This window comes from Prauserella halophila, from assembly GCF_024171895.1.
Lineage (GTDB): Bacteria > Actinomycetota > Actinomycetes > Mycobacteriales > Pseudonocardiaceae > Prauserella > Prauserella halophila.
This window is the reverse complement of the sequence record NZ_JAMTCQ010000013.1, coordinates 284,308-335,110: the sequence shown is the minus strand read 5'-3', so window position 1 is coordinate 335,110 and position 50,803 is coordinate 284,308. Positions and strand designations below refer to the sequence as shown.

Here is a 50,803-nt window from a genome sequence, read left to right as displayed (position 1 = left end):
CGCACCGGTTGTCGTTGCGGTTGTCGCAGGTGCGGAAGAACGGCACGGTGCCGTATTTGCGTGCGGATGGGAAGACGCAGGTCACGATCGAGTACGACAAGGACAAGCCGGTCCGGTTGGACACGGTGGTGTTGTCGTCGCAGCATGCTGAGGGTATCGATCTGGACAAGCAGCTTGCGGCGGATGTGCAGAAGTATGTGATTGATCCGGAGATCGAGGATCTGGGTCTGCAGGCGGAGAACCCGAACATTTTGATCAATCCGACGGGCCGGTTCGTGGTCGGTGGTCCGATGGGTGATGCGGGTCTGACGGGTCGGAAGATCATTGTCGACACGTATGGCGGGATGGCCCGTCATGGTGGTGGCGCGTTCTCGGGTAAGGACCCGTCGAAGGTGGACCGGTCCGCGGCGTATGCGACGCGGTGGGTGGCCAAGAACGTGGTGGCTGCCGGTCTGGCGGATCGGGCCGAGGTGCAGGTCGCCTATGCGATCGGTAAGGCGGCTCCGGTGGGGCTGTTCGTGGAGACGTTCGGGACGGAGAAGATCGCGCCGGAGAAGATCCAGGCGGCGATCAACGAGGTGTTCGATCTGCGTCCGGCGGCGATCATCCGGGATCTGGATCTGCTGCGGCCGATCTATGCGCAGACCGCGGCGTATGGCCACTTCGGCCGTCCGGACGCGAACCTGCCGTGGGAGAACACCAACCGCGCGGCAGCGTTGAAGGACGCAGCCAAGGCCTGACGGTGAACGCGGCGCCGGGGGAGGCGGGCAACAGCCAGTAGCCTCCCCCGGCGCCGCTTCCACGTGCGCCCCGCAAGCTTTCGAACACCCAAAAGGGAGTGGACCCCGTTATGCGCATCGCCGTCATCGGCTCGATCGCAACCGACCATCTGATGTCGTTCTCCGGCAAGATCAAGGACCAGCTGGTCGCCGACTCGCTCGAGAACGTCTCGCTGTCGTTCCTCGTCGAGCACCTCGACGTCCGTCGTGGCGGAGTCGCCGGGAACATCTCGCTCGGGCTGGGCCGCCTGGGCCTCAACCCGGTCCTGGTCGGTGCCGTCGGGCAGGACTTCGGCGAGTACCGGTCCTTCCTGGAGCAGCACGGCGTCGACACCAAGTCCGTGCACGTCTCCGAGACCCAGCACACCTCGCGGTTCCTGTGCACCACCGACGAGGAAGAGAACCAGATCGCCTCGTTCTACGCCGGTGCGATGAGCGAGATGCGCGACGTCGACGTGAAGTCCGTGGCCGACCGTGTCGGTGACCTCGACATGGCGCTCATCGGCGCCAACGACCCCGAGGCGATGCTGCTCCACACCGAGCAGTGCCGGAAGTACGGCATCCCGTTCTCGGCCGACATCTCGCAGCAGCTCGCCATCATGTCGGGCGACGACGTGCGCAAGCTCGTCGACGGCGCGACCTACCTGTTCACCAACGAGTACGAGGCCACGCTGCTGCTGAAGAACACGGGCTGGAGCGAGGCCGAGGTGCTCGACCGCGTCGGCAGCTGGGTCACCACGCTCGGCGGGGACGGCGTGCGCATCTCGGGCACGAGCCACGAGACGATCGAGATCCCGTCGATCCCCGACGTCAAGGTCGCCGAGCCGACGGGTGTCGGCGACGCGTTCCGCGCCGGGTTCCTGTGGGGCCTGAGCGTCAGCATGACGATGGAGCGCGCGGCCCAGGTCGGCTGTGTGTTCGCGAGCATCGTGCTCGAGGCAGTGGGCCCGCAGGAGTACACGCTGGACCGTTCCGAGTTCTCGAACCGCGTGGCCAAGGCGTACGGCAACGACGCCGCGGCCGAGATCGAATCCAAGCTGCGAGTGTGACGACGGACGGCGGCTGTCCTGTCGGCTCTTGCGAAGCGCGTGCCCGTCGCCGACGGCGGCCTCGCGACCGAGGGCATCCCGCAGCATGCGGCGCAGTCGTCGCTCACCACCCGGAGGCGAAGCACGTCGGCACCTCCAGCGAGTGTGACGGTGCTTCGAGATGTTTGACCGCGCGACAATGATCCTGGGAAACTCGACTCGAGTAGGCCGAGAGGCGCTGCAGCGGAGGGGTCTCCGCCACGCTCGGCCACTTTCCCTGGCAACGAAAGGGCGCCTCTGTCACAGGAGGCCCATCGCGTATGCCGGATTCCCACCCCACGAGCGCGTCGTCGGCGCGCGTCGTCGTGTAGGTAGTCCCGGTAGGCGAGGGTCAGGATCGGAAAGGAAGTCATGGGTAACAAGTTGCAGCAGGTGAACGGTCTCGAGTTCGCCGTCGCCGACCTGAAGCTGGCGGAGGCCGGCCGGCACCAGATCCGGCTCGCCGAGCACGAGATGCCGGGTCTCATGGCGACGCGTCGCGAGTTCGCCGCGTCGAAGCCGCTGAAGGGCGCGCGTATCGCGGGCTCGCTGCACATGACCGTGCAGACGGCTGTGCTGATCGAAACCCTGGTGGAGCTCGGTGCCGAGGTGCGCTGGGTGTCCTGCAACATTTTCTCGACGCAGGACGAGGCCGCCGCGGCCGTCGTCGTCGGGCCGAACGGTACGCCGGACAAGCCCGAGGGCGTCGAGGTCTTCGCCTGGAAGGGCGAGACGCTCGAGGAATACTGGTGGTGCACCGACCGGCTCTGGGACTTCGGCGACGGCAAGGTCGCCAACATGATCCTGGACGACGGTGGCGACGCCACGATGCTCGTGCAGAAGGGTGCCGAGTTCGAGGCCGCCGGCGCCGTGCCGCAGCCGACCAACGAGGACCCGGCCGAGTTCAAGGTCGTCCTCGAGACGCTGCGCAAGTCGCTGGCCAATGACAAGGGCCGCTTCACCAAGCTCGCCAAGGAGATCAAGGGCGTCACCGAGGAGACGACGACCGGTGTTCACAAGCTCTACGAGCTGGTGAAGACGGGCGACCTGCTCTTCCCGGCGATCAACGTCAACGACTCGGTCACCAAGTCGAAGTTCGACAACAAGTACGGCTGCCGCCACTCGCTGCCGGACGGCATCATGCGTGCCACCGACGTCCTCATCGGCGGCAAGGTTGCCGTGGTTGCCGGCTACGGCGACGTCGGCAAGGGTTCGGCCGAGTCGCTGCGCGGCCAGGGCGCCCGGGTCATCATCACCGAGGTCGACCCGATCTGCGCGCTGCAGGCCGCGATGGACGGTTACCAGGTCACGACGCTGGACGAGGTCGTCGAGACGGCCGACATCTTCATCACCACGACCGGTAACTTCGACATCATCACGGCCGAGCACATGTCGAAGATGAAGCACCAGGCCATCGTCGGCAACATCGGCCACTTCGACAACGAGATCGACATGGCCGGCCTCGAGGCCACCCCGGGCATCAAGAAGCTCGAGATCAAGCCGCAGGTGCACGAGTTCACCTTCCAGGACGGCCACTCGATCATCGTGCTGTCCGAGGGTCGTCTGCTGAACCTGGGCAACGCGACCGGCCACCCGAGCTTCGTGATGTCCAACAGCTTCACCAACCAGACGCTGGCGCAGATCGAGCTGTGGACGAAGCCGGGCGAGTACGGCAAGGACGTCTACCTGCTGCCGAAGCACCTGGACGAGAAGGTGGCGCGCCTGCACCTCGATGCGCTGGGTGTGAAGCTGACCAAGATGACGAAGGAGCAGGCCGAGTACATCGGCGTCGACGTCGAGGGTCCGTACAAGCCGGAGCACTACCGGTACTGATCACTTCGCGGTGAGGGCGTGTCCGGTCCGGCCCCGTCATCCGGGGCCGGGCGGGTACGTACCGCGCGGGTCCGCCCGGTTCCCACCGGGCGGACCCGCAGCCCGAAGCAGTCACCGTTTCGTGCACTGGAGGACCCGAGAAGGCGGTTCGACATGAAAACCATTGCTCTAGAGCTGGTTCCGCCCGAGGTGGAAGGCGGCGCCCAGGCTGCCGCCGAGGAAGGCCAGAAGGTCGCGCGCGTCGCCAAGGAGACCGGCCTGGACGGCGCCATCAAGCACCTGATGATCCCGGGCATGATCGAGGAGGAGTCCGACCGTCCCGTGGAGCTGAAACCGCGGATGGACGTGCTGGACTTCTGGAACTCGGTCAGCGGTGAGCTGGACGACGTGCGGGGTCTGTGCACCCAGGTCACGGCGTTCCACGACAAGCCCCAGCTCACCCAGCGGCTGCACTCCCTGCGGGACGCGGGGATGGACGGCATCGTCTTCGTGGGCGTGCCCCGCACCATGGCCGACGGCGAGGGCTCCGGCATGGCGCCGACCGATGCGCTGGCCGAGTTCACCGACGTCGTGCCCAACCGCGGCGCGATCCTCATCCCCACGCGGGAAGGGGAGCAGGGCCGGTTCGGCTTCAAGTGTGACCGCGGTGCCACCTACGGCATGACGCAGCTGCTGTTCTCCGACTCCATCGTCGGCTTCCTGCGCGACTTCGCGAAGCAGTCCGAGCACCGCCCGGACATTCTGCTCTCGTTCGGCTTCGTGCCGAAGGTGGAGACGAAGCTCGGCCTGATCGACTGGTTGATCCAGGATCCGGGTAACGAGGTCGTCAAGAAGGAGCAGGAGTACGTCGCGCGGCTGGCCGAGATGCCGTTCGAGCAGAAGAAGCGCGAGCTCGTGGACCTGTACAAGCGCGTCATCGACGGCGTGGGCGACCTCGGCTTCGATATCAGCGTCCACCTGGAGGCGCCGCTCGGCGTGTCCAAGCCGGCGTTCGAGGTGTTCAGCGAGATGCTGGACTACTACTCGCCGCTGAGCTGATTCCGCTGAGCTGATCTCGCAGCCGCGACGCCGCGGCGGCGTTCGCAGCGCTCACCGGTTCCCCGATGATCCCGGGGGCCGACCGATGGAGATGTCCGCCGGTCGGCCCCCGGGATTTTTCGTGTTCCGCTCCGCCGCATTACCGGTTACCCGCAGCGGGGTGAGTGCAATCGCCGTCGGCGGGACGTGTTGGGCGCGGTTCGGGTGCCCGCGGGCGAACGGCCGGTGCGGGGATTGCTGTGCTGCGCCGAGGCGGTGGGAGTGCGGACGGTGCCGGGGTGTGCCGGTGGTCCGCTGCTGGCCGAGCGTGGTGACGTCGGCGCGGACGGCGGACAGCCGGGCCATGAGCACGCGGATGCCGTTGTCGAAGGCGTAGAGCATGGCCTGTGGGTGGTCGTCCTGCGGGCGGTCGTGGTGCGAGAGCGGCTGGGCGAGGCCGGTTCCGCTGATGGTCCAGTTCTCGTCTCCGCCGACCGGTCCGGTGAATTCCACCGTGACGGGTTTGCTGACGGCCGAGCGCGGCAGGGACGGATCGGTCCCGGTCGGCACGAGCAGATCACCGCCGGGGCAGACGTAGGCCGCGAGCGGGACGGGCTTCCCGCCGTCGACGGTGATCGTGGCCGTAACGCGGCAGGCTCGATCGCCGATCAAAGCTACGCAATCGGCATGAGTCAGTCCGGCGTGCTTCATGCTCGCTCCCTTCCGCGGCCGGGATGCGCCACTGGCGCCGTCCGGCCGAGTTCGTCGTCGGGGACGGCGTGTCCCCGCGCGGTTTTCGGCGGTGGGCGGGCGGAGAGTTCGGGTAGTGTCGATGGCGGTCGTGGTCGTCGGCTCGTCGCAGTCGATGGTCACCCGTGGGCGGTCACTTTTCCTTGGTACGCCGGGCGAAACGATCCGTCCACACGGTGCCTCCCGGTGGGTGAGGCAGGGCGTGGCGTGTGGTGGATCCGGCTCCGGCGAACGGCGTCGGCGCGCAGTGGAGGTTGGCATGGGTGTTTCGCAGAACCGGTTCCGGATGGCGTTCGCGGGCTACGACCGCGAGGCCGTTGATCGTCATTTGACTGCGCTCGAAGAGCAACATCGCGCCATGGCAACGGATCGGGCACGACAGGAGCGTCGCGCCGAGGCTCTGGCCGCGGAGCTGGCGGAACTGCGCGAGGCCCATGCCGCGTTGCGAGCCAAGTTCGACCGGGTGTGCCGCACCCCGATCGAGAGTGACGGGCTGTCGGAGCGGATGCTGCGGCTGGTCGACCTGGCGCACGCCGAAGCCGCCGAGATCGTGCAGGATGCGCGCAATCACGCCGAACGCACCCGCACCGCTGCCGACGAGGAGGCACGTCGGCTCCGCCGCCGGTACGAACGTACGCTCGCCGAACTGGACGATCGGCGCACGCAGTTGGAGGCCGAGTTCACCGAACGGACCCGCCGCCATCGGGTCGAGGCCGGGGAACGCGAGAGAGTGGCCGACGAGAAGCGGCGCTGGCGCGACGAGGAATCGGCCCGTCGTCGTCAGCACGCGGAGCAGGAGCTCGGGAAGGCGCTCGCGGCGCGGCGGGCCGAATCGGAACGCCAGATGCAGCGCCGCGAGGAGGAGTCGGCCGATCGCGCCGCCGGTGTTCTCGCCCAGGCGCGCGAACACGCCGCCGAGGTGGTCGCACGCGCGAGCACGCGGGTGGCGGAGCTGGAGGAGCTGCAGCGCACGTTGTCGACCCGGCTGCGGGAGACGCGGCAGATCCTGAGTACGGCCGGTGAACTCACCGACCCGGTGGCGGTGGAACCCGCGGTGTCGGAACCCGCGGCGGTGGAACCCGCGGTGGGGCCGGAACGTGCGGCGGGACCGGACCCCGCGGCCGGGGATTCCGGTTCGATTGCGGAGTCGGTGCCCGCACCACGTGTCGGTGGCGACGATGCCGTGTCGGTGGCGCCGCGACGGACGTGAGCGAGGCGGCCTGCACCCGGTAGCTGCGCGTGGCGGCAGGGGCCCGGCCGTGTGGTGGTGATCGTCCGTCCCGGTGGCGCCGCGGGCGTTCTATTGCACATGAACATCGATTTCAGTAGCACTGGACGAGGTTGCCGTCGCCGGATGGCGGTGCCGGATCCATCCCGAGTGCGAGGAAGGCTGGAGGCCGATCCATGTCGCTGAATGTGCCCGCCGAGCTGTTGGACCGTGCGGAGAGCGGGGGCGTCGACGACGCCGAGTTCGTGGCGTGCGTGCGGGAGTCGTTGCCGTACGCGTGGGAGATCATCACCGGGGTCGTCGCGGACCTGGAGACCGAGGGCGCGGCGTTCGCCGACCACGCGACGCCGCCCCCGAGTGAGGCCGAGCGTGGGCAGCTGCTGCGCGCGCTCGCGTCGGATTCGATCCGCGGTGGGCTGGAGCGGCACTTCGGGGTGAAGCTGGCGTTCCAGAACTGTCACCGGGTCGGGGCCTTCCGGCCTGCGGCCGTCGACGGTGCGGAGTACCGCGAGTTCGTGTCGGCACGCGGTCAGCTGTTGAACCAGAGTCCGGAGCTGCGCGACTGCTGACGGCGGTTACGTCGGGTTCGGGCGGCTCTCGCGCAGTGCGGGCAGCACCTCGGCGCCGAGGCGTTCGATGGTGGCCAGCGTGCGCTCGCGGGAGCCGCCGCCCTCGACGAGCATGAGCACCCGGTCGGCGCCGGTGGCCGCGATGCCGGTGCGGAGCCGGTCGATGCAGTATGCAGGGTCGCCGACCGGATGCAGGTCGCAGAGCAGTTCGGCGTAGGCCATGGGGTCGCGTGGCGTGCGCGGCCGGTCGTCGACCGGGATGTAGCCGGCGAGACCGGGAGTGAGCCAGCGCGGAAGTGAACTGCGGAGTTCGTCGACCGCCGACGCGCGGTCGGCTCCGACGTGGGCGACGACGGTGGAGGTGTGCCGGGCCGGCAGGGCGCCGCCTGCCCGGGCTGCGGCGCGATCGTAGGCGGCGATGGTGCGGGCCTTGTCGTCGTCGCTCGCGTGCATGCCGAGGAGCATGGGCAGTCCCCGTTCGGCGGCGAGCGTGGCGGTGTCGGCGGACGTACAGGCGACCGTGACCGGCGGGTGCGGTCGGGTCAGTGCGGGAGGCGTGAGCGGCACCTCTCGGAAGGTCAGGCTCGGCCCGTCACCGCGGACGTGGTCGTCGGTGAGGCTGGTGAGGAGCAGGTCGAGGCGCTCGGCGAAGTGCTGTTCGTAGGCTTCGACGCCGGTGCCGAACACTTCCAGGTCGACCCACGGGCCGCCGCGGCCGACGCCGAGGGCGAAGCGGCCGCCGGAGAGCCGGTCGAGCATCCGGGTCTGTTCCGCCAGTGCGACGGGATGCACGGTGGACAGCACGCTCACCGCGGTGCCGACGGTGATGCGGCTGGTTGCTCCGAGCGCGTGACCTGCGAACGTGATCGCCGACGGGCACGTGCCGTAGGACATGAAGTGGTGTTCGGCGATCCACGCCTCGTCGAAGCCCGCGTGTTCGGCATATCGGACAGCGTCGGCGGCGGTTTGCAGTGCCGCGCCGGGGTCGTCGCCGAACACGGCACCGAGGAGAAAGATCCCGAATTCCACGGGACGTGACCCTACGTGATCGACAGTGTCCGATGTGGACCGGCATGAGGCGGGACCGCAGGTCGGCGGGTGAGGGCGGAGGCTACCGGCAGGTCACCGGGGCGGGTGAGTTGGTACCGTCGCCGGTGTGGGGAAACTTCGATCGCACATCACCTCGTGGGCCACTCGGCTGTACCTGGCTCGGGCGCAGCGCAAGGGCGGCCTCGACCTGCAGAAGGTGCTGCCCGAAGCGGCGCTGATGCCGTTGCGGCGGGACGGTCTCGATCCGGTGGGGGAGCTCGGCGAGGTCAGGACGGCGGAGCCGGTGCGGAAGCTGCCGGTGCCGTTCGGGCTGAACGTGTGGTTGGTCAGTGGGTACGACGAGGCAAAGGTCGTACTGGGTGACGGCAAGACGTTCAGTAACGATTTCGGCACTCTGATGGCCGAGCTCGGCATGGATCCGGATGACAATCCGGGGGGTCTGGGGTTCGTCGATCCGCCGGTGCACACGCGCCTGCGCAAGCTGCTGACGCCGGAGTTCACGATGCGCCGGCTGACGCGGTTGCAGCCGGGTATCGAGCGGATCGTCGGTGATCGTCTCGATGCGATGGAGAAGAAGGCGGCGTCGGGCGAGCCGGTGGATCTGGTCGAGGAGTTCGCGCTGCCGATCCCGTCGTTGGTGATCTGTGAGCTGCTCGGGGTGCCGTACGAGGACCGGGACGAGTTCCAGCACCTGGCGGTGGCGCGGTTCGACCTGTTCGCGGGTGCCGGCGCGGCGGTGGGGGCGATCTCGGAGTCGCTCGAGTATCTGCTGAAGGTCGTGCGCAAGGAGCGTGAGAACCCGGGTGACGGGCTCATCGGAATGATCATCCGTGAGCACGGCGACGAGATCGGCGATCGGGAGTTGGCCGGGTTGGCCGACGGCGTGCTGACGGGTGGTTTCGAGACGACCGCGAGCATGCTGTCGCTGGGTTCGCTCGTGTTGTTGCGCGATCCGGAGACGTTCCGCCGGGTGCGCGAGGACGACGAGGCCGTGCGGGTGTTCGTGGAGGAGGCGCTGCGGTACCTGTCGGTGGTGCAGGTGGCGTTCCCGCGGTTCGCGCGCGAGGACATCGACGTCGGCGGAGTCACGATCGGCAAGGGCGACATGGTCGCCGTGTCGTTGTCGGGTGCCGACCGGGACGACGTGCTGGGTGCCGACCTGGAGACGTTCGACGGCGAGCGGGCGCCGACGCAGCACCTGGCGTTCGGCTACGGCGCGCACCGGTGTGTGGGTGCGGAGCTGGCGCGGTTGGAGCTGCGCGCGGCGTACTCGGCGCTGGTGCGCCGGTTCCCGGACATGACGCTGGCGGCGGATCCGGCGGACCTGGAGTTCCGCCAGACGTCGATCGTCTACGGCGTCGAGAAACTGCCGGTGCACCTCGGCCGACGGTGACTGGCCGGCCGGGACTCGGCCGACGGTGACTCGGCTGATGGTGACTCGGCCGTCGGGGACGGCCGCCCTCTCTCCGGCGGGCCAGCCCGCTCAGCCGCCCGCCATCGCACCGATGATCAACAGTGGTTCGGTGCCGTGAACGACCGGATCCGGTAGTGGGGCGTCGTGCGGTTCGTGCGACAGGTCCTCCTCGCAAGCGAAGAACCGCACGAACGCGCGGCGTTGCTGGGTGTCGTGGTGCCGGATCGTGCCGGTGAGAACCGGGTGGTGGGCTTCCAGTACGTCGAGCACGGCGCTGATCGTCACCGTGCCCGGTACGTCGAGCGTCAGTTCGCCGTCGTCGATGCGGGCGAGTTTGCGCAGATGCGTGGGCAGGTGCACGCGGATCGCGGTGGTGGTGGCCGAGTCGCTCAAGGCAGGGTCTGCACTTCCACGGACAGGACGGACGGCAGGTCGCGCACGACGGGTGCCCAGGTGTCACCGGCGTCGGGGGAGGCGTACACCTGGCCGCCGGTGGTGCCGAAGTAGATGCCGCAGTCGTCGAGGTTGTCGACGGCCATGGCGTCGCGCAGCACGTTGACGTAGCAGTGCTCCTGCGGCAGGCCCCGGGTGAGCGGTTCCCAGTCGCCGCCGCCGGTGCGACTGCGGTACACCCGCAGCTTGCCGTCGAGGGGGAAGTGCTGTTCGTCGCTGGTGATGGGCACGACGTAGACGGTGTCGGGGTCGTGGGCGTGGACGTCGATGGGGAAGCCGAAGTCGGTGGGCAGCCCGTCGCCGATGTCGTACCAGCTGGCGCCGTCGTCGTCGCTGCGCATGACGTCCCAGTGCTTCTGCATGTAGAGGGTGTCGGGCCGCTGCGGGTGGCGGGCGAGGTTGTGGACGCAGTGGCCGACCTCCGCCTCGGGTTGCGGAATCTGGCCGGATTGCAGGCCGCGGTTCGCGGGCTGCCAGGTCTTGCCGCCGTCGGCGGTGCGGAAGACGCCGGCTGCGGAGATCGCGACGTGCAGGCGGTCGGCGTCACGTGGGTCCTGGATGATGGTGTGGAGGCACATGCCGCCTGCGCCCGGCTGCCAGTCGGGGCCGGATTCGTGGCAGCGGAGTCCGCGGAGTTCGTGCCAGGTCTGCCCGCCGTCGACCGAACGGAAGAGGGCTGCATCCTCGACGCCTGCGTACACGGTGTCCGGGTCGGACAGTGACGGTTCGAGGTGCCAGGCGCGCGTGAACTCCCAGGGGCGTTGCGAGCCGTCGAACCACTGGTGGGTGCCGACGTCTCCGTCGTAGGTGAAGTGATTGCCCACCGGCGTCCAGGTCGAGCCACCGTCGTCGCTGCGATGGATCTGCTGGCCGAACCAGCCGAGCGAGGCCGACGCATAGATGCGGTCGGTGTTCTGCGGCGAGCCCGCCAGGTGGTACATCTCCCAGCCCCCGAAGAGTGGGCCTTCGACGTGCCAGTCACGGCGTGTGCCGTCGGCGGTCAGGATGAAGGCGCCTTTGCGGGTGCCCACGAGTACGCGTACGCCGGTCATTCCGAGTCCCCTTCTCGAGTCGTGGATGGGGGAACTGTAACCGGAGTCACTTGTCAAAAACAACCGTGCATCTGTGAAGCAAGATCATCGTCCGGTGCCGGACAAGCACGGGTTCGGGCGAACAGTCGTCAGTCCCCTCGCCGGTCCTCGCCTGTCGAGTGGTCGGAATGCCCCAGGTCGCGGGCGGTGTCGACGATGTCGCGGACCATACGCTTGAGGGCCGACAATTCCGGGAAACCGCCGTCGACCCGGCGTGACCACAGCGTCCGGCCGTCCAGGCGGACGTCGAACACGCCGCCGGTGCCCGGGACGAGTGCGACTTCGCCCAGCGATGTCGTGAAGGTCGTCAGGAGTTCTTGGGCGGTCCATCCGGCGCGCATCACCCAGCGGCACCGGGTGCAGTATTCGATCTCGAGGCGCGGCGCACGCGCGTTGGTGGAGTCGGTCATGTGGACCAGTATCGCCGCTGCATCGTGGCCGGAACGGGACGGATATAGTGCAGCCTGCGCCGGTAACGGCGTGGGGGCCGGTAGCTCAGTTGGTTAGAGCAGAGGACTCATAATCCTTTGGCCGTCGGTTCAAGTCCGACCCGGCCCACCCTTGTGACCTGCATGTTCACGACTCAGTGCGCGAGGTCAAGATCGTTTGTCCATGGCTTTGTCCATGGCCGAGTTCTTGACCGGTGCCGGAGGTCGGCGGACTCTGGACTCATGGCTGGGGTTGAGAACGGCAGTGACCGGCGAGGTCGCGGCAATATCCGGCGCCGCGGCGGCTCGTTGCAGGTGCGCGTGTACTCGGGCGTCGATCCGGTGACCGGTAAGGAGATCTACCTGTCGGAGACCGTCCCGGGTACGGACAAGGCGGCCTACCGGCGTGCGGACAAGGTGATGACCAAGCTGCAGTCGCAGGTCGACAAGCAGCGGGTGCCGAGTACGAACGTCTCGTTCTCGTATGCCATCGACGAGTGGTTGCGCAGTAGCGACATCGAGCCGACGACCCGGCATGCGTACGTGGGCTACATCGAGCGCACGATCCGTCCCGCGCTCGGCGAGATGCCGGTGAACAAGCTGAGCGCGCGGAACCTGGAGACGCTGTACGGGGAACTGCGTCGGTGCCGGCGCCGCTGTGACGGTCTGCCCTACATCGAACACAAGACCGGCGACGAGCACGACTGTAAGAAATCCAAGTGCAAGCCCCCCCGAATGCCGGCCGATGGCTCAGGCGTCGGTGCGGCAGATTCACGCGATCATCAGTGGTGTGCTGAACGCCGCGGTGCGGTGGGAGTGGATCGACTCGAGTCCCGCCAAGGTCGCACAACGTCCGCGCCAGCCTGCTCCCCGGCCGGATCCGCCGTCACCGGATGAGGCGGCCAAGCTCGTGGAGAAGGCGTTCGAGCTCGACGAGGAGTGGGGCACATTGGTGTGGCTGGTGATGAGAGGTGGGGTTCGATCCATCCTCCTGCCAGTCCCGCCGCTGCTCGAGTCGCCTGGGCTGCCGCGGTACTGGCTGCCCCTCAGCCGCAACGGGTTCGCGATGCCGCCTACGACATCCTTGAACGCGCACTTGTGACCTATTGGTACAGCAATACCGACGGCGTCACGACCGATGCGCTCTGTGAGAGACACGGTCTGGACCGCTTCGAATTCCGACGGATGGCCGCCCGCATCGGCCGTGCGCTTCCCGACGTCGATCAAGGGACCTTCGATCAGTGGTGCGTTGAAGCGAACGTAACTCTCAAACAGCACCCACCCACGCCGGGCCTTAAGCGTGCAGATAAGAGCGGCCATCTCGCGGCTGGCAGACCCACAAGAGGTAGATCCCCGCGAAAGGTGGCCGCGGTCACCGCAGGGGCAGGCAGTGACATCCGGTCCTCGGTAATCCACCAGGTTAAGGGCGAACAAGCCGATGCCGTGCTCGTCGTCATTCCCGACGACAACCGCACCGCGGCAGTTGTCGGTGCGTGGACCAGCGGTGACCACCCGCCAGAAGTCGCGGAGAACCTCCGCGCCTTATATGTCGCAACTACTCGAGCTCGGCGTTTGCTCGCGTTCGCGCTGCCTGACTCGGTCTTCGAAACGGTGCGCAAGCACCTCAACGCAGAGGGTGTACCCACGCGAACGGGGCTGCTGAAGGCTGTGGGCAGGTACCGCAGATAGTTGGTGATTATCTGCGGTAGTCACGGACAGTACAACCGCCACTTTTCATTCGAATTTTCCTCGCGCCCCCGGAATTCAGCTCGCGCGCACCAGGTCTGGTACCTGCAGGTGGTGGTCGGTGAGCTGTTGAAAGGCCGCCGCGGCTCGTAGCAGCACGCCTTCCTCGAACGGACGCCCGATGAGCTGCATGCCGATCGGTAACCCGGCCTCGTCGAATCCGCACGGCACGCTGATGGCCGGCAACCCGGTCAACGACGGGAGCCCGGTGAACTGCATGATCGTCGAGAGCATGTCCTCGGGCTTGTCCAGTTCGATCTCCACGGTGGCGTCACCGAGTGGCGTGGCGGTGAACGGCAACGTGGGGCACGCCAGCACATCGGCTTTCTCCAGCGCAGCCAGCGTCTGTCTGCGTAACAGCGTGCGGTACCGCTGCGCCTGCAGGTAATGCGTGGCCGGTAGCAGCTCTCCGGCTTCCAACAGCGTGCGAACGTCGTCGCCGTAGTCGTCCGGACGCTCGCGCAACCACCGCTGGTGGTAGGTGCTCGGTTCGGCGGCTTCGACGGTGAGTTGCGCGGAGATGTTGCCCTCGAGGTCGTCGACCTGGACACCGAGTGTCTGCGCCCCGGCGGAGGTGAACACTTCCAGAGCTTGCCGCACCGCCTTGTCGACCTGCGGTTGCAGGTGGTGCAGCGAGTACCCGTCGATCACGCCGATGCGCAGCCCGTCCGCGCCGGCATCCAGGTTGCGGGAGTAGTCCGCTGTCGGCCGGTCGACCGAGCCCGCGTCGGCTGGGTCGTAGCCGGCGATGGCATCGAGCAGTGCTGCGCAGTCGGCCGCGGTGCGCGCCATCGGCCCCACAGTGTCCATCGTCCAGGCCAGCGGGACTACCCCGGCGTTGCTGACCCGGCCGATGGTCGGGCGCAGTCCGGTGATGCCGTTGAGCGCGGAAGGCAACCGAACCGATCCGCCGGTGTCCGTACCCAGCGCACCGAAGCTGGCCCGAGCGGACACCGCCACGCCGGAGCCGCCACTGGATCCTCCTGGCATTCTGCTGGTATCCCAGGGGTTCTTAACGAACCCGTATTGCGGATTCGCCGAGGTTGCGCCCCAGGCGAACTCATGCATGTTCGTCTTGCCGAGCAGGATCGCTCCGGCGGAGCGCAGCTTCGCTGCGACGGTGGCATCCCCGACCGGGCGTCGATCGGCGAGTACCTTGCTACCCGCGGTGGTGAGCTGGTCGCTGACGTCGATGTTGTCCTTGAGTACCACCGGCACGCCGTGCAGTGGGCCGAGCCGGTGACCTGCGTTGATCATCGCTTCGCTGGCTTTGGCCACGGTCAGTGCCTCCTCGGCCAGCACCGAGATGAACGCGTTCGTCTCTGCAATGCGCTCGGTCCGCTGCAGGGCGGCCTGCACTAGCTCGACCGGTGAGACCTTCCGCCGAGCTACGCGGTCGGCTGCCTCGGTCAGCGTCAAATCAAGAAGTTGGTCGTCAGTCATCAGCGGGCTCCGCCTGGTTCGTCTGTGGAGCCGCGAACGGGGTAACTGGCATGACCTCGTCCAGCTCCGCTGCCCGCATTCGCGCGTTGAGCGCGTGCGATCCGGGCAGCCATTCGTTCAACACATTGGTGATCGCGTCCGCGCGGTCCACGCTTAGCGGCAGCCCGGCCAGAGCGGCCGCTGCGCGGACCGATGCGGGCGTGAGTGGCGGTTCCGTCGCGCTCATGCTTTGCCCTCCGCGGAGACGACGGTGACGGGTTCGCGTAAGGGTTGCTGGTGGTGGGCGTTGCGCGGCTGTGCAAGGATCTCGTCGGTGCGCTTATCCAGCTCAGGTGTGGAGACCCAGCCCTTCGTCCGCGCGAGCTCTTCGAGCGCAGCCATCCACCGCTCGTAGTAGCTCCATTCCGACAGGTCGCTCTGCCGACTCTCCCAGACATGGATCGCGGCGATGAGTTCCTGCTGGAAATCTTCCCACGGAAATCCGAGTTTCTCGTGCAGCGCCACCGTCATGCTGAAGGCGCGGATTTCCCATGCCTTGTCGAAGGCCACGTCGTCGGAGCGCCGGGGGATCCGCTCGCTGAAGGGCAGCACGTCGACAAGAGATTTCAGTTTGGATTTTGTATCATCCGAGGGTCGTTCGTTGATGCTCTGCATGAGTCAGTTCTCCGGGGTTAGAGGGTCGGCGACGCCGATGAGTGAGTCGCGGGTTACTAGCGCGGCCAGCTGCTCCTCGGTGAACCCGTCGGTGCCGCCAGGCCGCTGCGGGAGCACCCAGTAGCGCAGCTCGGCGCTGGAGTCCCAGATGCGGATCTCGATGTCGTCGCCAACATGCAGCCCGAACTCGGCCATCACGCCGCGCGGGTCCCGGACCGCGCGAGCCCGGTAGGCCGGGTACTTGTACCAGTTGGGCGGCAGCCCGAGCACCGGCCACGGATAGCAGGAGCACAGCGTGCAGACAACCATGTTGCGCACGGAGTCGGTGTTCTCCAGCACGCGCATCTCCTCGCCCTGCATTCCCCCGACGCCCATTTCTACGCAGGCGGAGGTGGCATCGACGAGCAGGCGCTGCTTGAACTCCGGATCTGTCCAGGCGCGCGCGGCGATCTTGGCGCCGAGCTGCGGTCCGACCTCGTGCTCGTACACCGAGGACATGTAGTCGATGGCGTCCGAGCCGATCAGACCCTTCTCGACGAGGATGGCCTCCATCGCCTTCACCCGCGCGGCGATCTCCTCGTCGCTGCGCGGGACAATTCCCGGGCTCGGGTGGATGTCATGTTCGAGACTCATCAGCAAGCTTTCCTTCTGCGCAGTGGTTCAGTCGGGAATGCGGCTCACGCCGTGGTGAGGTAGGGCTCCCACTGGTCGATATGGACGATCGTATTCGCCGCGTTCGGCTCATCGCCCCACAGCTCCGCACCAGTGAAGCGCACAGTGTAGAGGTGTTCCGGGCAGTCACCCCCGCCGATCGCGTTCGTGTCGGGAAAGACGTAAGCGCCGTGCACGCCCACGATCTCGCCGGCCTTCCCGCGCACATAGCCAGCGCGGCGGGTATGTGTGGTCGAGGCTCCGGGCTTGACGCGGACCTGGTCACCGACCTCGAAAATCGGCGGCGCTTCCACCTCCCGTCGGTACTCGTCACCGTTCGAGATCATCTGCCGCAAAGCGTCGACCTGCTCCGGCTTGGCCTTCTTCGGCGGGGCTTCCTGCGGGTTCTGCTGGTAGTATCGGGTCCGCCGCTCCAGGTCCTGTGGGTCGAAGATCCCAGCCCGGACGCCGTGCTCGGTCATCGAGTGGATCCAGTGTTCGAAGTACCTGGTGGCGAGGTACTCCGCAGCCGGGATCCGTTCCATCGCGGCCCGGAACTGATCGAGGTTGAACGCTCCCGCCATGGCCATGGCGGGGAACATCGTCAGCACCGAGCGCTCCCAATCGGAGTGAAAAACCGGTTCGTCGGGCTCTGGGCGCACGGCCCCGATCCCTTGCCGACCTCCCAAGTCGTGTACGCCATCCATATTGCCGCCTTTCGCTGGTCCGATCGATCGGTTGCTCGATCTGTCGTGCCGGAGACCTTTTATCTGCTTGGGTCCTTACCGTTCCTGCGGAACTGGGTGTCGCGGTACGTGTCGAGGGCGTCGCTGAGCTGCTGTTTGAGGTCGAGCCGCTTTGCCTTGCCGGTCGCGGTGAACGGCACGTCATCGCCGAAGACGACGACCTTGGGCTGGTAGGCGAAGTCGAGCCATTGGGCGCAGTATTCGATGATCTCCTGCTCCGAGGCCTCCTCGTCGCAAACGACGTAGGCGGCGACCTCCTCGCCGTAGTAGCGGTTCTCGAACGGGATGGCCAGGCCGAAGCGCACCGCCGGGTGGGAGGTCAGCACCTGGTCGATCGAGAGCGGTGAGATGTTGACTCCGCCCCGGATGATGAGCTCTTTAAGTCGCCCCGTGATGAAAAAGTACGGAGTGCCGTCCGGGGCGGGCAGCCAGAATCCCTCGTCGCCGGTGTGGAACCAGCCGTCGCGCAGTGCTTCGGCGGTCTCGTCAGTGCGTCCTGCGTAGCAGGACATCACTGTGGCGCCGCGGATGACGAGCTCGCCCCGCCGGTCCGGGGGGCATGTATTGCCGTCGGGGTCGTGGACGGCGACCTCGACGTGTGGTACTGCCGGGCCGATGCTGGGAAAACCGTGGTCGGAGTACCACGTGTGCCGCGACGGTTCCGGCGATCGATCCATGAGCGTGGCGACCGCGGTCGTCTCGGAGAGCCCGTAGAGGTGCCGGACCGGTACGTCGAAGCGCTCCTCGAAGTTGGCCACCGTGTCGGACATGAGCGGACCCGCGCCGCAGAGCACCTCCCGGAAGTGATCCGGTGCCGGCCCGGTGTCGTCTGCGAGCAGGAACTCAAGCAGCGACGGGACCATGCTGCAGGCTTCAATGCCCTCCGCGGTGACGTCCTGCCAGAACCGGTCGGAGCGGAACCGATCGCACAGCACGGTGGTGTGCCCGCCGTACCAGGATTGCAGACTGGAGACGACCAGACCGTTGACGTGGTGGATGGGCAGGATGGTAAGTAGCCGTGTTCCCAGCTTCCAGTCCAGGGCCCGGTGCAGCGCGTCGCAATCGGTGAGCAGGTTCGCCGTGGTCAGTACCACGCCTTTCGGTGCTCCTGTGGTGCCGCTGGTGTACACCCGCAGGGCGGGAGTGTCGAGCGAGGCGCCCGGGTGCTTGTCGTGCTCGGCAGGTGAACCGCGGTCGAGCGAGGCGCTGGAGACGGTTCTAGCCACTGTTCCGGCGATGATCCGGTTCGCATCGGCGGCCCATGCGTCGGTGTGCACCACGAATCGCGCTTGCGCATCGTTGAGGACATATGACAGCCGCTCCACCGGTTCGTGGGGGTTCAGCGGCAGGTAGCACGCTCCGCGCACCCAGCACGCGAAGGCGAGTTTGAGTGCGTCCGCGCTGCTGCCGGAGAGGCCAGCCACGCATTCGCCCTGTTGCACTCCGAGGTCGGCCAGAGTGTCTGCCGCGCCGTCGATCCACCGCTGCCATTGTTCGTAGGTCCATTCACGCCGAGTGCCCGCATCATGATCGAGTTCGACCAGGTAGGTCGTCCTGGAATGGTGTTGCGAAGCGAAGAACTCAGCGAAAGAAGCCCACGGCAGGTCGAAGTCGTCGATCGGTGCCGATGCCCTCGTCGTTGCGTTCATAGCCGATGACACTAGTGATGCAGCACACGTCCATCAATGTATGAATCGAGAGCACCTCGGCTCGCTCGGTGGAGAAAACAACACACGAGCGATCCTTCCCGCGAGCCGACCACGGTCATTCCATCGTCTCAAGCAGCGTGGCTAGCCGGAGGGCGAGGTGTACCTGCAACAGCTGCTCGCCGCGCCGCCATCCGGCGCCGAGCAGCCGATCCACCCGCTCCAGCCGCTTGTACAGGGTGTTGACGTGGATGAACAGCTCCTTGGCCGCCTGCCCGGGTTGTGCGCCACACTCGAGGTAGGCCTCGAGCGTTCGCGCGAGGCTGCCTTCGCGGCCGGTGTCGTCGCTCAGCACTGGACCGATGACCTCCCAGACGAACTCCTCGATCTGGCCGCGTCCCGTGTCGCTGAACAGCAGCGTGTACATGCCGAGCTGCTCCGGGGTGGCCCCGGTGCCCTGTCTGCCGATCCGCATGAGGATCTTCGCGCAGTTCAGCGCCCGCGACAGCCCGGCGGAGGCGTCGGCGAGGGTGTCGAACGGTCCAACCGCACCTATTGTGATTGGCTTGCCCGCGGTCTCGGTCAGCTGTGTGGCAAGATCGTCTGCGAGCTGCGCACTGTCGGCCGAGGGCAAGATGACGGCGACGTGACTGGCCGTCACCTGGGCTAGTCCGGCCCGGTCGAGGGCGATTCCGGTGAGGTCCTTACCGAGAGCCGAGCGCGGCGGCTGACTGCTGGCCTCCGCGTAATCGGCCTCGATGGCCACGGCGACAGAGTAAGGCGGGTCGGCGAGAGCAAGACCGGAGGCGGCGGCACGTGCTCGGATGCGCTGCTCGGTCTCGGGGTGGCTGGCGATCTCGGCGAAGAGCTCGCCGGCCAGACGGCTTCGTGCTTCTTCGTGTGCGCGAAGGTCGGTGAGCAGGAGAGCCGTCACCATGGCGGCGCTTTCCAGTGCGCGCACGTCGTCGTCATCGAGCTGCCTGCCTGCGAACACCACAAAGCCGAGTCGCGTCGTGCCGGCGTGCACAGGGGCGATGCGGAGTGGGCCGACCTCGGCCTGCGGCACGGCGACGGACCGATCCGAGATCTCGGCGAGCACGGCTGGGTCCGGCGGTGACGGTGCGTTCTCGAGTGGGGTCAGGGGAGCGCCGGTGGCGTCGGTGACCAGGACGGAGCCGCCGATGCCGGTGGCCACTGCCTCGGCGAGCTCTATGATCGAAGCGCCGGTGGCGACGAGTTCGGTGAGCCGCTCGTGCAGGTCGGCGGCGCGTTCGAGCATGCGGTTGTGCTCTTCGATCTGCGCGTTGGCCTTTTCCAGCCGGACGACGGCCTGTTGGGTCTCTTGGAACAGCGAGGCGTTCTCCAGGGCGATGGCCGCATGGCTTGCCAGCGAGGACAGGAGGGCGACCTCGCTGTGCTGGTAGACCCGCGGACTGCGGTCGGCTGCGAAGAGGACGCCGATGACCATGGTGCCGATCTTCAGTGGAACGCCAAGAATCGCCTCAAGCGCCTCGGCTCGGACGACCGGGACGATCGATTCCGCGAAGCGCGGATCCGACTGGTAGTCGGAGGTCCATTGCGGAGAGCCCGTTGTCGCGACCAGGCCGCCGAGCCCCTCGCCGTAGGCGAGCCGGATCGACATGAACTCCGGAGTTTGGGTCCCGTCCGAGACCCGCATGAACGTGTCGCTGCGCTCGCGATCGATCAGCATCAGGTATGCGGTGTCACTGGCTAGGAGTTGTCTGCTGCGCCGCACGATCGCGGCGAGCACCTCGTCGACATCGCGGATTGACGACAGGTCTCCCGCGGTGTCGAAAAGAGCCGCCAGCTCGCGGGTGCGCCGCTGGTACTCCTCGAGCAGATCCTCGGTGGAGTCCCGAGCCTCTTCGGGGATCGGCATGGTGGCCGTCCTCCGCGTCGATGCGTGATGTCCGCAGTGCCGAGCGGCCCAGGCTCTGGCCGCTCAGCACTGCGGAGCGCGGACAAGAATGATTAACCGTATGTACGGTAGACGAGGTGTTGTAGTCTCCGCCAGCATCATGCCGTGCTCCCGCAGGCGAGCGCGCTGCGGCGCCGAGGACCGCCGTTCGCCAGCCCGGCGCACCCCATTGATCAGGCGATACCGACGTGGAGGAATGACGTGTCGATCGACGTCGAGACCGACGGACATGTCCGAGTCATCACCATCAACTGGCCCGAGGCGCGCAACGTGATCGACCCCGAGCACAACGCCGCACTCGGCAAAGCCGTCGAGGAGTTCGAAACCGATCAGCATGCGCGGGTGGCGGTGCTGACCGGAGCCGAGGGGCGACCTTCTGCGCAGGTGCCGACCTCAAGGAGCTGCTACCTCCGTTCCGGGACGCCGTGCGCGCCGGCGAACGACCGGAGTGGAACTTCGGGGGCTTCACGGCCACGGAGCGCAGCAAGCCGATCATCGCCGCGATCAACGGTCACGCGCTGGCAGGTGGGCTCGAGATCGCACTAGCTTGCGACATCCGCCTCGCCGTGCCCAAGGCTGCATTCGGTCTCGCTGAGACGCGCTGGGCGCTCATCCCCGGCGCGGGCGGAACGGTGCGCCTACCGCGAGCGGCCCCTATGGGGGTCGCGATGGAGATGATTCTCGCCGCCGAGCCGATCAACGCCGCCGAGGCGCACCGGATCGGCCTGGTCAACCGCCTCGTTCCGGCCGCCGAGCTGCGTGCCGACGCACTCCGCGTCGCGGGGCTGATAGCCCGTAGCGGTCCGGGCGGCGCGGGCGGCGATCCTCAAGGGGCTGGACCGGTCCGTCCCGGAGGCGACGGCGGACGATTTCGAGCGGTTCCGGGAGATCCTGTGCACCGAGGACGCGGACGAAGGCATGACCGCGTTTGGGGAGCGCCGCGCTCCCGTTTACCCGGGAAAGTGATTAGGCGGTCTCATCGGCGATCGGGAGCCGTTCCGGGGCCCGCCGGACGGTCTCAATCGCCTGGTCGATCAGTTTGTCCAGGTCGGCGTCCTCATCGGACTCGCGCATGAGGCCGCCGAGAATATCGTGCGCGAACAGCCGCGAGATGTCCTCGACGGACTGCTGCCCGTCCGGCCGGTACCAGGTCCAGGCGTAGTTGCACATGCCGAAGACCTGCAGCGCCGAGATCTGCGGGTCGGGAGTGCGGAAGACGCCGTCGCGCACACCGCCGCGAAGAATGTCGACCATGATTTGTGTATAGCGCATCCGTTGTGTGAGGACGTAGTCGTTGAGGTCGCCTTCGAAGTAGCGGACCAGTTCGCGCATGCAGGCGAGGCTGGCCGCGCGGTCGTCGCGGTGTGCGGCCAGCAGCGCGTAGATCATCGCGATGAGGCGACGAACCGGGTCGTCGAGTTCGGCCTGGACGAACTCCGCCTCGGCGAAACGCCGCGCGAAGTAGGCGACGTGGAGTTCACCGAGCAGCGTTTCCTTGTTCCCGAAGTGGTGGACGATCGTGCCCTTGCTCAGGTTCAGCTGGGCGGCGATGTCGCCGAGGCTCGTGTCGGCATATCCGCGGTCGGCGACATGTTCGGCGAAGACCCGCAGGATCGCCTCACGCGAGCTGGGTCGCGAGCCTCGTCCTGACATGCACTCAGTATAGAGAGCCGCCAAACGTGACGTGCGACATGTTCTAGTGACTGACCGTACGTGCGGTCAATACTCTTTCGAGTAGCGCCACAGGGCCAACAAGCGGCGGAGCCCTCCCGGGGGTCTCCGTGTTCGGGGAGGCGCCGCCGTCGGAGAAGATCTGAGGAAGCCATGAACTACGGCCGCACGCCCCTCGACGATCTCCCGTCGCGGGTCACGATTTGTGAAGTCGGGCCGCGCGACGGGTTGCAGAACGAGCCCGTGGTGCTGCCCGTCGAGGTGAAAGCGGAATTCGTCGCCCGCCTCGTCGACGCCGGGAACACCGTGGTCGAAACGACCAGCTTCGTGCACCCGAAGTGGGTGCCGCAGTTGGCCGATGCCGAAACGCTGCTTTCGGCGATCGAGCAGTCCGAGGGAGTTCGGTATCCGGTGCTGGTGCCCAACGAGCGTGGCTTGGACCGCGCGCTCGACCTTGGCATGCGTGACATTGCCGTGTTCGGCAGCGCCACCGAGTCGTTCGCACAGCGCAACCTCAACCGGTCCGTCGACGAGTCGATTCAGATGTTCGCGCCGGTGGTCGGGCGGGCCCGCGAGGCCGGCCTCGCTGTGCGGGGCTATCTGTCGATGTGCTTCGGGGACCCGTGGGAGGGCGAAGTGCCCGTTGCGAAGGTCGTCGACGTCGCCTCCCGAATGATGGCGCTGGGCTGCACCGAGCTGAGCCTCGGCGACACGATCGGCGTTGCCACCCCCGGCCGCGTCACGGCGCTGCTGGACGCACTCTCCGCCGCAGCCATTTCGATGGAGCACGTCGCGGTGCATTTCCACGACACCTACGGGCAGGCGCTAGCCAACACCCTCACCGCCCTGCGGCGCGGCGTGACCACTGTGGATGCCAGTGCGGGCGGACTCGGCGGTTGCCCGTACGCGGGCAGCGCCACCGGCAACCTCGCCACCGAGGACCTCCTCTGGCAACTCGCCGGTCTCGGCATCGAGACCGGCATCGACCTGGACAAGATGGTCGCAACGAGCGTCTGGATGGCCGAACGTCTCGGCCGTCCCAGCCCGTCCCGGACTGTCGCTGCCCTCGCCCGCTGAGCACGAGCAACGAGAGGTCTCCTATCTCTATGGACAAACTGATCACTGCCCAACGTGCACTGGCCGGCATCGCCGACGGCGCGACGCTCGCCGTCGGTGGATTCGGCCTGTGCGGCATCCCCGCGACGCTCATCGAGACGCTGCACCAGGTCGGTACCACCGACCTGCGCGTGGTGTCGAACAACTGCGGCGTCGAGGACTGGGGGCTCGGCCTGCTATTGGCCGCCGGCCGGATCAGCCGGGTCACCGCCTCCTACGTGGGCGAAAACAAGGAGTTCGCCCGTCAGTACCTTGCCGGGGAGCTCGAGGTCGAGCTATCTCCGCAGGGCTCGCTGGCCGAGCGGCTTCGCGCGGGCGGGTGCGGCATACCCGCGTTCTATACCCCGGCCGGAGTGGGTACCCAGATCGCCGACGGCGGGCTCCCGTGGCGCTACGCCGCCGACGGCTCGGTCGCCGTCGCATCGCCACCGAAGGAGGTCCGCGAGTTCCACGGCACCTCCTACGTGTTGGAGGAAGCCATCGTCGCCGACCACGGCCTCGTCGCCGCGGCGAAAGGCGACCGGCACGGCAACCTCGTGTTCACCAAGGCTGCACAGAACTTCAACCCGCTGTGCGCCATGGCTGGCCGCGTCGCCGTCGCCGAGGTCGAGGAAGTGGTGGAACCCGGCGAACTCGACCCCGCCGACATCCACCTACCGGGAGTGTTTGTGCAGCACGTCGTGCACGCGCCGGGCATCGACAAGCGCGTCGAGAAGACCACCATCACGGAGACAGTCAAATGACTCTGACACGCACCCAGATGGCCGCCCGGGCAGCAGCCGAACTGCGCGACGGCGAGTACGTCAACCTCGGCATCGGCCTACCCACACTGATTCCCGCCTACCTGACCGACGATGTGCACGTCGTGCTGCACAGCGAGAACGGAATCCTCGGCACCGGCCCGTACCCCGCCCCGGACGGAGTCGACCCCGACCTGATCAACGCCGGCAAGGAGACCGTCACCGTCCGACCCGGCGCCTCCTACTTCGACTCCGCGTTCTCGTTCGGCATGATCCGCGGTCAGAACCTCGACGTCGCCGTTCTCGGCGCGATGCAGGTCTCCGAGCAGGGCGACCTATCCAACTGGGCCGTTCCCGGCAAGCTCATTAAAGGCATGGGTGGGGCGATGGATCTCGTACACGGCGCACGCCGGGTCATCGCCCTGATGGAACACACCGCGAAAGACGGCTCACCAAAGATCCTGCGCAAGAACACGCTGCCCTACACCGGGCTGTCGGTGGTGAACCGGATCATCACCGACCTCGCCGTCATCGACGTCACCGAACGCGGACTCCTCCTGCTCGAGACCGCCCCCGGCGTGACCGAGGACGAGGTGCGGGCGGCGACCGGCGCCCCGCTGACCGTAGCGGCGCCGACCTGACCGACCCTCGCCGCTCCTGCGGCCAGGACCTGACCATATCCGTCACTCCGTGCATTGACCCGATCCGGCCTTCAACCGGCCCACCACGACCGCACGGCCGACCGACCACGAAAGCGAGACTGCGATGACCACGCCGACATCGGCTGACCCCGTACGGAGCGAAACGCCCGTGCTCGACAGCACCGTCGATCCGGCTTCGGAGTCCTATGCGCGGTATGCCGAGCACCACGGTTCGCTCGTCGAAGACCTGAACTCCCGGCTCGTGCAGGTGCGACTGGGAGGTTCGGAGAAGTCCCGCGCCCGTCACGTCGAGCGGGGAAAACTCCTGCCGCGTGACCGCGTCGACGCGCTGCTCGATCGTGGGTCGCCGTTCCTTGAACTGTCCACACTGGCCGCCCATGGGCTCTACGACGACGAAGCGCCGTCGGCGGGCATCATCGCCGGTGTCGGCAGAGTCAACGGCCGCGAGTGCGTCATCGTCGCCAATGACGCCACGGTCAAGGGCGGCACCTACTACCCGATGACGGTGAAAAAACACCTTCGGGCGCAGGAAGTCGCGCTGCACAACAACCTGCCGTGCCTCTACCTGGTCGACTCCGGTGGCGCCTTCCTGCCTCGCCAGGACGAGGTGTTTCCCGACCGTGAGCATTTCGGGCGAATATTCTACAACCAGGCCACCATGTCCGCGCGCGGCATCCCACAGATCGCAGCCGTGCTCGGTTCCTGCACCGCGGGCGGCGCCTACGTGCCCGCGATGAGCGACGAGGCCGTGATCGTGCGCGAACAGGGCACCATCTTCCTCGGCGGCCCGCCGCTGGTGAAGGCCGCGACGGGGGCCGAGGTCAGTGCCGAGGAACTCGGCGGCGGGGAACTGCACGCACGTACCTCCGGGGTTACCGATCACCTCGCCACCGATGACGCCGATGCGCTGCGCATCGTGCGCTCCATCGTCAGCACCTTCGGCCCGCGCGAGTCGCGGCCGTGGGAGGTCGCACCGGTCGAGGAACCGGTCGCGGACCCCGATCAGCTCTATGGCGTGGTGCCGACCGACAGCCGCACTCCGTACGACGTCCGGGAAGTGATCGCCCGCGTCGTCGATGGCAGCAGATTTTCGGAGTTCAAGGCGAACTACGGCCAGACCCTGGTCACCGGATTCGCGCGGATCCACGGCCATCCGGTGGGGATCGTGGCCAACAACGGCATCCTGTTCGGCGAGTCGGCACTCAAAGGTGCGCACTTCATCGAACTCTGTGACCGGCGCAGCATCCCGTTGGTGTTTCTGCAGAATATCTCCGGGTTCATGGTCGGCAAGGACTACGAAGCAGGTGGCATCGCCAAACACGGCGCGAAGATGGTCACCGCCGTGGCCTGTGCGCGGGTGCCGAAGTTCACCGTCGTCATCGGCGGCTCGTTCGGCGCGGGGAACTACTCCATGTGCGGTCGGGCGTACTCACCGCGATTCCTGTGGATGTGGCCGAACGCCCGTATCTCGGTGATGGGGGGTGAGCAGGCCGCGTCGGTGTTGTCGACCGTGCGCCGCGACCAGTACGAGGCTCGTGGCGAGGCCTGGTCGGACGAGGACGAGGAAGCGTTCAAGCAGCCGGTGCGCGACCAGTACGAAGAACAGGGCCACCCGTATTACTCGACCGCTCGGCTGTGGGACGACGGGGTGATCGACCCGAAGCAGACTCGCAGCGTCCTCGGACTGGCGCTCGCTGCTTCGGCGAACGCGCCCCTGGAACCCATCAACAACGGCGTCTTCCGGATGTGACGGGCACCGAGGACGCGAAAAGGAGGACGACAGTGCAACATTTCGACACGGTGCTCGTAGCCAACCGGGGAGAGATCGCGGTGCGCGTGATCCGCACACTGCGCCGCCTGGGGATTCGCTCCGTCGCTGTGCACAGCGACGCTGATGCTGGCGCGCTTCATGTCGCCGAAGCCGACACGGCGGTGCGCATCGGTCCGCGCAGTGCCGCCGAGAGCTACCTGTCCATCGAGCGGATCCTCGACGCGGCCCGGAGAACCGGAGCGCAGGCCGTGCACCCCGGCTACGGCTTCCTGTCCGAGAACTCCACGTTCGCCAGGGCGTGCGCGGAGGCCGGCGTCGTGTTCATCGGCCCGCCCGCAGAGGCGATCGAGGCGATGGGCGACAAGATCCGCGCGAAGCAGACCGTACGCGCCGAGGGCGTCCCGCTCGTCCCCGGCAGCAGCGATGGCGGGATGTCCGACGATGAGGTGCGCAAGGCAGCGATCGACGCGGGCTTTCCGGTGCTGCTCAAGCCCTCCGCGGGCGGTGGTGGTAAGGGCATGCGCCTGGTCGAGGACGAGTCGACGCTGGATGAGCAGATCGCCTCTGCCCGCCGGGAGGCTCGGGCTGCGTTCGGAGATGACACGCTGTTGGTCGAGCGGTTCGTCACCAACCCCCGCCACATCGAGGTGCAGGTGCTGGCCGACACGCACGGCAACGTCGTGCACCTCGGCGAGCGCGAGTGCAGCCTCCAGCGCCGACACCAGAAGATCATTGAAGAGGCGCCGTCCGCACTGCTGGACCAGGCAACGCGGGATCGGATCGGTACCGCTGCGGCAGGCGCGGCGAAGTCATGCGGATACGTGGGTGCGGGAACTGTCGAGTTCATCGTCTCTGCCGACAAGCCCGACGAATTCTTCTTCATGGAGATGAACACGCGGCTTCAGGTGGAGCACCCGGTCACCGAGCTTGCGGCCTCGATTGCAGGTAGCTCGGGTATCGACCTGGTCGAGTGGCAGGTCAAGGTCGCTTCGGGGCAGCCGCTGCCGTTCGAGCAGAAAGACATTTCGCTCGTTGGGCACGCGGTGGAAGCTCGCGTCTACGCCGAGGACCCGACCAGGGGATTCCTGCCGACAGGCGGGACCGTGCTGCTGGCGCACGAGCCCGCGGGTGAGGGTGTGCGGGTGGACTCCGGCATCCAGCAAGGCAGCGAGATCAGCTCGGACTACGACCCGATGCTCGCCAAGGTCATCGGGTCGGGGGCGACGCGCCAGGACGCGCTGCGCAAGCTGGACTCCGCGCTCGGTGATACGGCGATCCTGGGTGTCGCTACGAACATCACCTTCCTACGAACGTTGTTGGCTCATCCCGATGTTCGGCAAGGAACGCTGGACACCGGCCTGGTCGAGCGAGATCTGGAGCAGCTGACCGCCGAGCACGGCATTTCCGACGACGTCTACGTCGCGGCGGCGATGGAGCGTTTGGTCGCGTCGGAACCAGCTGGTCCTCGGATCGACCCGTGGGATGTCCCCGGCGGCTGGCGGCTCGGCGAACCGGCGTGGAATACCTGGCGCTTCGCCGGTGGTGACGGTGAGGTGACCGTGCGAGTGTGCGGGCGGGCGCGCGATGCGGAGGTCGTCGTGGATACCCCGGCTGGCGTCAGCGGCAGCGCCTCCGCCTCTGCTCGGCTGGACGGCGGCACCTTGACCGTCACGCACCAAGGCCAGAGCCGCAGCTACCGTCATGCGCGCGTCGACGGCACCACCTGGCTTGCCGCAGGTGGCCGGGCGTGGGCCCTCACCGAGCATCGGCTGCTCGTCGACCAGAGCTCCGCCTCCGGTCGCTCGGACGGTTCGGTGACCAGTCCGATGCCCGGTACGATACTCGTCGCTGAGGCCGAACCCGGGCAGGAGGTCCGCACCGGGCAACGGCTCTTCGTCGTCGAGGCGATGAAGATGGAGCACACCGTTACCGCGCCCGTCGACGGCGTCATCACTGAAGTCAAAGTCCGGGTAGGACAGGCACTCAAATTCGACCAGACCATGGCCGTGATCAAGGACTCGGTGGAGTCCGAAGCGTGCTGAGGGGTGCATCGGCACTGGAAAACATCCTGGTCCAAAACTCAATGTGGATCGGAAACACACTACTAAGGCGGCGTAGTGCTCTTTTCGTCGCAATGGCCGCTGACGCGGCCTACTGGTGACGGCTACGCCGATCGATTCAACGGAGCGATGCATGACCTTGTCGACTCAGTCGATGGTAGAAGTGCGCACCCACGAGCGCCTCGTCGAGCTCGTCCTGAACAGGCCCCGAGCGCACAACGCGTTGAGCACCGAGATGGCGCAGCAGCTCATCCGGGCTTGTGAGACGGCGGTGCGCGAACGCGCCCGTGCAGTGGTGCTCACTTCGGCTGGCGAGAAGGCGTTCTGCGTCGGTGCGGACCTCAAGGAGCGCAACGGTTTCACCGACGACGACCTGATGCGACAGCGGATCGTTTTTCGGAAGGCGTTCCAAGCCGTGCTCGAGCTCCCTATGCCAGCCGTCGCCGCCGTGCACGGCTATGCGCTGGGCGGTGGATTCGAGATCGCCTTGTCGTGCGACCTCATGGTCGCGGACGAGAGCGCGGTGTTCGGGCTCCCCGAAGTGCGCGTCGGCCTCGTGCCGGGCGGCGGCGGCACCCAGCTGCTGAGTCGTCGGATCGGCAGCACCAGGGCGTCGGACCTGATCTTCACCGGCCGCCGGATCGACATCGAGGAAGCCGAACGATGGGGCGTGGTGGAGCGCCGGTGCGTGGCCGGACAAGTCCGTGAGCAGGCACTGGAGCTGGCCGCGGCGATCGCGGAGAACTCGCCGACGGCCGTGGCGAACGCGAAGCACGCGCTCACCACGGGCAAGCACCTGCCGCTGCCGGCGGCGATGGACGTTGAGGATGCGGCCTGGCGGGCCACGGCACTCTCCGACGACCGGCGAGAAGGCATCGCCGCCTTCAACGCCAAGCGGAGCCCGAACTGGAAAGACTGAGCTCGCACGCAGATCCGGAAGTCGAGCAAGACCAATGAAGGCACTTCGTGATGAGGAGTCGCGACATGAACCACACTACGGAGGCCTCTGTGATCGTGGCCGGGGCGCGTACGCCGATGGGACGCCTGCTCGGCTCGCTGAAGGACGTCTCGGGTGCCCAGCTCGGTGGTGTGGCGATCAAGGCCGCGCTGGAACGCGCGGGAGTGCAGCCCGACCAGGTGCAGTACACGATCATGGGTCAGGTGCTGACCGCGGGCGTGGGGCAGATTCCCGCTCGCCAGGCCGCGGCCTCGGCCGGCATTCCGATGGACGTTCCCGCGTTGACCATCAACAAGGTGTGCCTGTCCGGGCTGGATGCGATCGCGCTGGCCGATCAGCAGATCCGGGCCGGTGAGTTCGACGTCGTGGTGGCCGGTGGCCAGGAGTCGATGACCCAGGCGCCGCACCTGCTCGGCAAGTCGCGCGAGGGATTCAAGTACGGCGATGTGCAGATGCTCGACCACATGGCCCACGACGGTCTGTTCTGCGTGTTCGACCAGGTCGCGATGGGATCTTCCACCGAGAAGCACAACTTTCGGCACGGCCTGACCCGCGAGGAGCAGGACTCCTTCGCCGCGCGCTCGCACCAGCGTGCGGGAGCGGCGGCCTCTGGTGGTGTCTTCGCCGAGGAAATCACGCCGGTCACCGTGCCCCAGCGCAAGGGCGAGCCGGTGGTGGTGGACACCGACGAGGGCGTGCGCGCCGACACGACTGCGGAAGGGTTGGGCAAGCTTCGCCCGGCCTTCGCGGCGGACGGCACGATCACCGCCGGGTCGGCCTCGCAGATCTCCGACGGCGCGGCTGCGGTCGTGGTCATGAGCAAGGCCAAGGCGCAGGAGCTCGGTGTGTCGTGGCTGGCCGAGGTCGGCCCGCACGGTGTGGTCGCCGGCCCGGACTCGAGCCTGCACGAGCAGCCTTCGAACGCGATCAAAGCCGCCTGCGCGCGGGAGCACACCGCTCCGGACGAGCTGGATCTGGTCGAGATCAACGAGGCCTTCGCCGCGGTCGGGATCGTGTCCACCCGCGCACTCGGCCTCGACGAGGGCCGGGTCAATGTCAACGGCGGAGCGATCGCACTGGGGCACCCGATCGGCATGTCGGGCGCACGTCTGGCTCTGCACCTGGCATTGGAGTTGAAGCGCCGGGGTGGCGGCAGTGGTGCTGCGGCGCTGTGCGGTGGCGGCGGGCAGGGCGACGCCCTGTTGCTGCGGGTTCCGCGGATCTGAGGTTCCAGATAGAGGATTACCCGGGGCGCGAGGAACATTCGAATGAAAAGTGGCGGTTGTACTGTCCGTGACTACCGCAGATAATCACCAACTATCTGCGGTACCTGCCCACAGTCTTCAGTGCACCAACAGACCGAGTCTCGGGGCTGCTGAAGGAAACTGTGACAGTGGTTTAGGCCGCCTGGCTGGCGGTGTGGCTCATGATGGTTTCGTACTCGGTGGGGGTCAAGCGGCCGAGGCGGGTTTGGCGTCGGCGGCGGTGGTAGGTGCGTTCGATCCAGGTGACGATCGCGACCCGGAGCTCTTCCCGGGTGGCCCACCTGCGGCGATCGAGCACATTGCGTTGCAGGAGACTGAAAAGCTCTCCATCGCAGCGTTGTCACCGGCCGAGCCGACCTGACCCATCGAGCCGCGCATGTGGTGGCGCCACAACGCTTGTTGCAACTTCTTGCTGCGAAACTGGTGCTGATCCGGTGTTGGTGATCGTTGCGAACGCAGGGGGCCCTATGTGGTTGGTCAAGCTGCGGCGGTGGTGGGAACGGGTTCGGGGTGTCTGTAGTGGGTGTGGTTGCGGAGCATGGCGAATAGGACGTCGCAGCGTCGTCGGGCGAGGCAGATGAGGGCGGCGTTGTGTTTCTTGCCCTCGGCTCTTTTCCGGTCGTAGTAGGTCCTGCTGGTGGGGTCGTGCAGGGCGGCGAAGGCGGCCAGGAAGAACGCGCGTTTGAGCTTGCGGTTGCCGGTGCGGGCGGGGTGTTCGCCCTTGATTGATGAGCCGGATTTGTGGGTGAATCGTCCCGAGTTCAGTAGAGGCTCGTCGCTGGGTCGCGCGACCAGGCTGGCCAGGTCGCCTTGTTCGTACAGGGTCTCGAACTCGGTCGGAGGCCGGCAGCTGCAGGCCTCGTGGAGCCGTTGGTTATTGTACCACTCCACCCAGGCGGCGGTGGCTTTTTCGAATTCTCGTTTATCGTGCCACGGCCCCTGCGGTTTTATCAACTCAGTCTTGTATAGTCCGATCATCGATTCGGCGAGTGCGTTATCAAGCGCGTCACCAACCGTCCCGACCGAGGCGTCAATTCCGGCATCGATGAGATGTTGGGTGAAGCGGAAAGACGTATACTGCTTGGGTTCAATCGGTCGTTGCAACACCGGGCTGTTCGAGGGAGCGTAACTGTTCTTCGAAAACCTCTGTAGGGGTCTTCCACCCGAGGACCTTCCGCGGCCGGTTGTTGAGAGCGAGAGCAACGGCTTCGAGGTCTTCGGCTGACCATCGCGATAGGTCAGTGCCCTTGGGGAAATATTGGCGTAGCAGGCCGTTGGTGTTCTCGTTTGTCGGCCGTTGCCAGGGTGAGTGCGGATCAGCGAAGTACACTCGTGTGCCTGTCGCAAGAGCGAACGCGGCATGCCCCGACATCTCCTTGCCACGATCCCACGTGATCGTCTCGCGCAACTGCTCTGGCAACGTCGTGATCGAGGCGGCCAGGGCGTTGTTCATCGCGACAGCTCCGTACCCGCCGAGCGAAGGGCCGTTCTTCACCACCGGCATCTCGCCCCACCCGTCTTGTCTCGGCAGATGAACCAGGATGGTCGAGCGACTCGAGCGCTCCACGAGCGTGCCTACCGCGGATCGGTCTGTGCCGATGATCAGATCGCCTTCCCCATGCCCCGGTACCGCTCGGTCATCGGCTTCCGCGGGACGCTTCGACAGCACGACATCCTCGGTGACGTGCCCATATGGTTTGTTCCGTCCGCGTTCGCGCGGCTTGCGCAACGCTCTGCCGGTGCGCAAGTAGGTGACGAGTTCGCGCTTGAGTGCGCCGCGAGCTTCGATGAACAGCGCTTGGTAGATCGCCTCGTGGCTGATGCGCAGGGACTCATCATCGGGGAAGTCGATCGTCATCCGATGCGAGATCTGTTCCGGACTCCACGACAACCCCCACCGCCTGTCGGCCCGGTGGGGCTTGTTGAGCTTCGTCCACGGCGGTGTCTCCGGACCTTCCACGGCGCTCCCATCCGGCCGGCGCACCTTCCCCTCGAGACGCTCCGCGACATACTCGCGCAGAGCCCCGTTCGTCGCCAACTTCGCCACCTTGGGGCGCTTCGCGGCCTGTTGCGCCTTCCACTGAGCGACCGTGACACGGTACTCCTGTCTACCTGCACGGGTAGCGGCATTACGACGCAACTCGCGCGAGATCGTCCCGGGATCTCGGCCGATCTGGCGGGCGATCTCTCTGAGGCCCTTCTCCTGGGCACGAAGGATCGCGATCTCCTCACGCTCGGCGAACGACAGATATCGGCCCGAGGGCTCATCCAGCGAGATCGGCGGCATGCCGCCAGCGTGACGAAACCACCGTGTCCCAACCGGAACCGACACACCGACCCGGAGCGCCGCCTCCGCCGACGTGATGCCCGTCGCGATCAGCTGCCAGAACTGGCGCTGGACCGCGCGCGACGGATCAGGACGTCCGGGCGAACGCATCGCGGGCCGAAGCGCCCGATCCGCACGCCACTGCCGCCGGACCCCTTCAGACGCATCGCTGGTCTTCTTGTCCCAGTCTATCGTCGCCACCCCTGAACACCTCCACGATCAAGGTGTTGCGACGACCAGTTGAACTCGCTCTGACTCCCGGAGTCCGAATGATGCACGAGCTTGAACCCGCCATCTAAATACCGGTAGTCTCGTTCGTGTAGGCCTTGCTCGATGGTGTCCAGAACAAGGACGGTTTCCTTGGACCTGCTCGCCTTCCAACCGACGATTGTGCGGGAGAACACGTCGATGGCAAATGCCACATAGCGGTGCCGGCCCACGTGGCCACGTGCGTGAAGTCGGCGACCCATAAGCGGTTCGGCGCTCCGGCCGTGAACTGACGTTTCACCAGGTCAGCTGCACGCACACCGTCTCTGTCCTGCACCGTGGTGCGCACCGTCTTTCCGCGGCGGGCCCCGGCCAGGCCGAGCCGTCGCATCAGCCGCTCGACCCAGCAACGACCGATCTGAATGCCCTCGCGATGCAGTTGCCGCCACATTTTCCGTGCGCCATACACCGAATAGTTCTCCTCAAAGACCCGCGTGATTTCTTTCATGAGTTCCTCATCGCGCACCTCGCGCACCTCGCGCACCTCGCGCACCTCGCGCACCTCGCGCGCCGATTTCGGGCGCGACAACGCGGCATAGTAGGTGGACGGGGCGATCTTCATGCCGAATTCGGTCAGCACGGCACAGATCGGCTCGACCCTGAACCGGTCCTTGTGTTCCGTGATGAACGTTGCGAGCGTGGCGGTCGAGGGTCGAGCTCCCTCGCGAAGAAAGCCGACGCGGCCTTGAGAATCTCATTCGATCGCCGCAGCTCGGCATTCTCCCGGTGCAGCCGCTTCAGTTCGGCCGATTCCTCGCTCGAGACACCCGGCCGTTGTCCCGCATCGACCTCGGCCTGCCGTAACCACTTGCGCAGCGTCTCCGACGACACGTTCACCTTCGCCGCGATCGAGCAGATCGCCTCCCACTGCGAGTCATACTCAGACTGGCACTCCCGTACCAGCGCTACCGCACGCTCCCGCATCTCTCGCGAGTACCTCTTCGCCGCCATGATCTCCATCCTTCACTCAAGGACAGAGCCTCCATCAACCCCGGGGCGGTTCACCCACCCACGCACTCAACGCCGCCTTGAACGCCACCGCTATGCCCACCCACACCGTCGAGGCAACGGAGCCCTGGCCCGTCGACGTCCGGCGAGCACTGTCAGCACCAGACTGAGTCCGTGCTTGAACGGTGCTCGTGAGGAGGGCATGTGGAGACCGCACGTCGACCACGCTGCCCGCGGCAGACGTGCGGAGCCGCCCCTCTTGCCTCAGTGCTTACGTGATGAGTGAGAACGCCCGCGGGGAGTACCGGGGATCAATGGGTCGTGGGTACGAATCCCGCGGTTCCGCCCAGAACCTTCGGCCCGGCCACAGCTTGGCGGGATCACTCCAGCCTGAAATGGCCGTCGGCGTGGCCTCGTTCCTCAACTCCCGAGCGGCCCTGGGCACGGTTGGCGGCATTCTTCAGATACGGCGCTGGAGTCGGGCGCGGCTTGTCCATGGTTCTGTCCATGAACTGGCTCCGCCCGGTGCCCAAGGTGCGACGATGCAGCCGATGGTCCGCTGCGCTGCCTGCGGTTTCTACTCCTGACGGGTGATTTTGCGGGCTCATAATCCTTTGGCCGTCGGTTCAAGTCCGACCCGGCCCACCCTTGTGACCTGCAGGTTCGATCGATCGTCCAGCTGGGTTCCGACTCTTGGGTGCGGGTTTGGGTCAGGAGTGGTGTCAGGGTATGGCTCGCACCCGTTCCGGAGGTCGTCAGCACGGTCGCATCGAGCGGCGCGGCGACAGTGTTCGTGTTGTCGTGTTCGCCGGGACTGATCCGGTGACGGGGCGGCGGACGCAGCTGCGCGAGAAGATCAACGGCACGGACGATGCGGCGTGGCGGAAGGCCGAGAACACGCTGACGCAGTTGCGGGCCAAGGTGCTCAAGCAGCGGTCGACAGCGTCGACGGTGCGGTTCGGCTATGCGGTGGATGAGTGGTTGCGGACCGTCGACATCGAGCAGAGCACCCGCGACAGTTATGTCGGCTGATGTGCTGCGATGGGAAGCCGTTCGTCGGGAAGCACAAGGCCGACGGGGAGCATGACTGTGTTGCCGCGGGCTACGTGGCCCATGAGTGCAAGCCGATGGCGGCCTCGACCGTGCGGCAGCTTCACTCGATCATCGGCAGCGTGCTGAATGCGGCGGTGCGGTGGGAGTGGATCGAGAGCAATCCAGCCAAGAACGCCCAGCGGCCGAAACTGCGCCCGCCGGATCCCCAGCCCCCGACGCCGGCTGACGCGGCTCGGCTGGTGGAGGCCGCGTTCGAACTGGGCGAAGACTGGGGAACCCTCGTGTGACTGGTGATGACCACGGGCATGCGGCGGGCGGAGGTCGCCGGGTTGCGTTGGTCGCGCGTCGACCTGCATGCCGAGACCGTCGAGATCCGCCACACCTATGTGCAGAGCAAGGGTCGGGGGCTGGAGAAGGACACGAAGACGCATCAGATGCGCCGTGTCGCCCTCGACTCGGAGACGGTCACGCTGTTGTGCGCGCACAAGGAGAACTGTCGCGACGAGCTCGCCGAGGTGGGCATGGAACTTACTGAAGACATGTTCGTGTTCATGGGGGCGCGCAGTGCCGATGCGACCACGCCGTATCCGCCGGACGCGATCTCCCGCCGGTACAAGCGCATGGCGGCACGCCTGAACCCACCGGTCAACACCCACATCCACGCACTCCGCCACTTCTCGGCAACCGAACTGTTGAGTGCCGGCGTCGACCTCCGCACGGTCGCCGGCCGCTTGGGTCACGGCGCGGGAGGAGCGACGACGCTCCGCGTGTACGCGGCGTGGGTGGCCGCGAGTGACCGAAAGGCAGCCGAGATCCTGGGTTCTCGACTGCCGAAGCGCAAGTTGGGGCACTAGACGCGGTGGGCAGCGACGGCGTCGGTGTAGAGCTGTTCGGCCTGTGCGGCTGCGGCTGGGTCGAGGTCGGTGACGAGCGCGACGAGGACGTCGATGACGGCGAGGTGGACCAGACGGCTGGCGGTGGCTTCGAGGCCGTGGAGTTCGGTGGCGCCGGCGACGATTGCCTGGTTGCAGAGTTCGGTGAATGGCGAGCGGTGGTAGCTGGTGAGGCCGATGGTCAGGGCACCGGCGTCCCTGGCCGCACGGAGCGCGGTCAGGGTCTCCTGGGTCTGGCCGGTGTGGCTGATGGCCAGGCAGCAGCAGTCGGTGCCGAGCATGCGGGCGGCCAGGTGCTGTTGGTGTGGGTCGGTCAACACCTCGGTGTGCACGCCGAGGGTGCGTAGCCGGTGCCCGGCGTCCATGGCGATCGGTGCGGAGGATCCGACACCTGCGACGAGTACACGGGCGGCGCGGCGTAGCTCGCGCGCGATCCGGAGGAGGGTGGCGTGTTCGAGCGTGGCGGGAAGTTGCTCGAGTCCGGTGACCGCTGACCGCAGAACTGTCTCGATGGTGTTGGCCGGGGCGCTGTCGGTGTGCGGGCGGGCAGTCGCGGGCGTCGCAGATTCGGCGGCGAGGCGGAGCTTGAGGTCGTGGAAGCCCTTGAGGTCGATGTCCTGGCAGAAGCGCACGACGCTGCCGACCGAGGTGCCGGTGCGGTCGGCCAGGTCGGTGACGGTCAGGCTCACGATCTCGGCGGGGGCGGCGAGGACCGCGTCGCCGATGCGGGCCGCGGTGGGCGAGAGACTGGGGCGTAGCGCCCGGATCCGGGCGCTGATCGGCCCGGCCAGCTTGGGTTCGGGGCGGTGATCGAGCGCGGGTCGAGCGGTTACGGAGCGGTCCATGGCGTCACTTTAGGCCAGCCAGGAAGCCACATTTCATCTGTTCCATATTTTGTGGACGGAAGTTCCATCCATCGTTCAGATTCAGTCCGATCTCCGTTTTCGGGGCGGCCCTAGCTTCTGGTAATTATGATGACAAGCAGCGCAGAAGGTGTTCTGACCACCCATACGGGCAGCCTGCCGCGCCCGGGCGAGCTGGCCGAGTTGATGGTCGCGCGTGAGAGCGGTATCGCGAACGAAGAGTCGTTGGCCCGGCTTCCGGGGTTGGTCCGCGACGCGACCCAGCAGGTCCTAACGCGCCAGGGTGAGATCGGGATCGATGTCGGCAGCGATGGTGAACAGGGCAAGATCGGCTACGCGACGTACGTGAAGGAGCGAATGTCGGGCTTCGACGGTGAAGCCGGAGCCCTCTCTCTGGCCGACCTCGACGACTATCCGGAGATCACCGCGCAGGCTTTGGACGGGCTGGTGACCGCGACACCGTCGTGCATCGGGCCCGTTCGCTACACCGGCGGTGAGGCTCTGGCCCAGGAGCTCAAGGAGCTCCGTGAGGCGGTGGATTCGGCAGGTGACGGGGCGCCGTCGGAGGTCGTGGTGACCGCGGCGTCGCCGGGGGTAATCGCGGCCTATCTCGCCGACCAGTACTACGGCTCGCACGAGGCCTATCTCGGGGCGCTGGCCGAGGCGATGCGCACCGAGTACGAGGCCATCGTCGCCGCGGGATTCGTACTGCAGATCGACTGCCCGGACCTGGCCATGGGCCGCCACGCCCAGTACGCCGGTGCCACCGTCGCGCAGTTCCGTCACGCTATCGCTGGGCACATCGAGGCCCTCAACGTCGCCACCGCGGGGATCGATCCGGACCGGATGCGAATGCACCTGTGCTGGGGCAACTACGAGTCCCCGCACCACCGCGACGTCGACCTGGGCGACATCGTCGACATCGTCATGACCGGGCGACCCCGCGGGGTCCTGATGGAGGCCGCGAATCCTCGGCACGCCCACGAGTGGCAGGTGTTCGAGGACTACTCACTGCCCGCGGACAAGATCCTCGTCCCGGGAGTGATCGACACCTGCAGCAACTACATCGAGCACCCGCAGCTGGTCGCCGAGCGCATCGTGCGCTATGCCCGCACCGTCGGGGTCGAGCGCGTCATCGCCGGCACCGACTGCGGTTTCTCCACCTTCGCCTCGTTCCTGCCCGTGCACCCGCGGATCGCCTGGGCCAAGCTCGGTTCCCTGGTCGAGGGAGCCCGCCTGGCCACCGAGCAGCTGCGCGCTCCGCGCGGGTCGTCGCGCGCGGTGGAGTTCAGCGCATGAGCACCATCGAGGCCCGGACGGGGGCGGGCAGTGGCGCGATGCGGGTGCTGTGCGTCGGCGACGTCGTTGGCGAGGAGGCTGCGGACTGGCTCGCGGACCGGGTTCCGCAGCTGCGCGACGAGCACGGCCTGGACTGGGTCGTGGTCAACGCCGAGAACTGCGCGGTTACCGGCTCGAATCCGATGGACGGATTCGGGATGACCGTCGAGATCATCGACAAGCTCCTCGACGCCGGCGTCGACGCCATCACCGGTGGCAACCACTCCTGGGACGGCCCGGACGTCGACAAGCTCCTCGCCTACCCGCAGGTCGTTCGACCACTCAATCTCGACGAGGACCGGGGTCAAGGCCTGCTCACCCTGCGCGGCGGCGAGACCACCCTGACTGTGATCAACCTGCTCTCACCCACCGCGGAGCTGCCCGGCATGGCCGCGCCCACGCCGAGACCGTTGTGGCCGTCCTGGTGCCAGATCACCGCCGAACACGACCTGCCCGGCGCCGTGGTAATCGACCTACATGGCGAGTCCCCGTGGGAGAAGGCCTCCTTCGCCGCCGCGATCGATGGCCAGGTCGCCGGCGTGGTCGGCACCCACACTCACGACCCGACCTTGCGCGGGCACGTACTGTCCGGCGGAACCGGGTACGTCGCCGAGCTGGGGATGACCGGCCGGCTGGGCCATACCGGGGGCGGTTTCGACCCGATGCACTTCGTCGCGAAACTACGCGGCGAGGACCACACCGCCCTGCCCGCCTACACCCTTGCCGAAGGCCCACTGGCCCTTGGCGCGGTCGTCATGGACATCGATGCGACCGGAGCGACCACGGCGATCACCCGCATCAGCTGACGTGACACCGCCAGGAGGACAGATGACCAACACCCCGTCGCACCCTCGCCGCCGGGAGCGACGCGGCGGCGGGGTCCGTCGTTGACGGGAAGCGCGGCGCAATGGTGAACGTCGGCTCGTGCGATACGGCGAGGTTGGTGGTGATGTTGAGCGGACCGCGGAGCTCAACCTGCTACCCCGCGGTTGTCGGGCCGGTTTCGTGCAGAGATGCCATGTCCCGGGTAACGTACCGGAGCGGGAGCTGGACTCGGTCGATCCTGCTGCAGAGCGGAGCGAGACAGCCGGCGCGAAGACGGACGTGCTGTGGGTTGGTGTCGTACCGACGGTAGGACTCCTCGTCCTCGAAATCGACAGTCGGAGCGAAGGTAGCCCTGTCGTCGCGAATCCCCATGTCCAGTCCGGTCGCAGGCGGTCCGTCATCGGGAAACGAGCATGGGCACCGCCTGGTTCGACCGCAGCGCGGTGGCGCGGACCGTGGGTCAGGCCCGGGGCGCGCCGGCGGTCAGCAGGTAGAGGAACACGGTGACGCTGAAGCCGCCGACGATGGCGGTGAGCCACCGGTTCCGAACGCGGAGGGTCCGCTGATCCTGCACGCGGCGTGAGCGCCGGCCGCCGAACCACGCGACTGTGCCCGCAGTGGCGATGGCGGCGATCGCGATGCCGACGCGTGGAACCGTCAGGGGTTCGTGCGGTCGGACGAGAATAAGAATGCCGTTGGCGAGGAACGCCGCCGCGGTGCGTTCCCATGAGAGCTCCGTGCGTTCTGGTTGGAGTCCTGGGCGGTCGGGTGCGGGCCGGGGCATCAGGTCGAGGAGGCGAGCATGACGAGTCCGAGAATGGTTGCAGCGCTGGCCAGGAGGGTGACGGACAATATTTGCGGCAGCCGAGTTTCAGGCAGAGCGGCGTCTCGGCGCATGGCTGCTTGCACCCGTCGCCACCGCCGCAGCGCGATCACTGGAATAGCGCCGCCCGAAGCTGCCAGGGCTGCGCCGAACAGTTGTCGCACGGTGGCGAGTGCTGGCTCGGGAATGAGTTGGACCACGGCTATACCACCGGCGGTGAGTGCGAGTGCGGTGCGGCACCAGGCCAGGAAGGTCCGTTCGTTGGCGAGGGTGAACCGGTAGTCGGGCTCGTCGTCGGCCTGCTCAGCGGCGTCGTTTCCGTTTGTCACGACTGCACCGCCGGGCTGCGGAGCATCTTGCCGGGATTGAGGATGTGGTCCGGATCGAACAAATCCGTGAGCTGCCGATGATGCTGGGAGGCCACCGGATCGAGCTCGCGTTCGAGGAGAGCTGCCTTCAAGAGCCCGACGCCGTGTTCTCCGGTGACAGTCCCGCCCAGCTGTAGCGCGCTCTCGGCGATCTCCTCGAACACGCGGTGCGCCGCGGCTGTCGACGCGGCATCGTTGGGGTCGACGATCCTCGTCGCGAGGGCGGAGATGGGAACGGCTATGTCGTCCACCAGGGTCGGGCCGGGCGCTTCTGGCGCGGGGTACGCGAGCCTTCGCGCCTGGATGAGCTGTCGGGACTCCTCCTCGTCCTCGCCGACGACGACATCGACGGCGCCGGCGTCTCGGCACGCTTGTGCGATGGCGTCGAGTTCCGCGGGCGTACGCGTGCCGGCATCGGTCGCGATGTTCCCGCCAATCGTCGAGGAATCCCAGCTGGACGGGTCCGTCCCGGGAGGCAGTGTCGCGAGCAGGTCTGCAACGGTATCGCTGGGCGCGGTCGTCGAGATCCGTGGTTGTTCCATCACTGAGTGTGCACCTTCGCCTTGGCGGGCAGGGTCGCCGACGTGGTTCGCGCGGCGCGGCGCCGTAGGTAGAGCAACGACACCAGAGTCAGCAGACAGCCCGCGGTCAGATACAGCGCGACACTCCAGTACGCGCCGCCGCTGGCCCGCATCAGCACGCTGGAGACGAACGGGGCGAGACCGCCGCCGAGAACGGCGCCGAGCGAATAACCGAGTGACACTCCGCTGTAGGCGACCTTGGTCGGGAACAGTTCGACCAGGAATGCCGCCATGGGACCGAACAATGCCGACGAACCGATGAACCCGGCGACCACGGCCGCGGTCACGACGCTGTGCTCCGTGGTGTCGAGAAGCGCGAAGAAGGGGAACGGGTAGAGCACGCAGAACACGGCGCCACAGAGCATCACGCGCATCCGGCCTAGGCGGTCCGACAGCCGGGCGAAAAACAGGATGCTCACAAGCATCGCCCCGGCGCCGTACAGCGTATTGCCGAGCATGAACTGACGGTCGAGTCCAAGGTACTCGGTTCCGTAGGACAATGTGTATGCTAAAAGCACCCAGATAAGCGCGTTGAAACCAACGTTCACACCGATGGCCGTCAGCACGAGACGCCAGGAGTTGCGGAGCACATCGATCATCGGAGACCGCGAATGGTGACCCGTTTCCTTGGCCTTCTCGAACTCCGGCGACTCCGCCACCGTCATACGGATGATGATGCCGACCCCGAGTAGCACGAAGCTGATCAGAAAAGGAATTCGCCATCCCCACGTCAGGAACGCATCCCCCGTCGCGGCCATGGTGACCGCCACGGCTCCGGCGGCGAGCAGCGTTCCGCCTGGACTCCCCAGGAATGCCCAGCTTCCGTACCACCCCTTGCGGTGAGCAGGGGCGTGTTCGACGGCCATGAGCAACGCACCGCCCTGTTCGCCGCCGTGGAACAGGCCCTGGAACAGACGCAACGCAACGAGCAGTGTTGGCGCCCACAGTCCGACCGATGAATGGCTGGGCAGTATGCCGATGAGCGTGGTGCACCCACCTGCGCCCATGAGTGCGATGACGAGAATATTTTTGCGGCCGAGCTTGTCGCCGAAGTGGCCGAAAATGACGGCGCCGAGCGGTCGTGCGAGGAATCCCACGGCGAGGGTGGCGAAGGAGAAGACAGTGCCGAGCGATGCAGGCACGCCCGCGAAGAAAACACTGCTGAAGACGAGTGCGGACGCGACACCGTAGATCTGAAAGTCGTACGCCTCGATCGTGGTGCCGACGGCGCTGCCCAGTGCCGCTTTCCGGACTGCTCGGAACCGTGCAGGATCGGTGGTGGTTCCGAAAGACATGAGAACACCTTTGTTCAGAGTTGTTCGCGGTGCAGCGGCAGGCTCAGGACCTGCCAGCCGGAGAGTGGGTCGTGAGCGGGGTGGCCGGCACGGCATCGATGCCGCCGTGTTCTTCGACGCGACGTCGTTGTTGTGCTCGGATACGGGAGTCGACCTCGACCGGATTGCAGATCGCCAGCAGTTCCTTGCGGCACTGTTGGAGCTGGTCCAGGTCCCGTCGGTTCGGCGGTTTCGATCCGGTGTCCCAGCTGGCGGCTTCGCTGCCGGTGTGGGGCGAAGCATTGTCGTAGTCTCCGGTGCGATGAACGTAACGACCGGTGGCCATGGCCGCGCGGGACGGAACACGGATCGGCGAGTTGCAGTGGGCCGCATCGAAGGTGGTTCTGCGGGCGGCGAGAGCATCGATGTGCGGCGTGTGAACCTCGGTGCTGCCGTACGAACTCGCTGCGTGCGGGGCATGTTGGTCTGACATGAGGAGCAGGACGTTCGGCGTCACGACGTTGTTCGCCTTTCGTCATCGGCGCTGGGGCTGCTGTCAGCGCAGCTTAGGTACGCGGTGCGATAGCGTCCAATTGTTGTATTTTCTAGGTTTGATAGCTTCACGCTATCTACGGGTACGTAAGCCTTGCCGTTGACTCGTGTTGTGGGAAGAACGCTGCGTTGCTCACCATGACGTCATGCCAGGCGGAGTTGTCCCGCGTGGATCCGTGATCCATCGAAGGAACCGTGACGAATCAGTGCTGTGGCGGCTCTGTCGGAGGCCGTGGGGACGGCGGCGACTCCGGCCCTATGTGGAGGACCCCGCGCTCCACACGCGGTCAGGTTTCGGTCCATGGGGGTACGTTCGACCTGGGCGATCACTTCAATGAGGGCCACCCGGCCGACGGGGAAGCGCCCGTCCACCCGTGACCTTGAGGTCCTTCCGAATGGATGCCACGGCGGTGACCAATGCGGCGTTCGCGACGTTCGTCAAGGACACGGGTTACGTGACGGCTACCTCACGACGGCACCAGTGACGACCTTCCGGCCCAACGGGTATCGGGTGGCCAGGCCTCGCCACTGTTTGAGATGGCAATAGCGGCGTTCGATCATGTTGCGGTGCCGGTATTCGGCGGTGTCGAGCCGGGCGGGCCGGCCGCCGCGTGATCTGCGGTTCTTGCGGTGCTCTCTCCGAGCGGATGGGGTCATTCCAGCTGGCGCGAAGCCGTATGTCGTCTTGCCGGTTACCGTCCGCCGTCGGTGTGGTGCCGTACCGGGCAGCGGGGTCATGCCGGTTGTCGATCGCACTCAGGATGCCAATTGTGCATCCTGGGGCGACGTATCGCGCCGGACGAACCACCAGGCGCTATCCTCCGACCTCGTCCGATAACCAGCCGCGGATCCTCTGTCCGCTCGCCGCGCACCAATGTCTGGAGCCTCGTTGCCGAAGGTTCCTGACGCTCGCAGAACCAGCCGTGCGCCGGTCGATGCGCTGCTGACGCTTCTCGACCAGGACAGCGATGGCACCGGGACACGCCCCGGTCGGGTCGCCCGTATAAGGGCACTGGCTGACGTATCAGGCGCGGGCGAGGTCGATCGCCGTCCATGCCATCGCGGTGGCGCCGTCGAGCACGGCCTTGTCGGCGGCCTGGGTGATGCAGGCCGCAGTGAACTCGGGTTGATGGTTCACTGCGGGCAGGCAGTCCAGCCCCAGCATCGGGTGGATAGTGGGCACGACGTGGGAGACATTGCCCATGTCGGTTGCTGCGCCGGCCGGCGAGCCGCCGGACAAGTCCGGGAAGGTACGCCCGAGCGCCTCGGCGTTGGCCCGGTACATGTTGAGCATGGTCGCGTCGGGCCGCAGGTCGGCGTAGTCCAGGGAGATCGGTGTGGTGGTCAGTTCGCATCCGGTGGCCAGAGCTCCGGCCTCGAAGCAGTTGTGCACGCGCTGCTTGAGCTGGGAGAGGGCTTCCAGGGTGGACGATCGGACGATCCACCCTCCGCGGCTTGCGTCGGGGATGATGTTCGCCGCAGTGCCGGCCTCCGTGACGATGCCGGCGATGCGGTCGTCCGGGCCAGTCTGTTGGCGCAGAAGTCCGACTGCGACCTGCGCGACGGTCATCGCATCGGCGGCGTTGACGCCGTGCTGCGGATATGCCCCCGCATGCGCGGGTTTCCCGCGGTAGGCGACCTCGAACTGCGAGACGGCAAGGCCGGGCATGGCGGCCGTCTCCACTGCGCCGGGATGGACCATCATTGCCGCGTCCATCCCCTCGAACGCGCCGCGTTCGAGCATGAGGATCTTGCCTCCACCGCCCTCCTCCGCCGGGGTGCCGAGGACGGTCACCGTCAGCCCCAGGTCGTCGGCAAGCCCGCAGAGCGCCGATCCGGCCCCGACCGCGGCGGCCGCGATGATGTTGTGGCCGCAGGCGTGGCCCATATCGGGGAGGGCGTCGTACTCGGCGCAGATCCCGATGTGCAGTGGACCCGTTCCGGCGGTCGCGCGGACGGCGGTGGGAAGGCCGTAGCAGCCGTGCTCCACCTCGAAACCGGCCACGGTCAGAGCCTCCGCCACCCACGCGCTCGCCCGCTCCTCCTCGAATGCGAGTTCCGGGTGGGCGTGGATGCGATGGGAAAGCTCGATCAGCCGGTCGCGCCGAGCGCCGACCGCGTCGGCGGCGTACTGCTTGGTGTCGGCCGTCATGCGTCCTCCGTCGGTGCAGTGTGGATGGAAGCTGGGCGGGTGGCCGCGTCGTAGGCGGCTCGGGACCCGGTGGCGCCCATGCCGCTGTCGCCGGCCGGTTCGTACACCATCTCGGGACCGCCGCCCTGCCACTGGTTCACCCACACGACCCCGGCGGGGATGCGTCGAGCGGCGACCATGTGCTCGGGGTCGGCGGTGTACACGGTGGCGGCGAGCCCCAAGCGCGTCTTGGCCGCTTCTGCCAGTCCTTCCTCGAAGGAGGACACAACCATTACCGGGGCGAGGGGGCCGAAGGTCTCCTCGTTCATGACCAGCATGGAGTCGTCCACGTCGGTGAGGACGGTGGCGGGGTAGAAGAAGCCCTTGCCACCCAGCTCCTTCCCGCCAGTGCGGACGGTCGCGCCGCGTTCGACCGCGTCGGCGACATGGCGTGCCACGATGGCGCGTTGCCGCTGGTCCACCAGCGGGCCCAGAACGGTGGTCTCGTCGCGCCCGTCTCCGAGGGTGTACGTCCCCGCGACGTCCACGAGGGCGTTGATGAACTCCTCAGCGATGTCGTGGTGCACGTAGATGCGTTCCATGGACGTGCAGATCTGGCCGGAGTTGGCGAACGCGCCGAACGCGACCGCGGCGGCGGTCGCGGCCGGGTCGACGCCCGCGTCGACGACGACGGGGTCCTTTCCGCCGAGTTCGAGGATCGAGCGGTGCAGCAGCGCTCCGCTCTCCCGGCCGACCTCCCGGCCTGCCTCGACCGAGCCGGTGAAGTGCACCAGTCCGATCTGCTCGTCGGCAACGAGCGGGACACCGGCCCGGGAGTCGCCGTGCACCAGGTTGACCGTCCCGGGTGGCAGATCGGCCAGCTCCAGCAGCCGCGCCGCCGACATCGGCGATCGCTCGGACGGCTTGATCACGACGGTGTTGCCCGCGGCGAGCAGCGGGCCGATCGCGCCGAGCGTCATGGGCACCGGGAAGTTCCAGGAGACGATGACGGCGGCGGCTCCGAGCGGATGGCGCAGGAGCGTGGTGCTGCTCCCGGCCGGCCCGGCAACCGTCTTGTCGAACGGGTAGTCCAGGGCCTCGGCCACGACGGTCTTGAACAGCTGCGCGGCGGCGCCGATGAAGCCGGTGCCGAGGGAGACGGGTTTGCCCATCTCGCGACACTCGATCTCCGCCAGCTCGGGTGCGTGCTCGGCGACGGTGTCTGCCCACCTGGTCAACCGGGCTACGCGTTCCGCCACGGGTAGCGCCGCCCAGGCGGGCTGTGCTTCGACAGCCGCTCCCACTGCCTGGCGGACGTCCTCAGGTGATCCGCTGGGGCCACGGGCCGTGATCTCCTCGGTGGCGGGGTCGATCACGTCGTGGAACGCCTCGCCGCGGGTGTCGCGCCAGTGTCCGCCGATCAGGTTCTGCAGGGTCTTCACAGGGTGTGCTCCTTCGCCGTGTCGGCGGATGGTCAGCCGAGACGGTCGGCCATCAGTTCGCCGAGCATGATCGATGCCACGTTGGTGTTGGCCCGCGGGACGGACGGGAAGATCGATGCGTCAACCACGCGAAGCCCCTCGACCCCGCGTACGCGGCAGGAGGGGTCGACCACTGCGGAGTCGTCCTCGGCCGCTCCCATTCGGCACGTGCTGGTGCCGTGCTGGGCGTCCACCGCGGTCGCCAGCAGGTGGTCGTCGAGTTCCGCATCGTTGTCCAGCACCGCGAACAGATCGCTGTTGGCGTCCTCGACCGACCCGTCGACGACGGTCGCGGCCTCGGGACCGCGGGCCAGCTCCGCCAGGGAGCGGACACCGTCGCGCAGTCGGGCGAGGTCGCGGCCGTCCGACAGCATCCGCTCCCGGACTTCGGGCTGCGCCTGCGGGTCGGTGGAGGTCAGCGTCAGCACTCCGCGCGAGTGGTTGTGGTTGAGCCACACCCCGAAGCCGCCTATCGGCGACCGCGTGTCAGCGCTGGCCATGGACAGCACGTTCATGTTCAGTGACACCAACATCATGTCGTGAGAGGCGGCGCCGGGCGCACCGCTGCTGTAGCGGACACAGACGTTGGTGTGGCGGTCGTCGTCGGTCTTGATCGCGGCCTCCGCGGTCAGCGGCAGCCCGACGACCATCATCGGATGGTCCTGCATACCGCGGCCGACCGGGAGGTCCGCCAGGACCGCGAGACCGAGGCGGCGCAGGTCCGCAGCCGGGCCGATGCCCGAGCGCAACAGAATCGCCGGTGAGTGGACCACACCGGCGCTGAGCACGATCTCGTCGGCGTACTCGGTCGTCGCCGCGCCGCCGGTGATCACGCGGACGCCGACGGCCCGGCCGCCCTCGACGACGACCCGGTCGACCAGCGCGTCGCCGCGGACGGAGAGCCCGGCCAGCGACCGAACCGGTTCGAGGTAGCCGTCGTTGACCGTGACCCGGCGGCCGCCGCGCGAGTTGATCGGGTACGGCGAGACTCCGGCCGCGCCGGGCGCGTTCACGTCCGGCGCCCAGGGGTGCCCGGCCGCCTGGGCTGCCGCTGACAGTGCGCCGTCCACCCCGCCCCACCGTTCTTGCGGCGTCCGGAAGATCGGCGTCGGTCCCCCGCGCCCGTGGTAGGGCTCGTCCCCGAACTCCTCGTCGTCCTCGAGCTTGGCGAAGTAGGGCAGGACGTCCTCGGGCGACCAGCCGGCGCATCCGGCGGCGGCCCAGTCCTCGAAGTCTTCCATCGGCGGGCGAATGGCGATCTGCCCGTTGATCGCCGAACTGCCGCCCGCGCCCCGGCCGCGCCAGTACGGTGCCTGGGGCTGCTTGTCCGTCCGAGCCGAGTTGACGCCCTCCCAGACCAGGCCCGCCACGGCGGTGGGATCCATCAGCGCGCGGGCGGGGTTCGGCGACCGCCACGCCTCGGGCAGCTGCGCCGTCCGGTAGTCGGGGCCGGCCTCCAGGAGCAGGACGCGCTTGCCGCGCTCGGCCGAGCGAGCCGCCAGGGCCGCGCCCGCGGAGCCCGCTCCTACGACGATGATGTCCCAGCCCGGGTCTGTCACGGTGAACCTCCTGTGTTCGGATCAGGAGTACGAGCCCGGGGATCTCCGGACCGTTGCTGGACCGTATACTTTCCCCCCGCGTGACGTTCAGTCAATAGTGAATTTTCATTTCTGATTGACCGATTGGAGTTTCGGTGGTGTCCAGCCGTGCCGGCGACGGTCCTCCCGACGATGCCAACTCTCTGATCGACGACTTCGGTCTGTACATCGGGCGCGCAATGGGCTGGCCGCCGATGGCCGGGCGTGCCGCGGGGGTGCTGATGCTCAGCGAGAGCCCCATGACGATGACGCAGCTCCAAGATGCTCTTCATGCGAGCAAGGGCTCGATGTCCGAGACGACGCGGCTGCTGGTGTTGAGCGGGACCGTCCGGCGTTTCAAGGAACCGGGGTCTCGCCGGTACGTGTACGAGTGGCGCGACGATGCCTGGATCGGCTGCTTGCAGCACCAGATCCAGGGAACGAGCGATCTGCTGGCACTGGCGGAGAACGCGCAGGCACGAGACGCGGCGCTGCCCGAGCGGCAGCGCGCACGTCTACGCGATATGCAGGAGTTCTACACCTTCATGGTGCAGCGCCTCGAAACGCTCCTCGGTGAGTACAGGGCGCTCCGCGAGCACGGCGACCCTGACCAAGTAGGTGCTCGAGGTCGCGCTGCGGGGGGAGAGGGCGGAGAACCTGCGCGGTGAGGTCGGATACCCCTGCATCGTCGGCTGCGACGGCCGCAAGGGGCTTGCAACACTCCCGGATTCGAGCTCGGAAACGGCCGTTCCTCCACGCGAACTCAGTCGGCCGACCGGTGGTTGGTGTCGTCCTCGAAGATCAGGAAGGTGCGGGTGCCGAGCACGCCGGGGATGGCTTGCAGTTGCTCGAGTACGACGCGGCGGAGTGCGTCGTTGTCGGCTGCTCTGATCAGGAGGATCACGTCGAACTCGCCGCCGGTCAACGCCATGTGACGGACCTCGGGGATGGCACGTAGCCGGTCCTTCAGGTCGCGCCAGCTGTTCTGTCGGACGGTCAGGGTGACGTAGGCCGAGGTGGTCAGTCCGAGTTTCGTCGGGTCCACAGTGGCCGTGAATCCGGTGATGACGCCGTTCTGCACGAGCCGTTCGAGGCGTGTGTAGGCGTTGGCGCGGGAAATGGAGACCCGTTCGGCGAGTGCTCGGCCGGACAACCGGCCGTCGGCTTGTAGTTCGGCGACGATGCGGCGGTCTGTCTCATCGATGTCGGTGTCCAATGGTCTCATTTCCCGTGGTCGGCTGAGCGAAATGTGTGCCAGTTGGCACGCGAGTGCCGCCTATGAAAGACGACCATCTCAACTTCTTCGTCATATGTAGTCATCTGGCACGCCATGCTGCCACGCTCTCGATACGTTTGTCTCGCGGCTGAGGAGTGGAATGAGTATCGACCAGCTTGACGCGGCGGTCGCCACGGTGCGGGTCCTGGACGAAGCGGGCGAGCTCGTCGACGGGACCGAGCGACCCGATTCGACTGCGCTGCTGGCGGGGTACCGGCAGCTCGTACACGGCCGCAGGCTCAACGAGCAGGCCGGTGCGCTCGTCCGGCAGGGCAGGTTGGCCGTCTACCCGTCGTCGCGGGGCCAGGAGGCATGCCAGGTCGCTTGTGCCACGGCACTGTCCGAAGGTGACTGGTTGTTCCCGACCTATCGGGACGCGGTCGCGATCGCCGCGCGAGGTGTCGACCCGGTCGACGTCCTCAGCATGCTGAAGGGCGATTGGCACTGCGGCTACGACCCGGCACGGCATCGCGTGGCTCCGCAGGCCACACCGTTGGCGACCCAGTTGCTGCACGCCGTCGGGGTGGCTCATGCGGCGCGGCTCAAGGGCGAGGACACCGTTGTCATGGCGCTGTGCGGGGACGGAGCGACGAGCGAGGGCGATTTCCACGAGGCTTGCAACTTCGCGGCCGTGTTCGCCTCGCCTGTGGTGTTCTTCGTGCAGAACAACAAGTACGCAATCTCCGTTCCGCTCGCACGCCAATCGGTAGCACCGTCCTTGGCGTCGAAGGCCGTCGGTTACGGCATGCCGGGTGTTCGCGTCGACGGCAACGACCTCGGCGCACTGTCCACAGTGCTCGGCGAAGCGGTCGAACGGGCGCGTAGGGGATGCGGTCCGACGCTCGTCGAAGCCGATACCTACCGCGTGGAGGCGCATACCAACGCCGACGACGCGACGCGCTACCGGACCACTGACGAGGTCGACGAGTGGGCAGGGCGGGACCCGCTCACCCGCGTGTCTGCCTATCTACGCGGGGTGGGTGCGCTCGACGACGACATCGAGGCGGAGTTCGCCGCCGACGCCGACCGCATGGCCGCTCGGGTGCGGGAGGGGCTCGGCGTCGACGTCGCCCCGGACCCGGATGAGCTGTTCGCGCATGTCTACGCCACGCCGACGCAGCAGCTCGTGCAGCAGCGGGCCGCGCTGCAGGGCGAGTTCGACGTCGAGGAGGCGTGATGACCGCAAAGATGACCATGGCGCAGGCGATCAACAGTGCGTTGCGGGATGCCATGACCGCGGACGATTCGGTGGTCGTGTTCGGCGAGGATGTCGGTCCGCTGGGCGGCGTCTTTCGCGTGACGGAGGGATTGACGAGCGACTTCGGTGAGGACCGTTGTTTCGACACTCCGCTTGCCGAGTCGGGCATCGTGGGCATGGCCGCCGGGATGGCCATGAACGGCATGCGTCCGGTTGTCGAGATGCAGTTCGATGCCTTCGCCTACCCGGCGTTCGAGCAGGTCGTCAGTCATGTCGCGAAGT

The 50,803-nt window shown here is 67.1% G+C and carries 53 protein-coding genes, 1 tRNA gene and 4 pseudogenes (1 of these 58 cut by a window edge); 28 read left to right on the top strand and 30 right to left on the bottom strand.

What is annotated here, in order from left to right:
- The 4 genes from metK to LY41_RS20860 form a co-directional block, all read left to right on the top strand.
- Nucleotides 1-740, top strand: a 740-nt coding sequence (metK, locus tag LY41_RS20875; protein ID WP_253865881.1) for a methionine adenosyltransferase, incomplete at its 5' end; no start/stop codon positions are given.
- A gap of 110 nt (nucleotides 741-850) precedes the next feature.
- The gene (locus tag LY41_RS20870) at nucleotides 851-1,828 is read left to right on the top strand and encodes a carbohydrate kinase family protein (protein WP_253865880.1); all 978 of its coding nucleotides are present in this window, start codon (nucleotides 851-853) and stop codon (nucleotides 1,826-1,828) included.
- A gap of 390 nt (nucleotides 1,829-2,218) precedes the next feature.
- A complete protein-coding gene (gene ahcY / locus LY41_RS20865; protein WP_253865879.1) occupies nucleotides 2,219-3,679 on the top strand; it encodes an adenosylhomocysteinase in 1,461 nt (486 codons plus the stop codon).
- Between the two features lie 153 nt (nucleotides 3,680-3,832).
- Nucleotides 3,833-4,717: a mycobacterial-type methylenetetrahydrofolate reductase gene (locus LY41_RS20860; RefSeq protein ID WP_253865878.1), complete on the top strand. Its 885-nt coding sequence runs from the start codon at nucleotides 3,833-3,835 to the stop codon at nucleotides 4,715-4,717.
- Nucleotides 4,718-4,768: 51 nt separating this feature from the next.
- Here LY41_RS20860 and LY41_RS20855 read toward each other — a convergent pair whose 3' ends face one another.
- Nucleotides 4,769-5,407 carry a hypothetical protein gene (locus LY41_RS20855; RefSeq protein WP_253865877.1) on the bottom strand — a complete coding sequence of 213 codons (639 nt, stop codon included), beginning with the start codon at nucleotides 5,405-5,407 and terminating at the stop codon, nucleotides 4,769-4,771.
- A gap of 298 nt (nucleotides 5,408-5,705) precedes the next feature.
- Here LY41_RS20855 and LY41_RS20850 point away from each other — a divergent pair, with 298 nt between their 5' ends.
- Both LY41_RS20850 and LY41_RS20845 read left to right on the top strand, forming a co-directional pair.
- Nucleotides 5,706-6,656, top strand: coding sequence for a DivIVA domain-containing protein (locus LY41_RS20850; protein ID WP_253865876.1), 951 nt, complete (start codon nucleotides 5,706-5,708; stop codon nucleotides 6,654-6,656).
- A 194-nt stretch (nucleotides 6,657-6,850) separates the two neighbouring features.
- Nucleotides 6,851-7,243 (top strand): SCO5389 family protein, encoded by a 393-nt coding sequence (locus tag LY41_RS20845; protein ID WP_253865875.1) that lies wholly within the window; start codon nucleotides 6,851-6,853, stop codon nucleotides 7,241-7,243.
- Nucleotides 7,244-7,249: 6 nt separating this feature from the next.
- Here LY41_RS20845 and LY41_RS20840 read toward each other — a convergent pair whose 3' ends face one another.
- On the bottom strand, nucleotides 7,250-8,272 hold the full coding sequence (locus tag LY41_RS20840) for an LLM class flavin-dependent oxidoreductase (protein ID WP_253865874.1): 1,023 nt from the start codon (nucleotides 8,270-8,272) through the stop codon (nucleotides 7,250-7,252).
- 127 nt (nucleotides 8,273-8,399) lie between these two features.
- Here LY41_RS20840 and LY41_RS20835 point away from each other — a divergent pair, with 127 nt between their 5' ends.
- Nucleotides 8,400-9,686, top strand: coding sequence for a cytochrome P450 (locus LY41_RS20835; RefSeq protein WP_253865873.1), 1,287 nt, complete (start codon nucleotides 8,400-8,402; stop codon nucleotides 9,684-9,686).
- Between the two features lie 90 nt (nucleotides 9,687-9,776).
- Here LY41_RS20835 and LY41_RS20830 read toward each other — a convergent pair whose 3' ends face one another.
- The 3 genes from LY41_RS20830 to LY41_RS20820 all read right to left on the bottom strand — a co-directional run bounded on the left by LY41_RS20830 (nucleotide 9,777) and on the right by LY41_RS20820 (nucleotide 11,661).
- On the bottom strand, nucleotides 9,777-10,100 hold the full coding sequence (locus LY41_RS20830) for a MoaD/ThiS family protein (protein WP_253865872.1): 324 nt from the start codon (nucleotides 10,098-10,100) through the stop codon (nucleotides 9,777-9,779).
- Nucleotides 10,097-11,212 (bottom strand): WD40/YVTN/BNR-like repeat-containing protein, encoded by a 1,116-nt coding sequence (locus tag LY41_RS20825; RefSeq protein WP_253865871.1) that lies wholly within the window; start codon nucleotides 11,210-11,212, stop codon nucleotides 10,097-10,099. The genes LY41_RS20830 and LY41_RS20825 overlap by 4 nt, the downstream gene beginning before the upstream one ends.
- Nucleotides 11,213-11,340: 128 nt before the next feature.
- On the bottom strand, nucleotides 11,341-11,661 hold the full coding sequence (locus LY41_RS20820) for an Rdx family protein (RefSeq protein ID WP_253865870.1): 321 nt from the start codon (nucleotides 11,659-11,661) through the stop codon (nucleotides 11,341-11,343).
- Nucleotides 11,662-11,735: 74 nt separating this feature from the next.
- On the opposite strand from LY41_RS20820, the gene LY41_RS20815 reads away from it, so the two are divergent.
- The 3 genes from LY41_RS20815 to LY41_RS20805 all read left to right on the top strand — a co-directional run bounded on the left by LY41_RS20815 (nucleotide 11,736) and on the right by LY41_RS20805 (nucleotide 13,368).
- A tRNA-Ile gene (locus LY41_RS20815) sits at nucleotides 11,736-11,809 on the top strand.
- 113 nt (nucleotides 11,810-11,922) lie between these two features.
- The gene (locus tag LY41_RS20810; protein ID WP_253865869.1) at nucleotides 11,923-12,576 is read left to right on the top strand and encodes a tyrosine-type recombinase/integrase; all 654 of its coding nucleotides are present in this window, start codon (nucleotides 11,923-11,925) and stop codon (nucleotides 12,574-12,576) included.
- 201 nt (nucleotides 12,577-12,777) lie between these two features.
- Complete coding sequence (locus LY41_RS20805; RefSeq protein WP_253865868.1) at nucleotides 12,778-13,368, top strand: ATP-binding domain-containing protein; 591 nt, start codon at nucleotides 12,778-12,780, stop codon at nucleotides 13,366-13,368.
- 75 nt (nucleotides 13,369-13,443) lie between these two features.
- Here LY41_RS20805 and LY41_RS20800 read toward each other — a convergent pair whose 3' ends face one another.
- The 7 genes from LY41_RS20800 to LY41_RS20770 form a co-directional block, all read right to left on the bottom strand.
- On the bottom strand, nucleotides 13,444-14,868 hold the full coding sequence (locus LY41_RS20800) for an amidase (protein WP_253865867.1): 1,425 nt from the start codon (nucleotides 14,866-14,868) through the stop codon (nucleotides 13,444-13,446).
- Nucleotides 14,861-15,094: a hypothetical protein gene (locus LY41_RS20795; protein WP_253865866.1), complete on the bottom strand. Its 234-nt coding sequence runs from the start codon at nucleotides 15,092-15,094 to the stop codon at nucleotides 14,861-14,863. Before LY41_RS20795 ends, LY41_RS20800 begins: the two co-directional genes overlap by 8 nt.
- Complete coding sequence (locus LY41_RS20790; protein WP_253865865.1) at nucleotides 15,091-15,522, bottom strand: nitrile hydratase accessory protein; 432 nt, start codon at nucleotides 15,520-15,522, stop codon at nucleotides 15,091-15,093. Before LY41_RS20790 ends, LY41_RS20795 begins: the two co-directional genes overlap by 4 nt.
- Before the next feature lie 3 nt (nucleotides 15,523-15,525).
- On the bottom strand, nucleotides 15,526-16,155 hold the full coding sequence (gene nthA / locus LY41_RS20785) for a nitrile hydratase subunit alpha (protein WP_253865864.1): 630 nt from the start codon (nucleotides 16,153-16,155) through the stop codon (nucleotides 15,526-15,528).
- Between the two features lie 44 nt (nucleotides 16,156-16,199).
- Nucleotides 16,200-16,880 carry a nitrile hydratase subunit beta gene (nthB, locus tag LY41_RS20780; RefSeq protein WP_253865863.1) on the bottom strand — a complete coding sequence of 227 codons (681 nt, stop codon included), beginning with the start codon at nucleotides 16,878-16,880 and terminating at the stop codon, nucleotides 16,200-16,202.
- A 59-nt stretch (nucleotides 16,881-16,939) separates the two neighbouring features.
- Complete coding sequence (locus LY41_RS20775; protein WP_253865862.1) at nucleotides 16,940-18,568, bottom strand: class I adenylate-forming enzyme family protein; 1,629 nt, start codon at nucleotides 18,566-18,568, stop codon at nucleotides 16,940-16,942.
- 115 nt (nucleotides 18,569-18,683) lie between these two features.
- Nucleotides 18,684-20,465, bottom strand: a complete 1,782-nt coding sequence (locus LY41_RS20770) for a helix-turn-helix domain-containing protein (RefSeq protein WP_301297390.1) — start codon at nucleotides 20,463-20,465, stop codon at nucleotides 18,684-18,686.
- 144 nt (nucleotides 20,466-20,609) lie between these two features.
- On the opposite strand from LY41_RS20770, the pseudogene LY41_RS23735 reads away from it, so the two are divergent.
- Nucleotides 20,610-20,861 (top strand): annotated as a pseudogene (locus tag LY41_RS23735) (enoyl-CoA hydratase/isomerase family protein); the annotation flags it as partial.
- Nucleotides 20,862-20,929: 68 nt separating this feature from the next.
- Nucleotides 20,930-21,580, top strand: a complete 651-nt coding sequence (locus LY41_RS20765) for an enoyl-CoA hydratase/isomerase family protein (protein WP_253865860.1) — start codon at nucleotides 20,930-20,932, stop codon at nucleotides 21,578-21,580.
- On the opposite strand, the gene LY41_RS20760 is transcribed toward LY41_RS20765, so the two are convergent.
- Entirely contained in the window at nucleotides 21,471-22,157 is a 687-nt protein-coding gene (locus LY41_RS20760) for a TetR/AcrR family transcriptional regulator (protein ID WP_253865859.1), read from the bottom strand. The genes LY41_RS20765 and LY41_RS20760 overlap by 110 nt on opposite strands.
- Nucleotides 22,158-22,328: 171 nt before the next feature.
- On the opposite strand from LY41_RS20760, the gene LY41_RS20755 reads away from it, so the two are divergent.
- The 7 genes from LY41_RS20755 (at nucleotide 22,329) to LY41_RS20725 (ending at nucleotide 30,708) form a co-directional block, all read left to right on the top strand.
- Complete coding sequence (locus LY41_RS20755; protein ID WP_253865858.1) at nucleotides 22,329-23,252, top strand: hydroxymethylglutaryl-CoA lyase; 924 nt, start codon at nucleotides 22,329-22,331, stop codon at nucleotides 23,250-23,252.
- A gap of 29 nt (nucleotides 23,253-23,281) precedes the next feature.
- Complete coding sequence (locus tag LY41_RS20750) at nucleotides 23,282-24,034, top strand: CoA transferase subunit A (protein WP_253865857.1); 753 nt, start codon at nucleotides 23,282-23,284, stop codon at nucleotides 24,032-24,034.
- Nucleotides 24,031-24,672, top strand: coding sequence for a 3-oxoacid CoA-transferase subunit B (locus tag LY41_RS20745; RefSeq protein WP_253865856.1), 642 nt, complete (start codon nucleotides 24,031-24,033; stop codon nucleotides 24,670-24,672). The genes LY41_RS20750 and LY41_RS20745 overlap by 4 nt, the downstream gene beginning before the upstream one ends.
- Before the next feature lie 124 nt (nucleotides 24,673-24,796).
- Nucleotides 24,797-26,443: a carboxyl transferase domain-containing protein gene (locus LY41_RS20740; RefSeq protein ID WP_253865855.1), complete on the top strand. Its 1,647-nt coding sequence runs from the start codon at nucleotides 24,797-24,799 to the stop codon at nucleotides 26,441-26,443.
- A complete protein-coding gene (locus LY41_RS20735; RefSeq protein WP_253865854.1) occupies nucleotides 26,440-28,506 on the top strand; it encodes an ATP-binding protein in 2,067 nt (688 codons plus the stop codon). The genes LY41_RS20740 and LY41_RS20735 overlap by 4 nt, the downstream gene beginning before the upstream one ends.
- A 151-nt stretch (nucleotides 28,507-28,657) precedes the next feature.
- Nucleotides 28,658-29,443, top strand: a complete 786-nt coding sequence (locus LY41_RS20730; protein WP_253865853.1) for an enoyl-CoA hydratase/isomerase family protein — start codon at nucleotides 28,658-28,660, stop codon at nucleotides 29,441-29,443.
- Between the two features lie 65 nt (nucleotides 29,444-29,508).
- The gene (locus tag LY41_RS20725) at nucleotides 29,509-30,708 is read left to right on the top strand and encodes an acetyl-CoA C-acetyltransferase (RefSeq protein ID WP_253865852.1); all 1,200 of its coding nucleotides are present in this window, start codon (nucleotides 29,509-29,511) and stop codon (nucleotides 30,706-30,708) included.
- Between the two features lie 172 nt (nucleotides 30,709-30,880).
- Here the strand turns inward: LY41_RS20725 and LY41_RS20720 are convergent.
- From LY41_RS20720 to LY41_RS20695, 7 genes and pseudogenes are all read right to left on the bottom strand, one after another.
- Nucleotides 30,881-31,170, bottom strand: a pseudogene (locus tag LY41_RS20720) (integrase core domain-containing protein); the annotation flags it as partial.
- 54 nt (nucleotides 31,171-31,224) lie between these two features.
- Nucleotides 31,225-31,494: pseudogene (locus LY41_RS20715) on the bottom strand (transposase); the annotation flags it as partial.
- A gap of 102 nt (nucleotides 31,495-31,596) precedes the next feature.
- A pseudogene (locus LY41_RS23730) lies at nucleotides 31,597-31,854 on the bottom strand (integrase core domain-containing protein); the annotation flags it as partial.
- Complete coding sequence (locus tag LY41_RS20705) at nucleotides 31,835-33,184, bottom strand: IS30 family transposase (RefSeq protein WP_425563728.1); 1,350 nt, start codon at nucleotides 33,182-33,184, stop codon at nucleotides 31,835-31,837. The gene LY41_RS20705 and the pseudogene LY41_RS23730, both read right to left, overlap by 20 nt.
- A 77-nt stretch (nucleotides 33,185-33,261) precedes the next feature.
- Complete coding sequence (locus LY41_RS24125) at nucleotides 33,262-33,462, bottom strand: hypothetical protein (RefSeq protein WP_372493328.1); 201 nt, start codon at nucleotides 33,460-33,462, stop codon at nucleotides 33,262-33,264.
- A complete protein-coding gene (locus LY41_RS20700) occupies nucleotides 33,369-33,920 on the bottom strand; it encodes an IS3 family transposase (protein WP_253865851.1) in 552 nt (183 codons plus the stop codon). Before LY41_RS20700 ends, LY41_RS24125 begins: the two co-directional genes overlap by 94 nt.
- Nucleotides 33,914-34,291 carry a transposase gene (locus LY41_RS20695; RefSeq protein ID WP_253865850.1) on the bottom strand — a complete coding sequence of 126 codons (378 nt, stop codon included), beginning with the start codon at nucleotides 34,289-34,291 and terminating at the stop codon, nucleotides 33,914-33,916. Before LY41_RS20695 ends, LY41_RS20700 begins: the two co-directional genes overlap by 7 nt.
- 726 nt (nucleotides 34,292-35,017) lie before the next feature.
- Between LY41_RS20695 and LY41_RS20690 the strand changes: the two genes are divergently transcribed.
- From LY41_RS20690 to LY41_RS20680, 3 genes are all read left to right on the top strand, one after another.
- A complete protein-coding gene (locus LY41_RS20690; protein WP_253865849.1) occupies nucleotides 35,018-35,320 on the top strand; it encodes a hypothetical protein in 303 nt (100 codons plus the stop codon).
- A gap of 95 nt (nucleotides 35,321-35,415) precedes the next feature.
- Nucleotides 35,416-35,628, top strand: a complete 213-nt coding sequence (locus tag LY41_RS20685; protein ID WP_253865848.1) for a site-specific integrase — start codon at nucleotides 35,416-35,418, stop codon at nucleotides 35,626-35,628.
- A 6-nt stretch (nucleotides 35,629-35,634) separates the two neighbouring features.
- Nucleotides 35,635-36,195, top strand: a complete 561-nt coding sequence (locus tag LY41_RS20680; RefSeq protein WP_253865847.1) for a site-specific integrase — start codon at nucleotides 35,635-35,637, stop codon at nucleotides 36,193-36,195.
- On the opposite strand, the gene LY41_RS20675 is transcribed toward LY41_RS20680, so the two are convergent.
- Nucleotides 36,192-37,079, bottom strand: coding sequence for a MurR/RpiR family transcriptional regulator (locus tag LY41_RS20675; RefSeq protein WP_253865846.1), 888 nt, complete (start codon nucleotides 37,077-37,079; stop codon nucleotides 36,192-36,194). The two genes, LY41_RS20680 and LY41_RS20675, sit on opposite strands and share 4 nt — an antisense overlap.
- 129 nt (nucleotides 37,080-37,208) lie before the next feature.
- Here LY41_RS20675 and LY41_RS20670 point away from each other — a divergent pair, with 129 nt between their 5' ends.
- Together LY41_RS20670 and LY41_RS20665 are read left to right on the top strand one after the other, a co-directional pair.
- A complete protein-coding gene (locus tag LY41_RS20670) occupies nucleotides 37,209-38,396 on the top strand; it encodes a cobalamin-independent methionine synthase II family protein (protein ID WP_253865845.1) in 1,188 nt (395 codons plus the stop codon).
- Nucleotides 38,393-39,241, top strand: coding sequence for a YmdB family metallophosphoesterase (locus tag LY41_RS20665; RefSeq protein WP_253865844.1), 849 nt, complete (start codon nucleotides 38,393-38,395; stop codon nucleotides 39,239-39,241). The genes LY41_RS20670 and LY41_RS20665 overlap by 4 nt, the downstream gene beginning before the upstream one ends.
- Nucleotides 39,242-39,720: 479 nt before the next feature.
- On the opposite strand, the gene LY41_RS20660 is transcribed toward LY41_RS20665, so the two are convergent.
- The 5 genes from LY41_RS20660 to LY41_RS20640 are packed head-to-tail and all read right to left on the bottom strand — an operon-like array spanning nucleotide 39,721 to nucleotide 42,823.
- The gene (locus LY41_RS20660; RefSeq protein WP_253865843.1) at nucleotides 39,721-40,044 is read right to left on the bottom strand and encodes a DUF202 domain-containing protein; all 324 of its coding nucleotides are present in this window, start codon (nucleotides 40,042-40,044) and stop codon (nucleotides 39,721-39,723) included.
- Nucleotides 40,044-40,412, bottom strand: coding sequence for a YidH family protein (locus LY41_RS20655; RefSeq protein ID WP_253865842.1), 369 nt, complete (start codon nucleotides 40,410-40,412; stop codon nucleotides 40,044-40,046). Before LY41_RS20655 ends, LY41_RS20660 begins: the two co-directional genes overlap by 1 nt.
- On the bottom strand, nucleotides 40,409-40,993 hold the full coding sequence (locus tag LY41_RS20650; RefSeq protein WP_253865841.1) for an FAD-linked oxidase C-terminal domain-containing protein: 585 nt from the start codon (nucleotides 40,991-40,993) through the stop codon (nucleotides 40,409-40,411). Before LY41_RS20650 ends, LY41_RS20655 begins: the two co-directional genes overlap by 4 nt.
- The gene (locus LY41_RS20645) at nucleotides 40,993-42,327 is read right to left on the bottom strand and encodes an MFS transporter (protein WP_253865840.1); all 1,335 of its coding nucleotides are present in this window, start codon (nucleotides 42,325-42,327) and stop codon (nucleotides 40,993-40,995) included. Before LY41_RS20645 ends, LY41_RS20650 begins: the two co-directional genes overlap by 1 nt.
- 43 nt (nucleotides 42,328-42,370) lie before the next feature.
- Entirely contained in the window at nucleotides 42,371-42,823 is a 453-nt protein-coding gene (locus tag LY41_RS20640; protein WP_308292286.1) for a sulfatase-like hydrolase/transferase, read from the bottom strand.
- Between the two features lie 430 nt (nucleotides 42,824-43,253).
- Between LY41_RS20640 and LY41_RS20635 the strand changes: the two genes are divergently transcribed.
- On the top strand, nucleotides 43,254-43,343 hold the full coding sequence (locus LY41_RS20635; protein ID WP_253865838.1) for a formylglycine-generating enzyme family protein: 90 nt from the start codon (nucleotides 43,254-43,256) through the stop codon (nucleotides 43,341-43,343).
- A gap of 539 nt (nucleotides 43,344-43,882) precedes the next feature.
- Here LY41_RS20635 and LY41_RS20630 read toward each other — a convergent pair.
- From LY41_RS20630 to LY41_RS23945, 3 genes are read right to left on the bottom strand one after another with little or no spacing between them, the layout of a single operon-like run.
- A complete protein-coding gene (locus tag LY41_RS20630; protein ID WP_253865837.1) occupies nucleotides 43,883-45,010 on the bottom strand; it encodes a M20 family metallopeptidase in 1,128 nt (375 codons plus the stop codon).
- Nucleotides 45,007-46,431, bottom strand: coding sequence for an aldehyde dehydrogenase family protein (locus tag LY41_RS20625; RefSeq protein WP_253865836.1), 1,425 nt, complete (start codon nucleotides 46,429-46,431; stop codon nucleotides 45,007-45,009). Before LY41_RS20625 ends, LY41_RS20630 begins: the two co-directional genes overlap by 4 nt.
- A 32-nt stretch (nucleotides 46,432-46,463) precedes the next feature.
- On the bottom strand, nucleotides 46,464-48,029 hold the full coding sequence (locus LY41_RS23945; RefSeq protein ID WP_253865835.1) for a GMC family oxidoreductase: 1,566 nt from the start codon (nucleotides 48,027-48,029) through the stop codon (nucleotides 46,464-46,466).
- Nucleotides 48,030-48,166: 137 nt separating this feature from the next.
- On the opposite strand from LY41_RS23945, the gene LY41_RS20615 reads away from it, so the two are divergent.
- Nucleotides 48,167-48,715 (top strand): GbsR/MarR family transcriptional regulator, encoded by a 549-nt coding sequence (locus LY41_RS20615; protein WP_253865834.1) that lies wholly within the window; start codon nucleotides 48,167-48,169, stop codon nucleotides 48,713-48,715.
- Nucleotides 48,716-48,810: 95 nt separating this feature from the next.
- Here LY41_RS20615 and LY41_RS20610 read toward each other — a convergent pair whose 3' ends face one another.
- Nucleotides 48,811-49,263 carry an Lrp/AsnC family transcriptional regulator gene (locus LY41_RS20610; RefSeq protein ID WP_253865833.1) on the bottom strand — a complete coding sequence of 151 codons (453 nt, stop codon included), beginning with the start codon at nucleotides 49,261-49,263 and terminating at the stop codon, nucleotides 48,811-48,813.
- A gap of 160 nt (nucleotides 49,264-49,423) precedes the next feature.
- Here LY41_RS20610 and pdhA point away from each other — a divergent pair, with 160 nt between their 5' ends.
- Complete coding sequence (gene pdhA, locus LY41_RS20605; protein WP_253865832.1) at nucleotides 49,424-50,500, top strand: pyruvate dehydrogenase (acetyl-transferring) E1 component subunit alpha; 1,077 nt, start codon at nucleotides 49,424-49,426, stop codon at nucleotides 50,498-50,500.
- Nucleotides 50,500-50,803, top strand: the beginning of a protein-coding gene (locus LY41_RS20600) for an alpha-ketoacid dehydrogenase subunit beta (protein ID WP_253865831.1). The gene runs 683 nt beyond the window's last position; only the first 304 of its 987 coding nucleotides appear in the window; the start codon lies at nucleotides 50,500-50,502; its stop codon lies off the right edge, out of view. Before pdhA ends, LY41_RS20600 begins: the two co-directional genes overlap by 1 nt.

Bases quoted from the DNA above. Each gene is read 5' to 3' on its own strand.
- LY41_RS20755 (WP_253865858.1), top strand. From the start codon at position 22,329: ATGAACTACGGCCGCACGCCCCTCGACGATCTCCCGTCGCGGGTCACG.
- LY41_RS20670 (WP_253865845.1), top strand. From the start codon at position 37,209: ATGACAAGCAGCGCAGAAGGTGTTCTGACCACCCATACGGGCAGCCTG.
- LY41_RS20730 (WP_253865853.1), top strand. From the start codon at position 28,658: ATGACCTTGTCGACTCAGTCGATGGTAGAAGTGCGCACCCACGAGCGC.
- LY41_RS20740 (WP_253865855.1), top strand. From the start codon at position 24,797: ATGACCACGCCGACATCGGCTGACCCCGTACGGAGCGAAACGCCCGTG.
- LY41_RS20810 (WP_253865869.1), top strand. From the start codon at position 11,923: ATGGCTGGGGTTGAGAACGGCAGTGACCGGCGAGGTCGCGGCAATATC.
- LY41_RS20695 (WP_253865850.1), bottom strand. From the start codon at position 34,291: ATGGCGGCGAAGAGGTACTCGCGAGAGATGCGGGAGCGTGCGGTAGCG.
- LY41_RS20855 (WP_253865877.1), bottom strand. From the start codon at position 5,407: ATGAAGCACGCCGGACTGACTCATGCCGATTGCGTAGCTTTGATCGGC.
- LY41_RS20795 (WP_253865866.1), bottom strand. From the start codon at position 15,094: ATGAGCGCGACGGAACCGCCACTCACGCCCGCATCGGTCCGCGCAGCG.
- LY41_RS20860 (WP_253865878.1), top strand. From the start codon at position 3,833: ATGAAAACCATTGCTCTAGAGCTGGTTCCGCCCGAGGTGGAAGGCGGC.
- nthA (WP_253865864.1), bottom strand. From the start codon at position 16,155: ATGAGTCTCGAACATGACATCCACCCGAGCCCGGGAATTGTCCCGCGC.
- LY41_RS20680 (WP_253865847.1), top strand. From the start codon at position 35,635: ATGACCACGGGCATGCGGCGGGCGGAGGTCGCCGGGTTGCGTTGGTCG.
- LY41_RS20675 (WP_253865846.1), bottom strand. From the start codon at position 37,079: ATGGACCGCTCCGTAACCGCTCGACCCGCGCTCGATCACCGCCCCGAA.
- LY41_RS20665 (WP_253865844.1), top strand. From the start codon at position 38,393: ATGAGCACCATCGAGGCCCGGACGGGGGCGGGCAGTGGCGCGATGCGG.
- LY41_RS20635 (WP_253865838.1), top strand. From the start codon at position 43,254: ATGGATGCCACGGCGGTGACCAATGCGGCGTTCGCGACGTTCGTCAAG.
- nthB (WP_253865863.1), bottom strand. From the start codon at position 16,880: ATGGATGGCGTACACGACTTGGGAGGTCGGCAAGGGATCGGGGCCGTG.
- LY41_RS20870 (WP_253865880.1), top strand. From the start codon at position 851: ATGCGCATCGCCGTCATCGGCTCGATCGCAACCGACCATCTGATGTCG.
- LY41_RS20750 (WP_253865857.1), top strand. From the start codon at position 23,282: ATGGACAAACTGATCACTGCCCAACGTGCACTGGCCGGCATCGCCGAC.
- LY41_RS20825 (WP_253865871.1), bottom strand. From the start codon at position 11,212: ATGACCGGCGTACGCGTACTCGTGGGCACCCGCAAAGGCGCCTTCATC.
- LY41_RS20745 (WP_253865856.1), top strand. From the start codon at position 24,031: ATGACTCTGACACGCACCCAGATGGCCGCCCGGGCAGCAGCCGAACTG.
- LY41_RS20820 (WP_253865870.1), bottom strand. From the start codon at position 11,661: ATGACCGACTCCACCAACGCGCGTGCGCCGCGCCTCGAGATCGAATAC.
- LY41_RS20770 (WP_301297390.1), bottom strand. From the start codon at position 20,465: ATGCCGATCCCCGAAGAGGCTCGGGACTCCACCGAGGATCTGCTCGAG.
- LY41_RS20685 (WP_253865848.1), top strand. From the start codon at position 35,416: ATGGCGGCCTCGACCGTGCGGCAGCTTCACTCGATCATCGGCAGCGTG.
- LY41_RS20800 (WP_253865867.1), bottom strand. From the start codon at position 14,868: ATGACTGACGACCAACTTCTTGATTTGACGCTGACCGAGGCAGCCGAC.
- LY41_RS20690 (WP_253865849.1), top strand. From the start codon at position 35,018: ATGGCTCGCACCCGTTCCGGAGGTCGTCAGCACGGTCGCATCGAGCGG.
- LY41_RS20725 (WP_253865852.1), top strand. From the start codon at position 29,509: ATGAACCACACTACGGAGGCCTCTGTGATCGTGGCCGGGGCGCGTACG.
- pdhA (WP_253865832.1), top strand. From the start codon at position 49,424: ATGAGTATCGACCAGCTTGACGCGGCGGTCGCCACGGTGCGGGTCCTG.
- LY41_RS20845 (WP_253865875.1), top strand. From the start codon at position 6,851: ATGTCGCTGAATGTGCCCGCCGAGCTGTTGGACCGTGCGGAGAGCGGG.
- LY41_RS20850 (WP_253865876.1), top strand. From the start codon at position 5,706: ATGGGTGTTTCGCAGAACCGGTTCCGGATGGCGTTCGCGGGCTACGAC.
- LY41_RS20645 (WP_253865840.1), bottom strand. From the start codon at position 42,327: ATGTCTTTCGGAACCACCACCGATCCTGCACGGTTCCGAGCAGTCCGG.
- LY41_RS20775 (WP_253865862.1), bottom strand. From the start codon at position 18,568: ATGAACGCAACGACGAGGGCATCGGCACCGATCGACGACTTCGACCTG.
- LY41_RS20650 (WP_253865841.1), bottom strand. From the start codon at position 40,993: ATGGAACAACCACGGATCTCGACGACCGCGCCCAGCGATACCGTTGCA.
- ahcY (WP_253865879.1), top strand. From the start codon at position 2,219: ATGGGTAACAAGTTGCAGCAGGTGAACGGTCTCGAGTTCGCCGTCGCC.
- LY41_RS20760 (WP_253865859.1), bottom strand. From the start codon at position 22,157: ATGTCAGGACGAGGCTCGCGACCCAGCTCGCGTGAGGCGATCCTGCGG.
- LY41_RS20790 (WP_253865865.1), bottom strand. From the start codon at position 15,522: ATGCAGAGCATCAACGAACGACCCTCGGATGATACAAAATCCAAACTG.
- LY41_RS20705 (WP_425563728.1), bottom strand. From the start codon at position 33,184: ATGCGTTCGCCCGGACGTCCTGATCCGTCGCGCGCGGTCCAGCGCCAG.
- LY41_RS20660 (WP_253865843.1), bottom strand. From the start codon at position 40,044: ATGCCCCGGCCCGCACCCGACCGCCCAGGACTCCAACCAGAACGCACG.
- LY41_RS20630 (WP_253865837.1), bottom strand. From the start codon at position 45,010: ATGACGGCCGACACCAAGCAGTACGCCGCCGACGCGGTCGGCGCTCGG.